The organism is Niallia sp. MER 6 (assembly GCF_023714395.1).
In the GTDB taxonomy this organism is placed as follows: Bacteria; Bacillota; Bacilli; order Bacillales; family Cytobacillaceae; genus Niallia.
Map to the genome: position 1 here is coordinate 1 of NZ_JAMAUK010000032.1, position 47,999 is coordinate 47,999.

A 47,999-nucleotide genomic window follows, 5' to 3' on the forward strand; every position below is an offset into this window, starting at 1 on the left:
CTGTTTAGCAGACGGGATCTCTGTCCCACTGGCAGTTACGTTTTACCCCGGCTACAGTTATAATAAGCCCATATAAAAAATGGTCAACTAGAAATATTTTCATTTCTGGTTAACCTTATAATACGAAAGGGGCAGTTTTGTTAATAAGAAATTCAACTTTAGACAAAAATGGCTAGTAATGAGCACTAAAATATCCATGTCATTCTAAAGTACTTGAATAACATGGATAAATATTGCTGTGACCTTTAATGCTAATGAGCAAATTTGTACCCTTCAAATACTTTTAACCCTTCAACATTTAAAACTTGTTCTACTACCACTGGCTTATTTGGACTTTTTTCGATAACTTCTTTACATGAAATCATGATATTACTACCTGCAATTCTGGCTAGTTGATCATGGGATACACTGTAGACTATTTTGCCTAAATTAGACCATACCATTGCACCTGTACACATCACACAAGGTTCGCAGCTGGTATACAAAGTATATTCGCTAAGATCAAAAATGTTATTTTCAGAGCAAAAAGTACGAATAAGTCCGATTTCAGCATGATGCGTAGGATCACAATAACTATTAATTTTATTTTCACCAAACATTACAATTTCGTTATTTTTTACTAAGATTGCACCGAATGGTTCATTTCCATCCTTTCTAGCCTTTAAAGCCATTTTAATGGCTATTTCAATAAAGTCTTCATCTTTTGTCATAAATAGTCCCTCCTGTCCGATGCTATTATAACGGAAAATTAAACAGTATGAAACTGAGTCATTCCGTAGAACAGTCATGCACAATTCGAGGATGCTGAACACAATAAAGCTTAAGTGGACTAGAGTTAAACATTATGATCGCTACATAGGTTATTTTCTTATTGTAGAACGGGGCAGCATTCCTATAATAATTGTTACCAATTCTCCCGATTATATCCTTTGTTATTGTAGGTGTTGGTATTCTCCTAGCGTTGATTACCTTTGTAGTATTTTGCATCTTTATTTTTCCGTACAGTGCACGTTATGAGAATTCATTGCTAGGTAGCTTTTGTGTCGTATTACAGGTTTCTTCATTAAATCCTAAAATAACAGCTGGTTTGCTAATCCTTATAATTGCTGTAGTAGCAATAATGTCATTAGATCCTTTTTGGTTAATCTTTGTTTCTTTCTTCTTTTTTATGATTGGTTTTTCAACAGTCAGCTTTGGTATTTCTCATATTTCTTTAAAGCTTTTTACTCCTTATGAGTAGAAAAATATCTGAAACTATATAAGATAATTCCAGTATGTTCAGTGATTAATGCTAATCAGATTAATTTGTTATACCTGGATTGGTTAACCTACAAAAGCATTGGATGAAAACAGCAAGATAAGATGAGAGGGCAGTTCCTTTATTACTGTTTTTAATGATGTGATTAACATACATCTTTTGATTACAGAAGGAAATCTTGCAAAAAAGGAACATAATGATGAAAATACTTCCTATTTAATGAAAATGAAAGGAGGAGGAGAAAAAGGCCCTCTGAAAGTAAATATAAATGATATTATAACAGGATTTATGGGTGGAGCTATAACCATTTTTATTCTCGGTTTATTAACACGTTTTACCTATACTCCTTTGCTAATAGCTTCATTTGGTGCAAGTTGTGTATTAGCATTCGGACTCTGGAATTCACCATTATCACAGCCTAGAAATATTATAGGTGGCCATTTCATTTCCACTTTAATAGGATTAATTATTTATCATTTATTTGGTAATGAACCATGGTCATTGGCTTTGGGAGTTGGGTTAGCTATCGGTTTAATGATGTTAACGAAAACAACCCATCCTCCCGCTGAGAGCAGATCCAATAATAATAATACTCGGCTCTTATTCATGGGAATATCTATTTACACCAGTATTAACAGGATCTATTGTAATTGTACTGTTAGCATTAGTTATTAATAATTTAAGAAGCAACAGGAAATATCCAGTTTTTTGGATATGAATTATTGGTTAAAAAATAAAGAATACGTTAATGTAAGGGCGACCGTCGAATCCACTGGTATAAATGGGGTTAGACGGTTTTTGTTTGTGAATTAATCAATCTAAAGAGGATTAATGCTTATATGGAGAGTTAACGCTATTGCATGAAAGTCTGTGTTTAAGAGAAAAATGTTTGTTTATGGAGGGAGATAAGTTTAATTACTTTATTTGGTAATAATGTTATGATAAGTATAAAAAGGCAATGGAAAGAGTGAGATTAATGAATCATGTCACTACCAGAAGACCATTATACTTTTGGCTATCCATCACCTTATTACTTTGTGGAATAGTTTCATGGATGCCATATTTAGCTTTTAAAATTCAGGAACCTTATGGATTGCTTACTTTAATCATTAACCCTGTTGGAATGATCCTAGGAATACTCTCAGCAAAAAAATGGGTTGCTTTAAGTAATTTAATTATGATATTTAGTATTTTTCACGTAGCAATATTTGTATATCTGTCTAAAGGGTATATTCCTATGTGAGGGTTCTGTTTTTATTCAAAGCTTAATTAAACTATATCATCTCCATATTCCAAATGATGGTGAAAAGGCTATTCTTAAAGCATATACAGTAGTAGGCTAGTTAAAAGCAGTTTTAGAAATTACTTATATGATTTTTAAAAGCCCAAATGAATGAAGGCAACTTTCAAAATCTGTGTCCAGTAGAATCCGAAACACAGATCATAAAAAAGTTGCCTAAATATAAATTGTAGTTATGTTACTTATCTAGTTTTATTTAAAATATTTATTTAATGTATAAGCAATTCCGTCTTCTTCATTTGAACGCGTAACTTCATCAGCTACAGCTTTTAAATCGTCTACGGCATTAGCCATCGCAACTCCGATACCAGCATATTCGACCATAGTAGCGTCATTATGTCCATCTCCGAAAGCAATCATCTCTTCTTTTTTGTATCCTCTAGGAATTAGCACTGTATCTAATGCTTTTGCTTTATCAATTCCTTGAGCAGTAAATTCAAAGTAAAAGGGAGCTGTAAACACACAATTTAACGTATCTTTGAAAGGCTCCATCATCTCTTTGTAATGTTTCTGAAGATAATCATCAGATCCTGCAGTTAGGATTTTATTTAGTGGATAATCAGCAAATGCCGCCAAATCATCTACTTCACATAGTTTATATTTACCACCACGGGATTCGTATTTCATTATGTTAATATCATTACCATTATACTTTATTTCATTATTGAAGACATCAGTTACATACATATAGTTATCTTTATCAATCATAGGAATTACTTGAAATTTTTTCATATGCTCAAGCACGGCTTGACCTTGTTCAACAGTCATTGTTTCATTAAATAATACTTCATTGGTTTCACAATCCACGACTTTAGAACCGTTAAAAGAAACTAAAAGTCCATGATGCTTTTCCATTTCTAATTCTTTCGCAAAATCCATTAATCCAGATGTTGGTCTACCAGAAGCAAGAACTAAGATTGCTCCAGCTTTTTGTGCCTTTAGTAAAACCTCTTTTGTTTCTGCAGATATCGCTTTTTCATTATTCGTTAATGTACCATCCACATCCATAATAATTACTTTAATATCATTCACAATTGAATCCTCCCTTGAATTTACCGTATAAGTATTATTTATAATATCTTATATTTATTATCTCTTTATCAGTTCTCTTTCAATAGCAATATTATATTATTTATACTTGCGTTTTCCATCAAAATTGGGTTTAATATTATCAAAATCGTATTTTCTTTGGAGGCAATCATGAATTCAGTATTGGAAATATTTTCGGATTCATCTGAACGAGTAAACTATAATATACCTGATTTCCCTTTATATGTGCGAAAAGGAAGATTACTTTACTTTGATAAATATGTTGCACCAAGTCATTGGCATTCCGATTTAGAATTTATTTTAGTACTTGAAGGTTCTATGGAATATTTTGTGAATGGTCATACGGTTAGTATTGAAAAGGGAAATGGGATTTTTGTAAATAGTAAGCGTATGCATTATGGTTATTCTAACAATATGAATGATTGCCACTTTATTGTTGTAGTTATTCATCCTATATTGCTTGGTGAGCACACTCAAGTAGGAAAAGTCTACCTCGAGGAAAAATTCGGATTATCTACTGAAGACTATATATTATTGAATGAACAAGTTCAATGGCAACAAGAAGCACTGACGAAATTAAATGAAATATATGAAGAAATGCATGAAAACGCAAATCCACTTCGTTTAAATGCACAAGTTATGTCTCTTTGTGCAAATATAGGAGACCATATACAAAAAGTCCCTAGGAACCATGTTGATGACAATTCCTGGGGGACAGTCTGGAAAATGACAAATTTTATTCATGAACATTATGAAGAAAAAATAACACTGGATGACATTGCGTTTGCTGGCAATGTTTGTAGAAGTATATGCTGTAACTTATTTAGTAAATATATTGAACAAACTCCCAATAATTATCTAATAGGCTATCGAATTCAAAAAAGTTGCGAAATGCTAAAAGAAACAAATAGATCTATCAGTGAAATTGCAATTGCGTGTGGTTTTCAAAGTGGAAGTTATTTTTCCTATACTTTCCGTAAGAAAATGAGCTATGGGCCACAGGATTATCGAAGGCAAATTACAATAGCCAATCCTAGTTCTACTTACTAAAGTTATAATTTAAAATGTTCTAATGTATTTTGTCACATCTAATTCAAAAGTAAGAATGAGGCTGAGTTATAAGTATGTAAATCTGCATAAAAACCGAACTATTTTATCGTTTTTGATAATTAGTTCGGTTTTTTGTGTTTTCGGTGTTAATACAATAATTAAAAATCTTAGTAGAATGGATGGGAGCGTTATGAAATGAACTAATTTTAAAGCCCTATCCCAAATTTAGCTGAAATTACATTATTCGTGTTTAGTTAGATTATATATTGTTTTGTCTCAAACACTATTTTTATAGATTTTATGTACAAGACCTAAGTAGAAATATAAGGGACGATTCTTATGAAATACACGATTTCGAAAGAATGATATTTGATTTTGATGGAAGTGATCTATGTAAACATATACAATTTATTTATATTTAAAATAAGAAAGACGGGGTGTGAAGTGTCAAAACAAGAAAAGAAATCAAATAGTGAATTTAATCGTACCCTTAATCGTTCCTTGTTTTCGTTAGTATTACCAATAGCATTTCAAAATTTAATTTCAGCAGCTGCCATTGCGGTAGATGTTATAATGCTTGGTGTCATTAATCAATCTGTAATGTCTGCCGTATCACTTGCGGGACAAGTAACTTTTGTATTGTCGCTATTTTATATGGGTATTTCAACTGGAGCAGGTATACTCACGGCTCAATATTGGGGAAGGAATGACGTAAATGTAATTCAACGGGTATTTAGCATTACTAGTATTTTTTCACTGAGTATATCGATAATATTTTTTGTGTTTTCGTTTTGCTTTCCCGAAGTGCTAATGCGATTACTTACAAATGATACGGAGTTAATTTACTATGGAAAGATCTTTTTGCGTACTGTGTCGTTTTCGTATATCGCAATGGGACTATCTCAGGTTTATTTTAGCGTGATAAAAAGTATGGAGAACGCACGATTCAGTGCATGGATTAGTTCCATTTGTCTTTTTCTTAATATCGGCTTAAATGCACTTTGTGTTTATGTATTCTTTCCGGGTATGCCGGAAAAGGCCATTACAGGGGTAGCTGCGGCAACTGTATGTGCTAAGTTCGTAGAGCTTGGATGTTGTATCATTCATTCAATCAGATACAGTCAAGTTAAATTTCACCTACCATTAAAAGATAAGATTAATCGTCAGTTACGTAAAGACTTTCTAAAATATACAATTCCTATACAAGCTAATTATTTTGTATGGGGCGGTGGCTTAACAGTTGCTACATCCATAATCGGACATGTAAGTGCTGATATGGTTGGCAATAAAAGCATCCAAAAGAATCAATTTATATGCATTGCTTTTAGGTATTGTAGCAGGCGGGACTATATTGGTGATAAAGCCATTGGTGTTCCTTATAGTAGACCTAAACGTTAATGCCCAATCATACTTAGATGGAATGTTATAAGTATGCGCTTACTATTGTATTGGTAAGTCCATTAATTCAACAATCATTGGGGTTTTTTTCCAGCTGGAGGAGATGCGGAATTTGGGCTTTGGTGTGATATTGTTGTAATGTGGATTATAGTATTGCCATTAGGCTATTTGAGTGCATTTGTGTGGAATTTACACCCTATATTACTGTATGCAGTACTCAATTTAGATGAAATTCTCAAGCTGCCGTTGGTTGTATATCGTTATAGTCAATATAGATGGGTTAAAAATATTACAAGAGATGTGGCATCATAATGAATAATAGAATGAAAAGGAGAAATGACATATTACAATGAGAGAAAGAATCCATTCAGGAAAGTTATTTACTGATTATTGTGAAGGATTACCAGAAGATAGGATGCAAGCTAAAAGAAGAATGATGGAATTTAATGCAACAAAACCAGATGCATTAGCAGACCGAGTTCAAATAATGGCAGAAATATTCGGTAAGGAAACTAAAGCATGGATTGAACCACCATTTTATTTTTGCTATGGCACAAATATTGAAATTGGAGAAGGTACTTACATTAATTTTAATTGTAATTTTGTTGATGACACGAAAATTATCATTGGAAAAAAAGTGTTGTTTGGTCCGGCCGTAACAATTGCTACTGTTGGCCATCCAATCAATCCTAATTACAGAGAGTATATGTATGCTGAACCAGTAAAAATCGAAGATAACTGTTGGATTGGAGCAGGAAGTATCATATGTCCAGGGGTAACCATTGGTGAAAACAGTGTTATAGGGGCTGGAAGCGTAGTGACAAAAGATATTCCAGCTAACTCAGTTGCTGTTGGTAATCCTTGCAAAGTAATGCGAACAATAAATGAACATGATATGGAATACTACTATAAGGACAGAAAAATAACACAACAAGACTTAGATGAGGAAGCAAGCTTAAGGTAGTGTAAGATAAGCTAGGTAAAACGAGTGAGTAGTGAGTGGCGAAAAAAATTTTCCCACTCACATAAAAAAAATCTGCATTATATAATATTACATCGTTGTAAAAGCGAGGATCATAATGTTGAAATATCAGTATATTGCTTTGGAAATGGAAAGGTATATTACAGAAAATGCATTACAACAAGGAGACAAGTTACCTATAATTGAAACATTAATAAGTCACTATAAGGTTAGCAAAAGTACTGTTATAAAAGCACTTAAACTGTTGGAGGACAAAGGAATTGTTTTTTTGGTGAGAGGAAGTGGGGTTTTTTTAAGAGGCCAAAGCAGAAAAGGTTATTTTAATCTATTGCCATCCCAGAAATTTCAACAAGTTGATCATAATAGTTCTCCTGCTTTGCGAAAAGTAGTCGGCATGGAAATAGTAAGTGCATTACCAGAGGTTGCAGATGCTCTTGATTTAGACAAATACTCAAAAGTATATTCCGTAAAGTTAGTTCATTATATGGAAAAGCAAGTGTTATGCACGGAACAAGTGTTTTATAATAAGGAAATTATTTCTTATCTGGACAAAGAAATAGTTTCTAAATCAATTAATAATTATTTGAAAGACGTCTTAGGATTAAAAATAGGATTTCCTGATATTTATATAAATTTGGATAAACTGAACTCTGAAGAAGCAAGTTTTTTTGGATTGAAATTAGGGGATCCAATGCTGTGTAAAGAAATCATTTACCATCTTACAAGTGGGCAGCCTTTCTGTTACTCAAAAGCAATATATCATTATAAACAAGCTAAATTCGTTATTAAAGGAAATAGTTTTAATTCCATATGATTTATGTTAAGTCAAAAATACATAAAATAATTGATTTTTAAAATGAATAATTTCACTTTTTTAATTCGTTTAATAAGTTGCTAATGATGAAAGTCCCACTTGATAAGGGATAAAAGATATTTGATTAGTTGAAAGGAATACTCAAAATTAATTTGTGTTTGAGGTGCAGATTATGTTGAGAAGTCAGGTTATTGTTAATCTTCCAAGAGGACTACAGGCAAGAAACACATGTTATTTTGTTGCAATTGCTTCTATGTTTGATTGTAAAATACATATTATTTATAAGGGAGTTACTAGTGGGATTGATTTAATGGATATTATGAATTTAAATGTTTTGGAGAAAGACGAAATAATTTTAGTTGCCAATGGAAAAGATGAACAGAAAGCTATTTCCACTTTGGAGAAATTTTTTAACGAAGGAAAGTTGGATAATAACTCCTTAATCATACCATAGCTGCACTTGGAAATGATAATAAATCATTAAGAATCCCTGTTCAGAGAAATGAATGAACTCTGTATAAACTCAACCGTCAATAAACGATGATGAGTTTAGATTGAATTTAATATTAGTTGAATAATTTTCTTATCGTACATTTTATAGCCAAAATGTACGATTTTTTTATTTTATTGGAATGTTATTATTTTCTATATTTTAGGGGAAATTATCTCAGATTCGATGATTTGGAATGATGAATAATGTAGCCTATTCATTACTACAAAATTCTGCTCTTAGGACTATAAGGCATTAGATCTAGAAAATCATAGTTTATAGGAGAAGAACGTTGAAATTACTAAAAATAATAAAAAGGAGTGGGATAATGGCCGATTTTTCAGTAGTGAGACGCAAGTTGATGAAAGTCATGATTCTTTTCGCGATGATTCTTAGTCTTTCAACATTACCTTTAAATGCATTTGCCAAAGAGTTTCCGTGGATGAACAAAGGTCTTTCTGCTGAAGAAAGAGCTCGTACTTTAGTCGGAAAAATGTCATTGGAGGATAAGGTAGACTTTATTACCGGAAACGTCAACAGTGATTACGGATTTTATAATCAGGGATTAGCAAAATACGGCATACCAGCCTTACAAATGGCAGATGGACCAGTTGGAGTCCGCATAGCTAATCCTGAAATTCAAAATAGACAATCAACTGCCTTGCCTTCTGCAATAAGCCTTGCAGCAACATGGAATATAGAGACTGCAAAAGAATATGGAAACCTGATTGGGAATGAAGCTTTTAATACGACGCATAATGTTATGCTTGGTCCTGGACTTGACATTGCCCGCATTCCTTTCGGCGCAAGAAACTTTGAATCTTTCGGTGAAGATCTATATTTGCAAGGACAAATGGCAACAAGCTATGTGAATGCTCTTCAAAGTAATAGTGTTTTGGCGACAGCCAAGCATTATTTATTGAATAATCAAGAGAAAGACCGCTTTACGATTGACTCTCAAGCAAGTGCACGAGCAATAAATGAAATCTATGCAAGACCATTTGCAAGCATCATTGAAAATGCTGATTTAGGAAGTGTCATGTGTTCATATAATAAGGTCAATGGTATTCATACTTGCAATAATGTTGATTTACTAGCAGGTCTACTTAGAGAACGCTTAAACTATCAAGGATTTGTCATGAGTGACTACGGAGCTAATAACAGCACAGTTGATTCTATTAATGCCGGACTTGATTTAGAAACACCGGGAGAGCCTTCTGGAGTATGGGGAAATAAGCTTCTACTGGCTGTATATGAAGGGAAAGTAAAAAAAGAGACAATTAATCAAAGTGCTTATCGAATTCTTTACCAAATGTTTAAAAAAGGTTTATTTGATAATCCCACGCAGAACAATCCAATTGATATAAAAGCCCATGGGGAAATAGCTCGTAAAATCGCTGCTGAGACAATGGTATTGTTGCAAAATAAGAAGGATGTTTTACCATTAAATACACAAAAGCTGAAGTCAATTGCGGTCATTGGACCTGACGCGGATAATGCTTCAGCAGCTGGCGGAGGGAGTTCTCTTGTTAATCCTACTTATACAGTAAGTCCGCTAGAGGGTATAAAGAGACGTGCAGGAGCAAATGTACAAGTTGAATATGAGGCAGGGACAGATCCAGTTAATGCCGGTGATATTTTTCCTGGACCTGATGCAGTTCCTTCTTCTTTCTTATTGCCAGCTGCAGGTTCAAAAGAGAATGGTTTAACAGCTGAATACTGGTCGAATGAGAATATGGAAGGAAATCCAGAATTTAAACATACCGCTAAACAAGTTAGCTTAAATCTTGGTTTCTATAATTATAAAGGTTTTAACGCACAATCAACTAAGTTAGACAAACTGCCAACTAGCTTAAATGGCAAGATGTCTGCAAGATATACCGGTGTAATAAATGTACCGAAAAAAGATAAATACACCTTATCTACGACAAGTTATGGATCGAGTAAAGTGTATATTGATGGAAAGTTAGTGATTGATAATGCTGGTGAAGAACTGAAAACAGTACAACAGACAATTACTTTGGAAGCAAACAGAAATCATAATTTGAAAATAGAGTATAAAACAGACTACAAAGAGGCTCCTGGATATAAGAATGGCGGACAATTACGGTTTGGATGGAAAGCTTCAGACAAAATTATTGTCAAAAATATCAAGCGTGCCGTTAACTTAGCGGAAAAATCAGATGTAGCGGTTATTGTAACAAGAACGTATGATAGCGAAGGTTACATAGATCGGTCAGATATGGAACTGCCTAATAACCAATCACAATTAATTAAAGAAGTCGCAAAGGTAAATAGAAATGTCGTGGTTGTTAATGAAAGTGGGATTGCTGTAAAGATGGGTGACTGGAAAGATAAGGTCGCTTCTATTGTACAAGCATGGTATCCAGGTCAGGAACAAGGAAATGCTATAGCTGATGTATTATTCGGAGATGTTAACCCTTCTGGAAAGCTGCCAGTCACATTTCCTGTCGATGAAGACTCAACACCTGTTTCTACGGAAGAACAATATCCTGGAATTAATAAAGTTATAAAATATACAGAAGATATATTTGTCGGTTATCGTGGCTATGAACAAGCTGGCATTAAAGCAGCTTTCTCCTTTGGACATGGTTTATCCTACACTAAATTCGATTATAAAAATTTAAAAACAAAGGTTAAAAATTCGTCAGAATCCACTGATCCAATGGTTGAAGTTACTTTCAATATAATAAATACAGGTAGGGTGACTGGCTCTGAAGTAGTACAAGTATACATTGGTAAACTTCCTGCTAACATAGAGACATCTCCCAAACAATTAGCAGGATTTAAAAAAATTGAACTAAAGCCTGGGAACGAAAAGAGAGTAAGAATGAAACTCGATTCAAAAGTCTTTTCTTATTATGATGAAAAGAAAAACAAATGGATCTTTCCTTCAGGAGAAGTAGCTATATATGTAGGCAGCTCTTCAAGTGATATTCGTCTAGCAGGAAGTGTAACTATCTAAAGCGAAATCAACTTTAAAAGATAAAAAAGTCCAAATTGAGGGAAGGTGTTATCTTTTATCATTTAACGATTAAGTAAATTTGGCAGCAAAACCGTCTAATCCTTGATATATAGGGGGTTAGACGGTTGTTTTTTTAAAGCTTTTATCGCTTCCGTACAAAGTTTTTTTGATTAATTTATTGCTGTATGTCACTGCCGCTACAGAAAAAAATCCAGTTCTTAAGAGACATTATGTATCTCTATGAATGATCCGCAATATTAAAAGAGAGAATGCTAATTTGAATCAGAAATTAAGATTTTTCTCCTTTCCGATGTTATTTTTCATGTATTGCTTTGGTGTAAAACCTGTAAACTTTTTGAACACCTTAGTGAAATAGCTTTGATCGGTAAAATTAAGCAGGGTATATATTTCTGATAAAGAGTAATTAGAAAATATCATTAATTTTATGGCTTCATCAATTTTAGATTGCTGAATATATTCCGTAACTGAAATCCCAACCTCTTTTTTAAATAAGTTTGAAAGATATTTTGGATTCATGGAGACATAGTCAGCAAGGACAGCGAGAGAAATATTTTCGTATATATATTTAAATATGTAATGCTTGCAATCACTTATTGTTTTGGAGCTTTGCTGTCTTTTACCTTTATATACTCTTTCAGCAAAGTCCAAATAGGCACTTTCAGTAAGTGTCTCAACCTCTTTAATCGTATGAAGTTCCTCAATATCCTGAATATACTTATCTCCTAAAGTATAAGCAATTTCAGGATTTAAACCACCAGCAATTGCCGCTCGAGTAGCCAGCGTAATCCCTGCTATTTTTAAGTTCTTATGACTTCTTATTTCACACTGCTTTGACAATACTCCAAATTCAAAATCGGATCTTTGATGAAAGGCTTTATAATAGATGATTAGATCTTCTTTATTTCCATCCGTAATATATTGATATAATTTCTTTTCGGCAGCAGGGTCATGATGAAAGGAGGAGTTTTGACGTAAATCTGAAATGCTTTTGTCTGATACTTGGTGTTGATGGAAATTATCTATTGAATAGAGATTTTTTTCCGTAATGTCGTTCATGTCAAATTTTTCTTTAAATAAAACATAAGAAAGAAGAATACTTGATTTAATTAACCTCCATCTACTTATTACAGGCAAGGAATAAAAATAGTCTTTTACTTTTGGGGTGAGTTCACCTAAATCATTTGCATAAAATATGTTGGTTAACATTGCTTCTGAAGGATTTGCGAATACCGTTGGGCCTAAGAAAATTGTCCCGATGTACGTATGGTTTTCAACAATAGGAATTAGAACAAACTGTTCCTGAAATATAGTTGAACACATGATTGGAAGTGTTTTCTCTTTTTCTGATAGATTGATGCTTTTTAAATGCTCCTCATAGGAAGAAAACATTGGATTATGAGGTAGGTTAGATGAATGATTGAGTATTAATTTACCTTGTTTGTCTAGGACTGAGATTGGGATACTCGTTGTCTCATTAATTAAATTGCAGCCAAATTCCAAACCAATTTCTCTGAATGTATGATCCATTATAAAATCCCCCTTAACTATTTATAGTGAAATTTGTTAAAGCACAGTTTTACGGTTAAAAACAGGTTGCTCAAACTAGGGAGGATATGAAAGAGAAATTCGGAGAGAACGTAAGGTATCCTTTAAGAACGGACATGGAAAAGTAAGCCACTTGAAAGGAAAAGGTAAAAAAATATATTTTTAAAAATGATTAAGTACCATTTTAGTGGAAAATCTACCATAAAAATGTTCTGAATAAATATATAATTCTAACTAATCCTCCTTGTAATGCTGATTATTTTAAAATGAAAACGCATCCATTACAAGGGTATTATGTTCTAAACATTAAGGGGAGTGAGTGACAAGTGAGAAAGTATTGGTTTATTAGTTTTTTCATGATGATGTCTTTAATACTAGGTGCCTGTAGTAATAGTGCATCAAATTCCGAAGATCTGACCATTCCAGAAAACCCAGAGGATGTAAAAGGGGAAGTTACTGTATGGGCATGGGCGCTAGAAGCCAATTACTTAGAAAAAGATGTAACACCTGCGTTTAATAAGATTTATCCAAATGTAAAAGTAACAGTCGAAAATCTAGGGGTAGACCAAGTGTATCAAAAACTAAGTGCTGGATTATCAAGTGGTGGTAGTGGTTTACCTGATTTAGTCCAGGTTGAAAATAATCGTGTTCATTCATTTACTAATAAATTTCCTGATGCTTTCACAAATCTTAGTAAGCTAGGTTATAGCGAACATGAAGATAAGTTTTCGACCTCTAAGGTGGAAGGTTTGAAGGACCAAGACGGTAACATTATCGCTGCACCAAGAGACTTGGGTCCAGTAGGCGTAATTTATCGCAGAGATATTTTCGAGGAGGTAGGGATAGATCCTGAAAGTATCGAAACATGGGATGACTATATCGAAGCTGGTAAGAAAGTAGTTGCCCATACAGGCAAGGCATTTTTAGGGACTGATAGTGAGGCGCTTTTGCGGATTATGCTGCAACAACAAGGTAAATATTATTTTACGGAAGATGGAAAATTAGATCTTACTTCACCTGAAGCAGAGAAGGCCGCTGCTATCATCCAAAAGATGAAGGATGCAGGGATTATTACGTATACAACTAACTGGGATGGTCAAGTAGCTGCGATGAAAAACAGTGAGGTTGCGTCACATCCAGGGGCTGTATGGTGGAGCGGAACTATGCTAGAACAGATGCCCGAATTAGCAGGTAAGTGGGATATGTTTAGACTTCCAGCTGTTGAAGAAGGTGGAGTTAGGGCTGCAAATGATGGAGGATCTGCTTTAGCGATCCCAAGTTCGTCTGAGAATAAAGTAGCTGCTTACGTGTTTGCAGAATTTGCCACAACTGATGTGGATTCGCAAATTCTAGGATTAACAAATAGGGGGTTATTCCCATCCTTATTAGAAGCATATGATAGTCCGATCCTAACGGAAAACCAAGAGTATTTTAACAATAAACCATTCTTTAAGAATTTTTCAGATACAGTAGCAGACATTCAACCGATTAACCATGCTCCAGCTGAACTAGAGGTTAGATCAATCATGACAAGTGAATTTCAAGCGTTTTTACTAGAAGATAAAGCGGCGAAGCAAATGTTAATTGATGGGGAAAAACAATCGAAGCAGCAAATAGGAATAGAAGTCTCAGAATAAAAAAGCTAATAGACTAGGCGGACTAGTCCTCCTAGTCTAATTCTAACTATATGGAGGAGTGATGATATTGCAAACAGGTCGTTCTTTAAAAGAGGAGTCGGAAGCCGTTATACAGCCTAAAAAGAAGAAAAAGCTGCTTACCGCTAAAAGTACACCCTATTTCTTTATTGGGCCAGCTCTTCTGCTGTTTTTAGCTTTTACCGTTTATCCAATTATCGCTTCCTTCTTACTGAGCTTTAAGACAAAGGTTATGGGGGAGTTTACATTTTCTGGTTTGGCAAATTACACTAGACTGTTTAGTGACCCGCTATTTTATAAAGCTTTGGGAAATACATTCATTATTTTAATCGTCCAAGTTCCAATTATGTTGCTTATAGCAGTTATATTAGCTGTTTTCCTTAATTCAACATTACTAAAAATGAAAGGCTTTTACAGAGTAGCCTTTTTCACTCCAGCTGTTACTTCGTTAGTTGCAGCGTCTGTCATATTTGTTCTTATGTTAAATACAGATTATGGATTAATCAATTATTTATTATCCTCTATTGGGGTGGAGAAGGTTGGTTGGTTAACAGATCCATATTGGGCAAGGGTTTCCTTAATCGTCGTAACCACCTGGAGATGGACGGGGTATAATATGGTCATTCTTCTCGCAGGGCTGCAAAGTATCCCCCACAGTCTTTATGAAGCGGCTAGTATTGATGGAGCAGGCTCCATTCGTAAATTTTTTACGATAACGATTCCACAATTAAAGCCAGTATTATTATTTACTTTCATCCTCTCCACAATTGGATCATTCCAATTGTTTGATGAACCTTATAATTTAACAAGCGGTGGACCAAACAATGCAACACTTACTTTAACCTACTACTTATACAACCAGGCCTTTGGTTACTTTGACTTTGGGTATGCTTCTGCGATTGCTTATGTCATTGTAATATTTATTGCATTCTTTTCTTGGATTCAATTTAAAGTAGTGAGGGATGACTAATGGGAAATCATAAATTGCTGAAAAAAACTTCTTTACACATTTTTCTACTAATAGGGGTTGTCATATCTCTAGCTCCTTTTTATTGGATGGTGGTAGGAGCTACTAACCCATCTGGGGACGTGTTATCCTTTCCACCTAAACTGGTGCCAGGAGATTATTTATTTGAGAACTATAAAAACTTAAGTGAATCAATTGATATTGTTCAAGCAGTTCTTAATTCATCTGTCATTTCCATTATTTATGTACTTATGAGTTTATTAGTCTGTTCGACAGCAGGATATGCTTTTGCTAAATATAAATTTAAAGGAAATAATCTGATTTTTGCATCCTTCCTGCTTGCGATGATGATTCCATATCAAGCAACAATCATTCCATTATTCCAAGTATTTGGTTCATTAGATTGGATTAACACCTACCGAGCTGTTCTATTACCACAAATTTGCTATCCTTTTGCCATTTTTTTGATAAGGCAAAATATGAAGGGTATTCCAGATTCATTGTTAGAAGCAGCTAGGATAGATGGGGCAGGGGAATTGTATATATTTTTTAGAATAGTGTTACCAACCATGAAGCCTACTTTGGCTGCAGTCAGTATTTTCTTGTTTACACACCAATGGAATAATTTTATGTGGCCATTAATTGTCATGACAACACAAGAAAACTATACACTGCCTGTTGCGTTATCTACCCTTGCAGGACTTAATTCTATCGATTATGGACAATTGATGTTAGGCACAACTATTTCTGTACTTCCAATTATGATAGTTTTCCTCCTTCTTCAAAAGCACTTTGTATCGGGGATTCTTGGAGGGTCTATTAAGGAATAGAAGGAGTTATGATTTTATGTAAGATAAAATTAAATCTATGGAGGAATAAATATGGAGAAAAGATTAGTAGAAAATAAATTAAAGCTTGGTGTATGCTACTATCCGGAGCATTGGTCAGAGGACCTATGGGAGGATGATTTTAAGCGCATGAAAGACCTAGGTATCACTTATGTTCGTATGGGGGAATTTGCTTGGACAATATTTGAACCGGAAGAAGGGACTTTTTCCTTTGATTTATTTGATCGAGCAGTAGCTAAGGCTCATGAATTTGGATTAAGTGTCATTATGGGAACACCAACAGCAACCCCTCCAGCTTGGCTAACTGAGAAGTATCCTGACGTACTAAATGTTGCTCAAGACGGTATTTCCTATCAACATGGTGCACGACGCCACTATAATTACAACTCGGAAAATTATCGAAAGCTATCATCGATAATTGTTACCCAAATGGCTCAACATTACGGCAGCAACCCAGCGATCGTAGGATGGCAAATCGATAACGAGTTAAATTGTGAAATTGATGTGTTTTATTCAGAAGCAGATCACCATGCGTTTAGAAAATGGGCAAAAGAGAAGTATAAAACACTGGATAACTTAAATAGTGCCTGGGGAACAGTATTTTGGAACCAAACATATACGAGCTGGAATCAAGTTTATTTAACTCGTAAAACTGTGCCGAATTCACCTAACCCTCATCATATGCTGGATGAAAAACGGTTTATTTCTGACAGTGCCATATCTTATGCTGCATTACAAGCAGACATTTTACGTAAACATGCACCGAATCATTGGATTACAACGAACGGTATGTTCAAGCATATAGATAATCATAGAATGACAAATGAAATACTTGATTTCTATGCCTATGATTCTTATCCAAACTTCGGAAGGGTAATCGAAGACCACTCAGAAAAGCCGTTGCGAGACAGAAAATGGAGCTGGAATTTAAGTGTTGTAAGAAGTATTTCACCAAACTATGCTATTTTTGAACAACAATCTGGTTCTGGTGGATGGACAACGAGACTTGAACAGCCCTCTCCAAAGCCAGGTCAGCTAAGACTTTGGACTTATCAATCTATCGCTCATGGTGCAGATATGGTGATGTATTTTAGATGGAGAACGGCTACAAAAGGAACGGAAATATATTGGCATGGAATCAATGACTATCATAATCAACCAAACCGCCGTGTAAAAGAGGTTGAACAGGTCAGCAGCGAGGTGCAGCAAATTGGGGAGAAGATAGCAGGTTCCTCTTATCAAGCAGAAGCTGCTTTAATTTCGAATTATGATAATGAATGGGATGGAGAGTTTGATCAATGGCATGGGCCATATGCTACTAAAAGTAAGGATGCATGGATTAAAGCTTTTCAATATAATCATATCCCAGTAGATGCCTTTAACCTGCATTCAGAAACTACAGTTGATGATTTAAAGAAATATAAAGTATTAATTTATCCACATGCCGCAATTGTCACCAAGCAACAAGCTAATCTATTTAGTGAATATGTTCAGCAAGGCGGAAATATTATTTTCGGATGCCGTTCAGGCTATAAAGATGAAACGGGTCAAACATATATGAAGGAATTCCCAGGATATCTTGCTGACTTGGTGGGCATAACAGTAGAAGAGTTTACGAGAGTTGCTCCTTTTGAACAGGTACCGAGCATTAACTTTAAAGGAGCACATGATATTGAGGCGAATGATTTCAACGAAGTCCTGCAACTACAAGAAGATGTAGAGGTAATCAGTACATTCGCGGGCGCACATTTTGAAGGAAAACCAGCTTTAGTCAAACGTAATGATGGATTAGGTAGTAGTTATTATTATGGTGGAGTATTTAATTTAGACTTGGCTTCCCTATTAATCAATGAATTTGAACTTAATAGCTATCAAGACAAATTTAAGCTGCCTGAAGAAATTGAGCTAGCTATTCGACAAAAGGATGGGAATGACTATACATTCTTATTAAACTATTCTGATAAACCACAAGAAATTGTTGTCAAAAAAGAGTTTAGAAATATGTTAACAGGTAATCAAGTATGTGGTGGGGTTACTTTAAAGCCTTATGGTGTATTGGTGCTGGAATCGAAGAATACCAAATAAGCTAATCATTGTTGGGAATATTAAATATAAATAATAACTTATTTGGTAGGGGAGCTTCATTAACGTTAGCAAGTGATTCGAAGTGACTCCTATGTCAATTGGCTGCTTACTGGGGCTTGAGTTCGATTTTTAATTGGACTCATGCCTTTTTAATTCCCTTAAATTCATATGTGATTAAATTGGGATAGAAAATTACTAATTGTTTTCCATGATAGATTCCTTCTCATTACACAAAATTGTCATAGAAGTTAGTCGATTAACATCAATTTTATATAGTACTATCGGGCTTTTTTTATAATTAACAGAATGTTCAAAAATAAAACCGTATAGATGTGTTATATTTTCGCTGAAACTCTAAATTAATTTAGATAAGGAGTGTCATTCAATGAAAGTATTTAATGTAAAGCGCATAGGGGGTGTAATCTTAACTTCCATCTTGTTAGCAGGGAGTATTTTACCGCATGTTTCTATTGCAAAAGAAAGTGCACTCCCCTTTATTGGAGAGTTACCGGAGAAGCTATAGATACAGCTTCTAATAATAGGGTGATGGATGATTTTATTAACGAAGATAATTCTGAGGAAGTATTGAAACAAATGGTAATGAAACTATTTGTTTCATAACTGATGAGGAGTTTATTAAGGCAGCTGAGCCTTCAGGAATTGAAATTTCTGCTGAACTTAAAAAAATGGCAGAGGTGCAGGGGTTACAAAAGTTGTTTGGACTGGAGCGAAGAAAAACGGAAATGTACAATTAAATCTTTCTAAAGTGGCTTTAACTACAATTAAAGGAATTGGTGTTGCAGGTTCAATGTGCTGGTATATAATAAATATGGCTTTTCAAAATTATGTTTTGGCCGGAAGGAGTATGGCTATTGTGGGTACTATTTCAGCTGGCAATACTAAAAATGGACGAATATACACTGTTAAGAGCTGGAAATATAAAGGCTTCGTGAATCAATAATGGTCAGTTTATGGTCAAAAAGACAATCGTTAGCAGAACGATATAGAAATAACACCAGTAAATATACTAAAGCTAATAAAATTATGGAGTTTCTTTTAATAATAATTATAGCGGTTATAGTAGTATCGCTTTTTGCGGATAATAATTCTTTTGTCAACAGCTTTGTGATGGATATACTAATATATCCTGTATATTGGATATTATATACAATAATTGCCATATTGGATATTCGTGGAAGATTGGATAATGATAGAAAAATAAATAAAGGCAACTGACCTTAGATAAGGAGTAAGTAAGAATCTTATTCTTTTGGGAAGTTACTTAATAGATGTAATAAAAGGTTAAATATTACATTTTTTTAGATGAACTTGTGAATAATTGCACATAAAAAGGATTTTCCTACTTTAGCGAGTGTTAATCGATGAAGGATTAATGCTCTTTTTTTGCTTTGGCATTAACCTTGAGCAAAGTTAAATAAGAAAATGAGCTATAAGGCCATAAAAATCCGCCAAAGACAGCATTATTAGATTCGGATAATTATGTCCTTCTATTAAATTTACATTATTGCTTTCATTCTTGAATCTTAAGCTCCAATCTTCCATTTTCATAATCGAAAAAACCAATTGCATGGGTGTCCATAAGTTGTCTTTGTTTCCTAAAGTTTCACTTTAATACTTATTTTAGTAATATATTCTTCTTCCTGTTTTGAAACCAAAGAATGAAGTAGATACTCTTCATATGCATCCCCATCTATAGTTAATTTCCGGAAGGCTATTTCTTTTAACAAGTAAGAATAAGCGATTTTTATATTATCATATGATCCTTGATAATAATAGATAGCATACAAGCCAGCAGGTTTCTGAGTAGTTCCTGGTCCTTCCATCCGACAAAATAAACAATCAGCTTGTAGAAAGTTTTCACTTAACAGATTTTTCTTATTAAGAACAGAACCAAATGCTGCTGCTCCATTAACGCCTACTTCTTTTAAAAACTCATCATAAATATGCGATAAATCTTCCACAGAGGCTTCCCAATCAATATTTTTCGATGAACTGAAAAGAACAGATTCTGCGGGAAGCTCTTTTAGTATCAACTCCCCAATAATTACATTCTTCAACTCATTTGTTACTTCAATTAATCGAGAAAGAAATAATTGATTCTCCTTAAGTTTATTAATTTCCTTTTCAATATTTTCAACTTGTCTTGAAGCAAGTTCATTTAATTTAGGAACGGAAGGTGATGCGAAATAAGATTTTAAATCATTGATTGGAAAGTTAACGGAACGAAGTGATTGGATTGCGCTAAAGGTATCTAATTGCGGCAAAGTGTAATAACGATAGCCATTTGAGTGTATACCTGCCGGATTAAATAAGTTGATTTTATTGTAATACAGCAAAGTATCTTTTTTAACACCAAATAAATTTGCAAATTCTCCTGTTGAAAATGTTTTTATGTGATTATTTATCATCTTTATGAATCCTCTCTTTACTATGGAGTTACTCCACACTTTATAATAACACTCAGTCAAGTGAATTTCATTTCTAAATAAAAAGGATTGGTGTTAAATAAATGAAGGAACTTCTTAAGAATAGAGTATTTCTAATAGTACAGGGGGCAGACCTATTACAACAAATTGGAATTTGGACCCGTAATATGGCTTTGCTTTTTTATATTATGGAAAGAACGAATAATAATCCGACAGCAGTCTCTTTACTAACTACATTAGAATATTTACCTATATTTATCTTTTCTTTAATTGGCGGAACATATGCTGATAGATGGAACCCCAAAAAGACTGTGGTCTATGGAGATGCTTTAAGTGCTCTTTCTATGCTGTTAATATTGATACTAATATCTAATGGAGTTTGGCAATCTGTTTTTGCAGCGACAGTAATATCTGCAATTATTAGTCAGTTTTCACAACCATCTTCGGCAGTCATTTACAAAAAACATATTCCAGTGAATTTGGTGGGTAGTGCTATAGGGATCAGCCAAAGTTTAATGGCGATATTTACTATTTTAGGTCCGGTGCTGGGAACATTTATATATACACAATTAGGGTTAGAAACATCCATTTGGGTATTGTTTGCCATTTTCACCTTAGCATCTGGACTACAATTGTTTTTACCGAAAACAGAGAAAAATAAATCAAAACAGGAAAGAAAATCAGCATTAATAGACGTAAAAGAGGGACTTGTTTACGTATTTAAGCATAACAATTTAAAATATATTGCTTGCTTATTTTTTATTGTTGGTATTTCTTTTGGAATTACTCAACCATTAGATGTGTTCGTAATCATGGAAAGGTTAGGATTACCTAAAGAAAGTGTTCAGTGGTTTGCTGCTGCAGAAGGAATCGGGATGTTGCTTGGGGGAGGACTTGCGGTAACACTATCGTCGTTTGTTGAGAAATATAGCAAATATGTCTTAACAACAACCATAATAGCTCTTTCTCTTATTACCATTATTGAAATCTTGTCATTCTGGCCACTTTTAACTGCAGCTGCGCGGATATTATCAGGACTGTCTGCTGCTTTTTTTCAAGTAATATTTAGTACAATGATGATGAAAGAAGTTGCTTCTGATTATATTGGCAGAACAAATGGGATTATTATGCCACTCATGATGGCAGGTATGCTTTTAGGCAGTGCTAGCTCAGGATTTATTGTGCTTAAAGTAGATTTATTTGGTGCTTATGTTTTATCAGCTATTTTAACACTTTCCTGTATTATTTTGACAAGTCGACTTCAATTAGAGAAGGTTGAATTAAGAACGAACTAATTAGATACAAAAAGGGGTTCTAATAAAGAAGGGGAGATATACCTTTTTAATATTGTCTATCGGCATTTTGTAAGACAATTAAATTACTCAACAAAGGCTGCCCTTAAAAAGGGCAGCCTTTGTAAAAATTTAGCCTTTAATTACTTTCAATTACTCTGTATTTTTATGGAGACTGGCTCAGGACGATTACATGTACTTTCCATCATATAATGTCTGCCGCTATCAGAGGAATCGTGGAAGCCATGCATCGCTTCTAACACATGATATGCTAACTTGCCATTGGCCCGGTAGTGACCACCTTCCATAATCGCTTGGGCCATATCTGCCACGCCAAGTCCTCTGCTGTTTTGAGCGTGACCGTATTCTAAAGGCACCTCTTTAAATTCATTTTCGTCACGTTTTCTAATCTTAACAGGTCCCCCAAATGTATTTGGATCAGGAACTAATAATGTTCCTTCGCTGCCGTATATTTCAATAGGTGGAAGAGAGGTACCGCCAAATGCATCGAAACTTGTGGTAATATTTCCAATCGCCCCTGAAGCAAAATCTATAACACCTGAGATATGGGTGGGAATCTTTACGTCGATCGTAGTACCTGCTTTTGGTTCGCTCAGTACTGTTCTTTCAGGATAGCTAATCCGGGTGAAGCCGGAAATTCGCTTAATTGGTCCTAATAAGGCAACCAAGGCTGTTAAGTAGTATGGTCCCATATCAAACATTGGTCCACCACCGACATCGTAATAGAAGGCTGGGTCTGGATGCCAATGTTCATGACCGCGGCAAATCATAAACGCAGATGCCCCAATAGGCACACCAATTTCACCTTGCTCTATTAAATGGATGGCTGTTTGAATTCCGGCACCTAAGAAGGTATCAGGCGCACTGCCAACAAGCAGATTTCTTTCTTTTGCTGTTTCTAAAATTTGTTTGCCTTCATCGCGTGTAACTGCCAGCGGTTTTTCCGTATAAACATGCTTGCCTGCTTTAAGTGCTTGAATACAGACAGAGGCATGTGCTTTTGGAATGGTTAAATTGATCACAAGGTCAATCTCCGGCTCATTCAGCAGTTCCATCACAGAACAGGCTTTGGGAATACTAAATTTTTCAGCTTGAGAATGGGCCCGCTGTATATCTAAATCGGCACAGGCGACAAGTTCGAGATGAGGGAATTTCGGACAGTTTTCCATATAAATAGAACTAATATTTCCACATCCAATGATGCCAACTTTAAGTTTTTTCATAAGGGTCCTCCTAGATTTTAGTCTAAAGGCTTTTTTATTGACTGTCTCCCATACCAGTATAGGTACGCACATTTCCGAAAGACGAAGCTTCATCTACTTTATGGGCCAGTGCCTTTCCAGCAGCGGCCCATAAAAATCCTCGGCGCATAATAAGTGAGACTTCCGGCATTGCAACAATATTGGCCTGATGACCTAACGAATTATAAAATACATTTCCGTGGCCCCAGCGTTTTGTCCAGACAACAGGCATATCTACTGCTTTGTTGGCTGAATGAGGGCCGTGAAACACTGGAAAGCGGGTAGTTGCTAACACTTCTACAGCTGGATCATAATGAAGGTAATATTGCTCACTAGCGACTTTAAAATCAGAAATATCCTTTAACAGCGGGCTAGACGAATGCTTAATGTTTACAGTGTATTCCACGCCATCATTACCAGGATGAGCGACCCAATTTCCACCCGTCATAAACTGCCAGTCAACATTATTTCGGAAAGAGTCACACATTCCACCATGGCATCCAGCTAAGCCGACACCTGCAGCCACTGCTTCAGAGATATTTAAGACATACTTTCTTTCGATTTCTCCCATTGTCCAATGAGGAACAATCAAGTCTAATGACTGTAACTTTTCCTTGTCTGCATAAGAGTCTAGTGAATTGGAGACTTCTACTTGGAAATTTTCTTCTTCGAGGATTCCTTTAAAAATGTCTGCAACTTGTTCAGGCTGATGGCCATCCCAACCGCCCCAAACAATCAAAGCCTTTTTATTCATTTTCAACCACACACCTTCAACAGTATTTTAAACAACGGAAATTCGAATCCATTGGCGTTTCTCAATCGATAAATCAACCGCTTCTAAAACTTGCTGGCACTTGACGCCGTCACGGAAGTTTGGGACAGGCTGACGATTCTCACGGAACGCTTCCATAAGTTCTACTACTTCGTGAATAAACGTGTGTTCATAGCCAATTGTATGTCCCGGCGGCCACCAATTTTCAGCGAAAGCATGACTTGGATCAGTTGCTAAGACGCGGCGGAAACCCTGTACATCTTCATCATCATCAGTAAAATAAACCTGCAGCTCATTCATCCGCTCAAAGTCGAAAATAACACTACCTTTACTTCCATTGAGTTCAAACGTATTCGTACAGCGATGGCCTGCAGCAAACCGTGTCGCTTCAAAGCTTCCTAATGCTCCATTGGCGAAACGAGCTAGAAATAAGGTAGCGTCATCCACCGTAACAGCTGCTTTTTCCTCGCTATTGCTGCCTTTTGCAGTTAAACCGGACATTTGGGCAGGAATTGGCCGCTCTTTAATAAAGGTTTTGCTCATCCCAATTACCTCTTCTATATCGCCAATTAGGTAATGAGCCAAATCAATCAGATGAGCGCCAAGGTCTCCATGTGATCCTGAACCGGCAATTTCTTTCTGCAGTCTCCAGGCAAGGGGAAAGTTAGGATCAACAAGCCAGTCCTGTAAAAAACAAGCTCTGAAATGATAAATTTCACCTAATTTACCTTCATCTAAAAGCTTTTTTGCCAGTATAACAGCAGGAGCGAAGCGATAGTTAAATCCAACCATATGTTTAACCCCACAAGCCTCAACTACTTCAAGCATTTCTCTAGAGTCCTTTAATGTAAGCGCTAACGGTTTTTCGCAAAAAACATGCTTGCCTGCCTTTGCTGCAGCCAATGCGATTTCTTTATGTGTATCACTTGGGGCATTGATATCGATTAAATCAATATCGTCTCTTTCCAATAAAGTCTTCCAGTCGGTTGCATACTCCTCCCAGCCAAATTGTTTGGCGGCAGCAGAAACACCGCTTTCATCCCGGCCGCAAATGACCTTCATTTCAGGATGAACAATGTTCGGGAAGAACATGGGAAGATCTCGGTATGCATGACTGTGCGCCTTGCCCATAAATTTATAGCCGACCATTCCAATTCTGAGTTTCTCCATAGTAATCTCCTTTTTTGATAGATGTAAAGACAAGGACAGAAATAGAAGGATAAACAAACCTTTCCCATTTTAAAGAGTATTAAGAAAAGTGATGATACCAAATGTAACAATAGTAAAAAGGGGAGCATGCCCGCAAGAGATAGATCAAAGCCTATGTCTGTGTGTCTAATATTGGTAAATGTATCATTTTTTCGTTTGACACAACAAGATAAAACTTATATAATCCTAGACAAAAATTATCCTATTGGGAAAAGGTGAACCTCAATGTTATTATATGAATCCCACCATTTTGATTTCATTTCAAACTATGACTCCAGTAATTTAAACTTTCCAAGCCATCTCCATCGTTGTTTTGAATTAATCTTTGTTGTTGGTGGCGAAATGGAAGTGATGATTGAAGAAAGAAGTTTTCATTTACACACTGGACAATATTTACTAATATTACCGAACGAAATTCATTCCATTTCGACAGTATCTCAATCAAGGGCTAAAATATGTATTTTTTCACCTGATTATGTACCGACCTTTCAAAAGATGATCGAAAATCGTTCCCTTGAAAATCCCATTTTCGACCTATCTGTACAGGCAAAAATACTTCTATCAAAAACACTCTTTAAAGATGACCTCAACTTGTTAGAACAAAAAGCTAGTCTTTATTTGTTATTATCCGAGCTAATGGCCCAAACAAGCCTCATTAAAACAGAAAAAAAAGACTCAGCATTGCTTCATACCTTGTTAACATACATACAAGAACATTTTACAGAACCGATTACCTTACAAAGTTTAGCTGGCACACTTGGATATAGCTATAATTATTTATCGAAATATTTTAATGCTCGTGTCAAAACATCGTTCACAGAGTTTTTAAATGATACTCGGGTTAACTATGCTTGTCATCTGCTCAGAACAACAGAAAAAAACATCACGGAGATTGCTTATCTTTGTGGATATGAAAACATCCGCTCATTTAATCGTAACTTTATCAAAAAAGTTTTATGTACACCAAAAGAATACCGAAGTAAACTTCCATCGCTTTTTCTTGGTTTGCATCCTGTCCACAATATAAAAACTGCTGATGAAAAAGATACCGAGACTGACTTATATGGCAGAATATGAGTTACTCAAAGCAAAATAGATGTTTAGACATTTTTATACTGAGTGTTTAAAGTTTTATTATCTTTGGTGACTTACTTAATTCCATAAAAAAATCCAGAGAAAGGATAAGGTTTTATTACCTGTTTTCCTTTCTCTTTTCGGCATGCTTGTAAAGAAAGAGCGATTACCACACCTCTTATTACACAAAGTTGTCATGGATTTTGGTTAATTTACATCAATTAATAGATAGTAATATCGAACTTTTTAGCTGGTTAACAGAATGTTCAAAAAATGAGTTAGAAAATTATGTTACCTTTTTATTGAACAACCACGTGACTTATTAAGTAACTGTTCAAGTAAACGCATAAAGAGGTGATAATAATCCCGAAATCAAACAGTCTAAATAATTTAGAATCATTACTTTAGTAAGTGGAAATATATCTTTCTAAAGTGTCGCTAACTACAATTCAGAACTTAAGGTTACAGGTAATATGGTCGCGGTTTTATAATATATGTGGTTTTCTAATTATGTTGGTGTTGCAACGAGTATGGTTAAGGTAGTTACAAATGCCTTTAAAGCATTCAGTATTAAGCATGGAAAGAAATATACTATTAAGAACTGGATATTCAAAGGAGCTGTGAATCAATAATGACCAGTTTATGGTCAAAAAGACAATCGCTAATTGAGCGATATAAAAATAACAGCAGTAAATATACAAAATTTTTTAACATGTTGCAAATTGTTTTTGTAGTTGTTGTTACACTTTCCGTAATATCGCTTTTCAAGGACGAAGATTCTTCTATTCTCAACAGTGTTTTTTTAATAATTTTAGATAAGTTTTTGGGTTGCTTTATCTTATAGTATTAATCTTAGATATTCGTGGAAGATTGAAAAATGATAGGAAATATAAATAAAGGCAATATATCTAAGATAGGTAATAAGCAAAGTAGGGAAGGCTACCGGCATCAGACCCAATACCAAGGTTCTGATAATTAAAAATGACAATGTTCAACAGCATCCTTTGGATGCTGTTTTTTTAATAAATAAGATGGAGAGAAGTAATGAAACATACTGATTAAGAAGTTAAAACTTTACGCCCATTGGAAGTAGAAAGCAAAATTTGAATAGTTTCCTTGATATAAAAATACTATATCTAATTATTACGCTATATTAGATAATTATGCTAGTAAAAATAACCAAAAAGAGAGAAGGGATGGCTATGACAATTTTTAAAATATAATTTCTAAAAGGAATCTAATTTTACTTTCTTATAAATATATAGAGGCAGAAAAGTATTTCTAAAAAGTAGTATATACAGTACCCTTTAATGCTTATTAGCGTTAAATTAAACAACAGATGCTGGTGATAAATAATGAACGCTCAGTTTAAAAAAGGTGTACTTGATTTAATAGTCTTGTTAATAATAGATAAAGAGGATGAATACGGGTATTCACTAGTAAAAAAAATATCTACTAAAATAATCATTTCTGAAGGTACTGTTTATCCGATATTAAGAAGATTAGTTAGAGAAAAAAACCTAACCACATATAATAAGGAGTCTAAAGAAGGGCCATTTAGAAAATATTATAGTATTACAAAGGATGGGATTAATAAACTAGAAACATTGAAATATGAATGGAATGAATTTTTTCTAATAATTAACTGCTTTATCGAAGAGAATGATAAATATAAACAAGATTAATTTTTTTGGAGTATATGAATGAAAATGAAAAAACAAAGAGTAGATATGTGAAATTTTAAAGGATTAACACTGTATATACTATATTATGCTTGGAAATAATGTTGGTTTTAAAAGTGTATTAAGTAATGTGTAGGCATGGAACCGGTAATGTACCGAGCTATGCCTTTTTTTTATTATAATCCTATTTATGTTAAGTAATTTCTATTACTCCATAGAGAGTACTATGCTTTAAACCATAATATACATAAGATACTACTTTATAAACAAAATATTGAACCTCCATTATTTCGATAGTATTTTGAGAATATACCAATTAAAAGGAATAGGAATTGAACACAGCTTTTAATAAGGAAACTAAGGAAAATAAACAAATGGATCAAAGGTAATTCAAAATATGTTATAAGTATTACTTCATTAATAAAGGGTTAGAACTATCCATTCGTTAGTTGCTGAGTAATGTTCCTTTAATTGGTATAAGCAATGTGTGTTCATGAAGTACCTTAGTAACTTATTGAGATTGGTGAAGGGGGAATGTGATTTTACTGCGATAAATGGTTCAAGCAATTAATTAACTATATCTTAAGAGAAATAGTAAAACGATAGCTTTAATTATTCACCATTTGTATCATGCAGAAAGAACTAATATGTTATAAAGGAGAGGAAAACAATAAATAAAAAAAGAAATCTGTTAAATAAATTTGGTGCGGTTGCTTTATCGGCAGGTATTCTAACGGGCGGATTTTTACCAGTTGTAGGACATGCAGCTGAACCAGAAGTGACAGCTGAATCAAGAATAATAGAAAAAGATATTGTATTAAGTGATGAATCTACAGTTATTTTTAGTGATAATGTAAGTAGAGCCACAGTAACAATTAAAGGAAACTTAACAGGTTCCAAGCCACCTCTTTTAAAGCCTCGTGCAACAGCAAAAACTAGTACAAGTCAAAATGTGTATTCAATTAGAGCAAAAGTAGATAGTAATAATAATGGAACTAGTACTTCTTCATCTGGATGGAAAACGTTAAACAATACTTCTATAGCAAATAGTGGGCAACTAATAGCTAATACTACTAAAGCAAAATTTACTGGATATCATCAAATGAAAATTACTAGTTCTTCAAGCTGGTTTTCTACTGCTAATACTAGTTTAACTTATTGAGCTAGTCGTTAAAATGATGGAGAAATTTTCAAAAGGGAAGAAAATAGTTTTTTGTTTGCTAGTAATTACTATTTTCTTCTTTTCTTCTTATTATATTAATAAACAAAGTATAAAGCCCACTGAGCAATCTTCTGAAATGATTTCTGATTCACCGCAAGATGTTTTAGATTTAGGGAAAGGTTATTCTCTTGGTGTTGATATTCCTATGAACAGTAATGCCAATCAAAGTATAGATAATGTTAATGGAAGAATTTTAATGGATATACCACAAGATATTTTAGAAGTTTCGTTTTCAAATAACTTAAGAGACGAACAATTTATCCTTAAAATTTTCTATGATTATGAAGAAATTAAATTTAAACCTTTGGATGAAAATAAGTTTGATTCATCATATATATTTGAATTATAGACGGGAAATACCATTACATTACCCTTTGAGTTAAATAGAGAAATATTAAAAGATAATAAATCACATAAACTTACAGTTGGTATATATGCTTCTCCAAATGAACATACTAAAATCCAAAAATTAATGACAAATTTTTTCGGGATGACTTTAGATTATGAAATTTTTTATGAAGATAATGGAACAATATCTTTAAAAAATCAAGATTCGACAATAAGTAAAACAGTTGATGATGTATCTTTTGAAGGGTTAGTAATTAATAATAATATTGGAAATATGGACGAAGTTTTATTCCCACCATATTCAATAAAGGTAAAAAAAGAAGAGAGAATAGAACTAGCATATTTTGCAAATTTAACTCAATCTATACCTGAGGAAGTAGAAAATTATTTGATTTTATCTATGCTGGATTGGAAACAAATTAAAATGAATGGTCACTCCTATTTATTATTAGATAAAAATTCCATAAATCCAGAATATGGGACATATTATATCACTGCACCAGATAAAGCAGGGTTATATGAATTTGTTGCCTTTATAATACCTAATCCAGAAAATAGAAAAAATGAAGATAATTATTTTCCGATCGAAACCGCATATAAATTCACTATAGAAGTTGTTGATTAATTGGTTACTATCTGGATTACTTTTTTCTAAAAATGGCAGCATTAATCTAATAGGATTAATGCTCTTTTTTATTTAACCTCTGTTAAGCCAAACGAGAATGTTAGTTAAGTAAAAAACGGAAAGGGATTGTTAGAAAAGGCCTTTGGTTGTTGTTATTGTTAGTTTTGTTCTTTTCTTAAATTTGCACATATATCTATAAAAATGTACGATACAAGATGTAGGTTTACCGATTAATATCAATGAGTATCCATTGTTCCAAATAAATAGATAAAGAGATGATTAGCATGAGTATTATATTGGCATTATTAGCAGCAGTATTTGCTGCATTAACGGGGATTCTAGCAAAGATAGGAATAAAAAATGTAAATTCTAATTTGGCTACAGCGATTAGAACTAATGTTGTATTAATCATGTCTTTCTTAATGGTTGTGGTTACTAATAACTTAGATAATATTTTTCTAATTAATTGGAAGGACTTTATCTTTATTGTACTATCTGGAATAACAACTGGACTAACATGGCTTTGTTATTTTAAAGCAATACAAATAGGGGATGTTTCAAAAGTAGTGCCTATAGATAAATCTAGTGTAGTAATGACAATACTCCTTTCATTTATTATTTTAGGTGAGCCTGTTACAACAATGGTTGTTATCGGTAATACTCTGATTACAATAGGTACATTTATATTAATAGGAAGACTCAAAAAAAATTCAAATACGTCCTATTCCAACTCATACATATTATTATCTTTCCTATCAGCAATCTTTGCCGCACTAACAGCGATTCTCGCGAAGATTGGTATAGAAGATGTAGATTCAAATACAGCTACTTTCATACGTACCATCGTAATTATTATTTTTGCTTGGGGGATTGTATTCTTTCAACGTACACATACTCAAATGAAAACCATAACTAGAAAAAGCTATATATTCTTAATCTTATCTGGTATGGCAACAGGGCTGTCATGGTTATGTTTTTTTGCAGCTATTTCCATCGGGAAAGTGTCTATAGTCACACCAATAGATAAATTTAGTGTGGTGATTACGATGATTTTAAGTATCATTATATTAAAAGAGAAGCCGACGAAGAATACCATATTCGGATGTTTTATTATCACAATAGGAACTATTTTTCTTTTATTCTGAGTTTATTTCATAATTGTTATGTCCCTTCATTTAAGGAAGGGTTTTTTTATGTCTAATAATGTTTTAATGGCTTCTAACTTAATTGAATTAAATGTTTCTAACTAACATTTATCTTATAGGTGTAAGAATTAACAATCGTCAGTCATCCCTTATATAAAATAGCTGCTTCTTTCTTACAAGCAACGACCATGTACTTGCTTTAAAGTAAACTTCAAACTGTATAATTACTTTCCAAGTGCTTTAAATATTTTGGAAAGTAGGCTTGATACAAATGAGAAATTATCCAATTTCTATATTTATCTTAGCAATAGGAGCATTTGCTATTGGTATGACTGAATTTGTGTTAATGGGTATTTTGCCTGATGTTGCACAGGACTTAAATATACCCATCTCTAAAGCGGGGCACTTTGTTTCTGTTTATGCCCTAGGAGTTGCTATAGGTGGTCCAATTATGACCTTGCTTACATTAAAAATACCTCGAAAGAAATTAATTCTCTTATTGATTCTTTTTTCTATGATTGGAAACCTTTGCTCGACATTTGCGCCTAATTATGAATCTTTAATTTTATTTCGTATCATCGCTTCGCTTACACATGGAACCTATATGGGTGCTTGTGCACTATTAGCAACTAATTTAGTTTCAAAAGAACGATCCGGACGTGCAGTTAGTTTTATTTTTGCAGGCCTTTTAAGTTCAAACGTTTTAGGAGTTCCAATAGGGACGTTTATCGGTCAACAATTAAGCTGGAGATATAGCTTTGCGGTTATTACAATTCTAGGAATCATTTCATTTCTCGGAATTATAATGTTTGTACCTTCCAGTAAAGATCGAGCAGAATTTAATGTAAAAAAAGAAATTCTTGCTTCAATCAATCCACAAATAATTCTGGCATTGTTCATTACTTTTTTCGGATTTGGAGGAATGTATTTAGCGTTCACTTACATTACACCCATTTTAACAAACTTAACTCACTTTGAATCGAGTAGTATCTCATGGATACTGTTAATATTTGGAGTAGGTTCAACTGTTGGGAGTATTATTGGTGGAAAACTGTCAGATTGGAGGCTAATGCCTTGGCTTAATATAAATATCGTTTTACTTATATTAGTAATGATTTTATATGGGGTTGTTAGTTCAAATAAAGTATTAGTTATTCCTATCACATTTATTTGGGGGTTAATTGCATATGCGCTTCTACCTACTATCCAGTCCCGGCTAGTACTTCTAGCAGCAGATGCTCCAAACCTTGCTTCCACTTTAACTAATACAGCTTTTAATATTAGTATCTCTTTTGCTTCCTTCTTTGGGGGAATCATTATAGATTCATTTAGTTTAGCTTATATTTTCTATATTGGTGCTCTTCAATCATTTGTAGGTCTAATACTTGCATATATTAGTTATTTGGTAGATAAAAGACTTACAATTAGAAAAAAACTACTAAAAATCTAATGTATGATGACTACTAGATATGGTTTTTTAGGTTGCGTTAAAGTTTACTTTAAAGTTTATACTGTTTACAGAAGCAGAATATAACACTCATAAGTGAGGTTTCATTATGGCAGAGTATACGATTAAAGAAGTATCAAAAAAGATGAAATTACCTACTCATACTATACGTTTTTACGAAAAAGAAGGGTTATTACCATTCGTAAAAAGAGATAAAAATGGTTATCGTGTTTTTCGAGAAGAAGACCTTGGATGGTTAGATTTTATTGTTTGTTTAAAAGTAACTGGAATGCCAGTAAGTGATTTAAGAGAAATTATTACCCTAACAGTAAATGGAGAAAATAATTTTGATTCAAGACGGTCTATATTATTAAAACAATTTGCAGTTCTAAAAGAAAAACAAAGGCAACTAGATAAAGCCTTTGACAAAATAGAGGTTAAGTTAAAGTATTTTGATAACCTCGAGCAAGAATTTAATCAGAATTCTAAACACGAAAGTAATTTAAAATCAGAAGTGTAAATTATAAATAATGAATAAAGTCTGCCATGTTGGAATTGGCAGACTTTTTCTTATATGTTCAGGTTCATACTCCCTTTACTCTTCATTCAACTTCGTAAATCTATCCTTTTTAGATAAATAATCAGCAATTAAATAAATAATAAATATTACGGGAGCCGAATAATACATTTTCCAATGAACAGGGTGATATATCCCAATGAACTTAAGAAATGGCAGGATGACAAAAGATACTATTAGTGATAATGCAAGTGCTTTAATATAGGGACTTGTATTAGGTTTTACTTGCAATAAGAACATGATTGAAACTGGTATTATGGAAATACTCCAAGGAAAATAATTATCTGTAAATGGTATGACTTCATAATGATAATGAAAAAAACCTAGAGAATTGCCAACTAGATCAAGTAAGGAGGATAGCAAGGCAGTAAAAGTTCCTACGTAAAGTAGGCGGTCTGTGCTATTTCTCTTCCTAAATATAATAAATATTACGATTGAAATGATAAGCAATAAAGCACCGAACCACCATTGGAATGTAAAAAGGGAATGATCAAACCACATCTGTAATTTTTCATCTTCTAGCTGTTGTTGTTTTTTAGCAAAATCGTCAAAAACATGATTGCTTTTCATAAGGAACTCCTTGTACATGTTGTCATATATATATTTTTAACTGTTAATGGAAAATTATCCGTTGTTCCTGCTAAGAGGGAAATCCTTTAGAAAGCCCTTGTAACACGATTAGAAAAACTTAGAGCTGCAGTTGGTAAGGGAGTATGGAATATTAGCAACTAACTTTTCCTTTATATTGCTTACGTGGTATTTCAGTTTATTATCCAATATAAAGGACAAAATAAATGTAAAATAAAGAAGTTGGAGAAAAATGAAAAGTAAAATAAAGATTTTAACAAAACGACTATCAGCTGCTCAAATAATTGTTTTTTATTACATAGTAGCTGTGATGATTTCAACCATTTTGTTGCTGCTGCCTATAACTCAAAAGCAGGATACAGAGCTCGCACTAATTGATGCGCTCTTCATTTCAATAAGTGCGGTAACAGTTACAGGATTAGCTACGGTTGATGTGAGCCAGCTGCTTAGTGTTCCCGGTACGTTTATATTTTCGGTCATCCTCCAGTTTGGTGGTATTGGAGTCATGGCATTCGGTACAATACTATGGCTTGTATCTGGAAAAAAGATCGGATTAAGAGCAAGAATACTCATGACAACAGAACAGAACAGCCCGACTTTTTCCGGAATCGTTCGGCTTATACGATTGATTTTCTTTTTCTTTGTCACGGTTGAGCTATTAGGGGCTATTGCCATCGGTACATATTTTCTGAAGTATTTCCCTACATGGCAAGAGGCTTATTTGCAAGGTTTCTTCGCTTCTGTTGCTGCTACAACCAATGCTGGTTTTGATATTACTGGAAAGTCACTAATTCCATTCGCAGATGATTATTTTGTGCTAACCTTTAATATTGTCCTTTTTATTATCGGATCCCTTGGATTTCCTGTGTTAATGGAGGTAAGTCAGTGGGTCAGACATAAGGGGAAGAGCACATTCCAATTCTCGTTGTTCACAAAAATTACAACAGCAACTTTTTTTATACTGATTGTTGTTGGATTTTTTATCATCTACTTGTTTGAGTACAATCATTTCTTTGCAGATAAGCATTGGCATCAATCCTTTTTCCATGCTTTGTTTTATTCCATATCTTCAAGAACTGGCGGAATGGCGATCAGCAATGTGAACGAACTATCGCTACCTACCATTTTGTTAATGAGTATATTTATGTTTATAGGAGCATCTCCAAGCAGTGCTGGCGGGGGGATAAGGACCACAACGTTTGCTGTGATGCTGCTAACGATATACAATTATGCAAACGAAAATAGAACAATAAAAATATTTAAAAGAGAGATTGATGAGGAAAATATCATTAAGTCGTTCATTGTATTCACTACAGCTATGATACTTTGCAGTGTAGCGGTTGTCATTCTTACATGCATCGAATCAAGGTTTTCCTTAATGGAAATTTTATTCGAAGTTTCCTCTGCTTTTGGCACTGTAGGCCTTTCGCTTGGAATTACTCCAGATTTGAGTGCTGCTGGTAAGTGTGTAATCATGCTATTAATGTTTATCGGGAAGATCGGAATGTTTACCTTCCTATTCGCTATGGGAGGCAAATCAGTTAAACATCCGTATCACTATCCAAAAGAGCGCATCATTATAGGATAATAATGTTATATTTCTAAGAATGTATAAGAAGTAATAAATTTATCTGTTAATATTTCATTAACAATGTCATATAAGCTGGCTTTTTTTTCATACAATATTTTGGAGGTGGAAAAATGGCCAGAATAGCGTACAGAGATTCAGACATTGACTTAATGGCAAGAATGATGAGAGCTGAAGCTGAGGGTGAAGGAAATCAAGGCATGCTCTATGTGGGAAATGTCATTGTAAACCGTGTTGTCGCCAACTGTACAGACTTTAAAGATTTAAGAAATGTTCAACAAGTCATTTTTCAAGTTCAAGGAGGAAATTACTCTTTTGAAGCTGTTCAAAAGGGCAATGTGTTTTATCAAAGAGCAAGAGAGTCTGAAAGAAGATTAGCACTGCAAACGGTGAAGTTTTGGAGAGATCATCCAGCGAAATTTGCTTTATGGTACTTTAATCCAAGTGGTGCATGTCCCCCAACCTGGTATAACCAACCTTTTACGGGGCAATTTAAAGAACATTGTTTTTATGAACCAGCGGCTGGAACATGCGAAAGTGTTTATAGAGGATGAAATGAAAAGGAGCTGGAAAAATGCAAGTTTATTTTTGCATATTTTCGGCTTTTTTAATTTGGATGTAAATAGGGGTCAGTAACTGACCCCGTTACAATTAACAATGAACGTTAACCTTATATACTGTACGCTTCATCAATAGAATCTACAAAAATTCCAGGAAAGTTAATTTCTTTTACACAATTTTCAACCTGCATTCTTGAAGCTGGAGTGGAAGGATTAATAATGATTATCTTTTTAAAATTAGCCATCGCATATAATTTTAAAACGAATGTGATATCTTCCACCACATGACCAGCCACTTTTTCTTGACCGCGTCCATCAATAATTAGTTTATACCTTGAAGGGTTAATCGTATTAACGATGGTTTGAAACTCGCTTAAATATATTTTTGCATCTTCTTCTTTAAAGAAACCGCCGACTTTTACAAATAACGTGCTTTTTTCTTCATCCAACTCAAAGGTATATAGCTTCCCCATTTTTTCCTCCAATGTGTAAAAATAACTACTGGTATCATAATACATAAAACGACTACTTTCGACTATCCTGCTTTTTTTACCTCTTATGATACGTAATACTCTCAGAAAAAACCATATGTCGAAAATTGCGGTTTTTTTCGTTAATGTCTTCATTATTCTTTATCCCTTGACGATAGTATCAATATAGCACTCTAAAATTAAAGTAAACAGGAGAGATTATGAGAATCAAACATCGTAAGAAGAGTATTGCAACATCATTGATTTCGTTTGTTGTTCCTATAATTATCGTTGCGCTAGTCGTTATTTCGTCCATTGGATATACATTTTCCAAACAAATTATTAAGCGACAGTTGGACTATGCAATGAATACAAAGCTTGAGGAAACTGCTCAAGGTATAAACATTATTTTGGAAAAAGAGAATGGTTTAGCGCAAAGTCTTGCCAAAACAGTTGAAGTAAATTCAGATTTATTAAAGGAAAAGGATTATGATGATTTGTTAAAAAATTATATTCCTATGTATAGTGAAACATTTGGTATGGGTGTTTGGTTTGAACCGAATGCTGTTAAAGGCAAGCAGAAATATGCACCATATGCATACAAGGATGGAGATAAGATTATCCTTGATGATTCATATACTACTGGAGACGTTGATATTTGGTCGACAGAGTGGTATAAAGTTGGTTCTCAAACAGATGGTGGCTGGACGACAGCATATTCTGACCCTGCTACTAATGTTTCGATGGTTACAACTGCATATCCATTTAACAATCAAAACGGTAACTTAATGGGTGTAGTTACAGTAGATGTGGATATTAGCAGTATTCAAAAATTAATTACAGAAGCAGAAATTGATTATGAAGGAAAAGCCTTATTGGTACAGAGTGATGGGGTACTTCTCGGTGGTGTAGATGAGAAGCGGTTAACAAAGGAAAGCATATTGGATGATCAAAATGATTCTCTTGCAGCTGCTTCTAAGTACATGTTAGCGAACGAAACTGGCAAAACAGAATATACAGCTGATAATGAAAAGTACTATTTCTACTTCTCGACTATTCCTAATACAAACTGGAAGATAGGGATCAGTGTAAGTGAAACACATCTCTTTAACAGCTTAAATGACTTGCTAAAAATATTCGTTATATCTAGTTTTGTCTCCATCGTGCTGGTAACTTTAGCGATAGTTGTTTTTTCAAACCGTATGGGTAGAACAGCTAGGAAATATAGCAAAATAGCAGAAGTTGTCGCTGATGGTGGGTTAGTAAACAAATTTGAAGAGAAAGATTTAGCTAGAAAAGATGAGTTGGGGGATATTGGAAGATCTCTTTGCAACATGCAGAATAACTTAACAGATGTTATTAATAATTTTCAAGCTAATGCATTAAGTATTGATGATCATGCTCAAAATCTGTCTTCTTTTTCTCAGCAAATGTCTGCCACTTCAGAAAATGTTGCGACAGCTATAACGACTGTAGCTGAAGGAGCAACAGAGCAACATCAGAGACTAAAAAGTGTAAATTCAGGGCTGAATGAATTTGGAACAAGCTTGGATTCTATGGCGCAATCCATTAATGATGTTGATTCTAGCACTAATTCCATACTAATGATGGCTAATGAAAGCAGTCAAGAAATGAATATGATGATTAAGGCTTTCGGCTCACTGAATGAAACGTTTAAAGAATTGATAGAACGAGTGAAATCAGTAGAACTAAACATCCGCAATGTAAACGAGATGACAGAAATAATTAATTCCATTTCTGAGCAAACGAACCTTTTAGCTTTAAATGCGGCGATTGAAGCAGCTAGAGTTGGTGATTCTGGAAAAGGCTTTGCGGTAGTTGCGAATGAAATAAGAAACTTGGCAGAAAAAAGCAGAGAGTCTTCTGAAAAAATTGATTCTATTATTAATGGTGTGTCTAAAGATACTACACAAATGGTTGAATCAGCAGAAGATGTAAACAAAGAACTTCAATTACAAAGAGAACAGTTAGATACAACTATTCACTCTTTTGAAGGAATTATCCATGCAGTAGAGGAAGTATCTCCTAAAATAAAAGAAATTAAAGAATCGTCCATCAAAATTCAGAATGATAAGAGTACAATAATGAAGGAATTGGATCAGACTGGAACGATTGCAGAAGATGTAGCTGCATCAGCTGAGGAAATTTCAGCATCAGCTCAGGAGATGTCTGCTTCAATTGAAGAGGTCAGTGCATCAGCTGTAAGCTTAGGTGAGATGACCACTAAAATGAAACATAAAATAAACTTTTTCAAAATAGAGAAAAGAAGTAGTAATTAATAAAAATATTATGTAAACAGGTGCGAAGCTTTATATTCGTACCTGTTTTTTTTGTAAGTTAACATTGCCGATAATAGATAATTAAAAGGCTGTCGTAGAAAGTCTCGACTGCCTGCAGTACTCACTCATAGAGGCAAATATTCTTTTTCGTATACAGATTGTACTTGTCGTAAAACTTGAGATCCGTGCTGTTTGAATTTGAACGAAGCAGGCTTTCCTTTAGATATATACAATCCAGTTTCTTCCGGGGATCTGTTCAACCCAGCAAACAAATGGCTTGCTCCTACACTAGGATGGGGACCAAACAAATGAATGAACGGCTGTATAATCAGTGGCAAGCCGCCATTTCTGCCTTTACGCATTGTATTGTTATTGCCCGGATCAACGCTGATAATTGTCACGCCTTCTCGCTTCAGCACTGGTGCCAATGCATATGTCCACAACGTAATTGCCAGCTTAGTCGTTGCATAAGGACCAATCAGCTTCTGAAATTTAGGCGGGTTTGCCAATTCCTCCGGGACGAAAGATCTTTTAAATTTAAATGCCTCTGAACTAGTTTGGATAACGATACCCGGTGATCCCTTTTTCAAAAGGTCAAGCAGTTCCATCGTGATAATGAAGGGAACGACTGTCTGGAGTTCATAATGCAATTCTCGTCCTTGCGGAGAAAAGAGGAGATTTGGGAAACTGCCTCCTGCATTATTGAAGAGAGCATCCAGCTTCGGTTCGTTCTCCTTTATTTGCCTTAAAGCAGATTTTAGTTTCGTAAAATCAGATAAATCGGCAGTATAAATTCGGATATCCTGTTGACGGATTTTTTGTTGGAGCTCCAGCTCTTCCTCTGGAAATTCAGAGCGTATTAAAGCAGCTACCTCCCAGCCATTCTCGACTAATTTCTTCGTCAGCTCCAAGCCTATTCCGCTGTTTGCTCCAGTAACAAGAGCTGTTCTTTTTTGTGTTTGCACCATTTTTTTAACCTCCTATTAATGAATGACTGTAGTATAAAACATGGAGCTAACTTCAGGTCAAGAGTAAAGATTATAGCTTGACCTGGAGTTGACTTCATGTTTTATAATTACATCTAAAAGAAGGAGGCGATTGTCGTGTATACAATCAAACAGGCAAGCAAACTGACTGGGTTAACCATTGATACAATTAGATATTATGAAAAAGCGGGCTTGCTTCCTAAGATTAAACGGCTACCAAATGGACATCGTGCATTTTCATCATCCGATATTGAACGGTTGCAAATGGTCATCTGTATGAAAAAAGTAAATCTTAGTTTAGAAGAGATAAAATTATATCTTGATATAACGGAATCAAGTAATATGATTCCTGAAATGGTAACAGGTATGCTCGAGCATAAAGAAAAAATAAAACAACAGATGGCTCAATTACAGACTGTATTAGATTTTATTGATGAAAAATTAGCTGAAGGAACATGGCTAAAGAAGAAAGCATAAGAGTTTGTATGCTAAAGAATTTGTCCATACATAAGCTGGCTTTTTTGGCACAAAAAAAGAGCTTTTCCGCTCTTTTTCAAAGTCTACTATTAATGATGGTGCTCCTGACTTTCTTCTTGTACTTTGACATCCTTTTGTAAATACTCTAGTTCACTGTCCGAAAGCTCTCCGACAATAAATTGCTTTTGCGGCATAATGATTGAATCATTATTACTAGCATGTAGCTTTACAAAATAAAGACCATCACTGTCGATTTTTACCGTTATACTATAAACTCCATTCCCTTCATTCTTAGCATCTCTCATATTTTTCTGGATAGTGCCATCTTGCTTCCATACCTCATAATGGACATAGTCTGCGTGTTCTACTTTTTCACCATTTTGAGTAAGTGTCACCTTAATGGTAGCTGGTTCTTTTGCTTTTAAAGAAGAGGGGATTTCTAATTGAGCTTCAAGGGGTGTTTCTTTTTTATATAAAGCAGCTGCATCTTCCTTAAGTGAACATGCACTTAATAAGAGTAAAGTTAAAGCAACTACCAAGCTATTTCTAAACTTCTTCACGAATAAGCCACCTTTTCATTATCTTATTAAGCATTTAATACCTTTTTCACGGCCGGAATTCTTTGGATAATCAATAAGTCAACAACCCATACAATAATAAGGGATAATCCCACTAAAGGGAACACAATGCCTAATATAATCAGTATGAAAAGAAGGTATCTCATTTTTTTAATACTTGGAGCCTTTGGTGCTCCTAATTCTTGTTTAGGTTTACGTTTCCACCACATATAAACACCGGTAATAGCTACAAGAATGGTACCAAGACATATTAGAAGGCTGATTAATTGGTTAATCAAACCAAATTCTGTGCCTTTATGCAAGGTAATACCGATAGCAATCAACTTACCCAATGGTCCGTAATGATCATAACGGTAATCAGCTAACACCGCCCCGGTATATTGGTCAATATGAATGGTCGCTTCATCTTTTGCTTTTGGCGGAAAGGCAGAAAATGTGTAAACACCTTCTTGGGTTGTAGGGAAAATAACAGAATAGCTAGGGTGCATTCCTTCTCGATTGGCAATATCGACCACATCATCAATAGAAAGAGGGGTATAACCTTGTATGTCTGATTTTGGCACATCTAACGTTTCAGCAGCCCAAGGGACTTCGGCAATATCTTTTGTTTGTACTGATGATGTTGGAGCACTTCCTACCCAAACTGATGGAGGATAGCCTTCTCCTGTATTAGTAACTAAAGATTGGAAATTAGTACCCCAGAAACCTGACCAAGGTAATCCTGTTAAGATTAAAAATAACAATCCGCCTGTTATCCAAAACGCAGGCACGGCATGTAAATCTCTTCTGAAAATTTTCTTTCCTTTATGCAGTCGCGGGAATAGTATTCCAGCAAAGCCTGTTTTCTTTTGTTGCGGAAACCATAAATATATTCCAGTGACAATTAATACAATTGCCCAACAAGCAGCTAGTTCTACTATTCTATCACCTAAAGTGCCAGCCATTAATTCTCCATGAAATTCTTCTATTCTATCCATAATTCTGTCTTCACTATTCAACTCACCGAGAATTTTGCCTGTATAAGGATCAACAAATAGTGTTAAAGACTCGTCTTGGTAGTTTATATTCACTTCACTTGAACGTGCTTCACTATCCCCAGGCAGATAGCTTGTTATATTTGCACCGGGATATTCACTTTTCACGATGTTAATTTGCTCTGACGGGGTCATTCTGTCTTCTTGCTTCGTAACCTCGTAATAATCTTTATATAAAACTTGCTCAATCTGTGGTTTAAATAAATATATAGATCCAGTGACAGCAAGAATAAGGAGAAACGGTGCAAAGATTATCCCAGCATAAAAATGCCATCTCCATACGGCTTTATATAAAGAGGCTTTTGTTTGTTTCGTTTTTTTTCCCTTTTGCACGGATTTCTCTGCTTTCATTGACTCCATTCTTTTCCTCCTATTTTGGGTGACAGCAATTCGAGCTTTGCATGTGTGAGTTCAAAGCTGTAAATACTTGCTCAAAGTTATAGATGTCTCCTCCAAATCCTGTTTGAAACTTAATGGCTTCATCCATTGAGTTAAAAGTAAGAAGCTGTGGTTGACAGCAATTTGAATGAAGGTCTGGATTAATCAGAAAGAAGCCAGTTTTAGCACTCAGTGTTGTATCATGAAGAAAATCACGACATATGATTTGAGATATTTCTGCTTGAGTTTCTTGATATCTAAGCAATCCACAATGAATACAACATGTTTGTTCTACCTGGTGATTTGTTTTTATTAACTGCACAGATAATCTTGTGTTAATTCCTTTATAGCAATAGGAACAATGATTGGAGGGCGTAATGGTTTCTTTAGTCAGGGAAATGCCGTTCGATGTCTTTACAATTTTCTGTTGGTCAATAAGTTGTTTAATATCACGATATACCGTCATTTCCGATACATTTAATTTTCTGCTGATATCAGATACCTTTAATGTTTCTTCTTCCGTTAGCCATGATAATAGCTGTTTTTGTCTTTCTATTGGTAACATTGGTTTCTTCCACCATTCTTTCTAATAATTCAACCTAGAAACAGGGTAATTTATTTACTGGTTATTTGACAAGAGATAATATGATAAATAATGTTAAAATGATGTTAATAATAACAAATGTTCACAAAAAAGTCACAAAGTTAGGGAAAGGAGCATTTTAAGATATAGTTAGATTTGTTATGATTATGATTGTTAGTTACTAAGATTTATACAGTGTATAAATGGGAACATTTTAAAAGAGGAGTTGTGTATACATATGAAGAAGAAGCTTTTTGCGTTTTTATCAGCGTTTGCTGCCGTTTTTCTTATTGCACTTCCAGCAAGTGCACATGTAACTGTTAATCCTTCAGAGTCTGCAACAGAGGCTTGGGAAACATATACAGTAAAAATACCTGTTGAGAAGGACATTGCGACAACGAAGGTAACACTTAAGATAGCAGATAATGTGGATTTTAAAATGTACGAACCAGTAGATGGTTGGAAAGTAACAACCGAAACCAATGATAGTGATAAGGTAACTACTGTGACTTGGGAAGCAGAGAATGATCAATCAGCTATTCAGCCAGGTGAGTATAAGCGATTCAGCTTTACAGCACAAAACCCGTCTGATGCAGGAGAAGTTGTTTGGGATGCCTTTCAATATTATGCAGATGGAAGCATAGTAGAATGGACTGGAGATGCGGATGCAGAACTTCCTCATTCTGTAACACAAATTGCTAAGTCTGATGCAACTACAGATAGCCATGGACATACACATGATGCTGATTCTGCTGATGAAGATACGGCAAGTGCAGAAGATGATCATGAGCATAGCTCTACAAGCACAGTGTTATCAATCATTGCCATAATCGTTTCTGTTCTTGCTATTATCTTGACTTTTGTGAGACGAAAATAACATATATTAGGTAAGCTGCCTGGGTAGGCAGCTTTTTTTGTTATCTTCCTATTTATGGAGAGAAATAATGCATTATTAATTTTTTGCTGCTTAGAACCATGCCTTTGAAAGCAATATTACGCCTTCTTGAATCTTACTCTCATCCATACCAGCAAAACCAAGCAGAACTCGAGGATATTTTTGATCTGGTAATTGTTCATAGAAGGAGGAAACAGGATACACCAACACGCCATTCTTTTTAGCTGTGTCAATTAGCTCTTGCTCTGACATATCATTACGCGGCTCTATTACTATATGTAATCCGGCACCTGAACCCATAATTCTGACTTGATTGTACATGTTCGCTTTAAGAGATGTTAGCAATGCATTATGTCTTTTCTTATAGACATTTCTAACTTTATTCAGATGTCTTGACCAATGCTCGCTTTCCATAAAGAGTTTTAATGTATATTGATGCTGTCTGGAAACGGTTTGTTTATAACCAATATACTTCTCATGGTACGTAGCTAATAGATGTCTTGGAAGAACCATATAACTAAAATCCAAAGATGGAATCAGCGATTTAGCAAAAGTCCCCATATAGATAACTTTTTCATAACTGTCTAAGCTTTGAAGGGCAGGAATAGGCTTGCCTTCGTATCGAAATTCACTATCGTAATCATCCTCTATTATATAGCCATCTGAATCCTTCGCCCATTTAATTAATTCTAATCGTCTTTGGATTGGCATAACAATTCCAAGAGGGAATTGATGTGCAGGTGTGACAAAGACAGCTCTGACCTCGCTTGCTGTTAATTTCTTTATATCAACTCCATAACTATCAAGGGGAATCGGATGCACTGCTTTGCCATATTCCTGTAAAACAATACGGACTCTATTATAACCAGGCTCTTCAATCCCATATGTGTATTCTCTGCCAATGATTTTACATAACATACTTAACAGATATTGTGTTCCAGCTCCTATGATAATTTGATGCTCTGAGCATTTAACTCCGCGAGATTCATACAGATATCTTGCTATTTGCTTACGAAGATCTAGATCACCTTGTGGGTCGCCATATAGTAACAGCTTTCCTTGTTCAGCAAATATGCTTTTCATCGTTAATTGACTCCATAATTTAAATGGAAAATGCTTTAAATCTATTTCTCCATATTTAAAATCATATAGAATTCTTGAAGATTGCTCTTCTTGTTGACTGCAATTGTTATTCAAGATTTCATCATGGATAGCATGTGCGTTTTTGTCTAAAAACAGCTCATGCTTTATATCCTCAACAAATAAACCTTTTCTTTCTTCGCTTCTGATGTAACCCTCAGCGAGGAGCTGCTGATACGCAGCATTAACAGTGTTTCTGCTTAAGTTTAAATGCACTGCTAATTTCCTTTGAGAAGGCAATTTACTATGAGGAGGAATATTTTCTGATTGTATTTCATTTTTAAGAAAACGATAAAGTTGTATATATACGGGTGCATCACTTTGAGTATCTAAAATGGGAGTTATTTCTAACATGGTTTTGACCTCCATCAAACTGGTACCTGGATAATTTTAATATCTGGCTCTTTTAATAGTTCCAGATTAATTACTATAATTAGTTTACAATGCGCATTTGAAAAAATAAAGGTTGATTACATACTAAATCTATAGGAGGAATATGAATGAAAACTGGTACTAATCGAGTAAAACGTGGAATGGCTGAAATGCAAAAGGGCGGCGTTATCATGGACGTTATTAACGCCGAGCAAGCGAAAATTGCTGAAGAGGCAGGAGCAGTAGCAGTAATGGCTCTTGAAAGAGTTCCTTCTGATATTCGTGCTGCAGGTGGAGTAGCGAGAATGGCTGACCCTTCTATTGTAGAAGAAGTTATGAATGCAGTATCTATCCCTGTTATGGCTAAAGCACGTATTGGACATATTGTGGAAGCTAGAGTGCTTGAAGCATTAGGCGTTGATTATATCGATGAAAGTGAAGTTTTAACTCCTGCAGATGAAGAATATCACCTAAATAAAAATGAATATACAGTACCATTTGTTTGTGGATGCCGGGACCTTGGCGAAGCAGCAAGACGCATCGGAGAAGGTGCTTCCATGCTCCGCACAAAAGGCGAACCAGGAACAGGAAATATTGTGGAAGCAGTCCGTCATATTCGAAAAGTAAATGCACAAGTTCGTAAAGTAGTTCATATGAATGAAGATGAGCTAATGACAGAAGCAAAATTATTAGGTGCTCCCTACGAGCTTTTGCTGGAAATTAAAAACTTAGGGCGCCTGCCAGTAGTTAACTTTGCAGCAGGAGGTGTTGCAACACCTGCAGATGCAGCATTAATGATGCAATTAGGAGCAGACGGAGTATTTGTCGGCTCAGGTATCTTTAAATCAGATAATCCTGCTCTATTTGCAAAAGCAATTGTGGAAGCAACTACTCACTACCAAGATTATAAATTAATTGCTGAAATCTCTAAAAATCTAGGAACAGCAATGAAAGGGATTGAAATTGCTAGTCTTGCTCCGGAAGCTCGCATGCAAGAGCGCGGTTGGTAAACTGATAATATAGTAAAAAAAGCCAAATTCACCAGTATGGGGGATTTGGCTTTTTTTGCGCTAAAGGAATAGCAGAGAAATAAAAAAGAGATTGGCAATGCATCAAGTTATTTAAAAAAAAAAAAAAATATATATATATATATATATTTTGCCAAGGAAGAAGTATAAAAATCTTTTTTCTAAGCCTTTCAGCCATACAGTCAAAACTATCGCAACCAGTAATTAAAGTATACCGTACTTTTTTGAGAGGAATAGGTAATCATTTGATAGAAATGTGGTACCTATTCTTTTTTTTTATAAAGGATAATGAAAGGGTTAAAACTTTTTTTGCTGATATTCCTTGGACCATCTGTGAATTATCCAGAAGTAATTTTTAAAATTCCTGTGTTGACTTAGAGTAACACGAATCTAGTAAGATTATGAAGTGAAAGGCAGTAAACTTTTAGGAGGAATATTAGATGGAAACTGTAACTTTATCAAATGGAATAAAGATGCCTATTTTAGGGTTTGGAGTTTATCAAATTAATGACCTTGAAGAATGTGAGCGTATAGTAGGCGAAGCAATAGCAGTTGGCTATCGATCAATCGATACTGCTCAAGCTTATGGGAATGAAGAAGCAGTTGGTAGTGCAGTACGTAAAAGTGGTATACCTCGTGAAGAGTTCTTTATTACTACAAAGGTATGGATTTCAAATGCTGGCTATGAAAAAGCTAAAGCATCAATGGATGAATCCTTGCGTTTACTGCAAACAGAATATATTGACCTCATGTTAATTCATCAACCATTTAATGATTATTATGGTACGTACCGTGCAATGGAAGAGTATTATAAAGCAGGGAAAATCAAAGCAATTGGCGTAAGTAATTTTTATCCAGACCGTTTGATTGATATTGCTCAGTTTAGTGAAATTACACCAATGGTTAACCAAGTGGAAACACATGTGTTCAACCAGCAAAAACAGGCCCAACAAATAATGGAAAAGTACGGAACACAAATTGAATCTTGGGGACCTTTTGCAGAAGGGAAAAATGACTTCTTTCATAATAAAACGTTAAAAGAAATCGGGGAGCAATATGACAAATCTGTGGCCCAAGTGGCTCTGCGCTACTTAATCCAGCGTAAGGTTGTTGTTATTCCAAAAACGGTAACGAAAGAGAGAATGGTTCAGAACTTTGAAGTCTTTGATTTTGTTCTATCACAAGAAGATATGAACAAGATTGAAAAACTTGACCAGGAAAAGAGTTTATTTTTCTCTCATTATGATCCAGAAACAGTTAAATTTTTGACAGGGCTAGTAAGATAACCTAGGATTTTACATAGTAAACTAACAGTAAAAACCCTAATGTCCTGCTTATAGGAAATAAAGTGTACCCTTTGTAAAGGACATTTAAAAAAAGCCTAGGCAGTTTTAAGAAGATGATCTCTGTATTGAACAGGGGTCATCTTTTTTAAGTTCCACTGATATCTATAGTAATTGTAATAAATCAT

The 47,999-nt window shown here is 34.6% G+C and carries 42 protein-coding genes and 1 pseudogene; 28 read left to right on the top strand and 15 right to left on the bottom strand.

What is annotated here, in order from left to right; translation table 11 throughout:
* Positions 1–251: 251 nt before the first annotated feature.
* A complete protein-coding gene (locus M3600_RS24055) occupies positions 252–710 on the bottom strand; it encodes a nucleoside deaminase (RefSeq protein WP_251647845.1) in 459 nt (152 codons plus the stop codon).
* Between the two features lie 767 nt (positions 711–1,477).
* Here M3600_RS24055 and M3600_RS24060 point away from each other — a divergent pair.
* Positions 1,478–1,976 (top strand): annotated as a pseudogene (locus M3600_RS24060) (HPP family protein).
* A gap of 774 nt (positions 1,977–2,750) precedes the next feature.
* Here M3600_RS24060 and M3600_RS24065 read toward each other — a convergent pair.
* Positions 2,751–3,566 carry a Cof-type HAD-IIB family hydrolase gene (locus M3600_RS24065; RefSeq protein WP_251647888.1) on the bottom strand — a complete coding sequence of 272 codons (816 nt, stop codon included), beginning with the start codon at positions 3,564–3,566 and terminating at the stop codon, positions 2,751–2,753.
* A gap of 192 nt (positions 3,567–3,758) precedes the next feature.
* Between M3600_RS24065 and M3600_RS24070 the strand changes: the two genes are divergently transcribed.
* From M3600_RS24070 to M3600_RS24100, 6 genes are all read left to right on the top strand, one after another.
* Positions 3,759–4,658 (top strand): AraC family transcriptional regulator, encoded by a 900-nt coding sequence (locus tag M3600_RS24070; RefSeq protein WP_251647846.1) that lies wholly within the window; start codon positions 3,759–3,761, stop codon positions 4,656–4,658.
* 444 nt (positions 4,659–5,102) lie between these two features.
* On the top strand, positions 5,103–6,056 hold the full coding sequence (locus tag M3600_RS24075; protein ID WP_251647848.1) for an MATE family efflux transporter: 954 nt from the start codon (positions 5,103–5,105) through the stop codon (positions 6,054–6,056).
* Between the two features lie 349 nt (positions 6,057–6,405).
* On the top strand, positions 6,406–7,020 hold the full coding sequence (locus M3600_RS29100; RefSeq protein WP_285854841.1) for a sugar O-acetyltransferase: 615 nt from the start codon (positions 6,406–6,408) through the stop codon (positions 7,018–7,020).
* A gap of 115 nt (positions 7,021–7,135) precedes the next feature.
* Complete coding sequence (locus M3600_RS24090; protein ID WP_251647850.1) at positions 7,136–7,852, top strand: GntR family transcriptional regulator; 717 nt, start codon at positions 7,136–7,138, stop codon at positions 7,850–7,852.
* A 172-nt stretch (positions 7,853–8,024) separates the two neighbouring features.
* Complete coding sequence (locus tag M3600_RS24095; RefSeq protein WP_251647851.1) at positions 8,025–8,306, top strand: HPr family phosphocarrier protein; 282 nt, start codon at positions 8,025–8,027, stop codon at positions 8,304–8,306.
* Positions 8,307–8,670: 364 nt separating this feature from the next.
* Positions 8,671–11,328 carry a beta-glucosidase gene (locus M3600_RS24100; RefSeq protein WP_251647853.1) on the top strand — a complete coding sequence of 886 codons (2,658 nt, stop codon included), beginning with the start codon at positions 8,671–8,673 and terminating at the stop codon, positions 11,326–11,328.
* A 282-nt stretch (positions 11,329–11,610) separates the two neighbouring features.
* On the opposite strand, the gene M3600_RS24105 is transcribed toward M3600_RS24100, so the two are convergent.
* On the bottom strand, positions 11,611–12,876 hold the full coding sequence (locus tag M3600_RS24105; protein WP_237943648.1) for a helix-turn-helix domain-containing protein: 1,266 nt from the start codon (positions 12,874–12,876) through the stop codon (positions 11,611–11,613).
* A 344-nt stretch (positions 12,877–13,220) separates the two neighbouring features.
* Between M3600_RS24105 and M3600_RS24110 the strand changes: the two genes are divergently transcribed.
* The 5 genes from M3600_RS24110 to M3600_RS24130 all read left to right on the top strand — a co-directional run bounded on the left by M3600_RS24110 (position 13,221) and on the right by M3600_RS24130 (position 18,972).
* Positions 13,221–14,531, top strand: a complete 1,311-nt coding sequence (locus M3600_RS24110; RefSeq protein WP_237943657.1) for an ABC transporter substrate-binding protein — start codon at positions 13,221–13,223, stop codon at positions 14,529–14,531.
* Positions 14,532–14,664: 133 nt separating this feature from the next.
* Complete coding sequence (locus tag M3600_RS24115; RefSeq protein WP_251647890.1) at positions 14,665–15,519, top strand: carbohydrate ABC transporter permease; 855 nt, start codon at positions 14,665–14,667, stop codon at positions 15,517–15,519.
* Positions 15,519–16,346, top strand: coding sequence for a carbohydrate ABC transporter permease (locus M3600_RS24120; protein WP_237943658.1), 828 nt, complete (start codon positions 15,519–15,521; stop codon positions 16,344–16,346). Before M3600_RS24115 ends, M3600_RS24120 begins: the two co-directional genes overlap by 1 nt.
* 51 nt (positions 16,347–16,397) lie before the next feature.
* Positions 16,398–18,449: a beta-galactosidase gene (locus M3600_RS24125; RefSeq protein ID WP_237943659.1), complete on the top strand. Its 2,052-nt coding sequence runs from the start codon at positions 16,398–16,400 to the stop codon at positions 18,447–18,449.
* Positions 18,450–18,834: 385 nt separating this feature from the next.
* Positions 18,835–18,972 (top strand): hypothetical protein, encoded by a 138-nt coding sequence (locus M3600_RS24130; RefSeq protein ID WP_251647855.1) that lies wholly within the window; start codon positions 18,835–18,837, stop codon positions 18,970–18,972.
* A 1,093-nt stretch (positions 18,973–20,065) separates the two neighbouring features.
* Here the strand turns inward: M3600_RS24130 and M3600_RS24135 are convergent.
* Complete coding sequence (locus tag M3600_RS24135) at positions 20,066–20,878, bottom strand: MerR family transcriptional regulator (protein WP_237943663.1); 813 nt, start codon at positions 20,876–20,878, stop codon at positions 20,066–20,068.
* A gap of 101 nt (positions 20,879–20,979) precedes the next feature.
* Between M3600_RS24135 and M3600_RS24140 the strand changes: the two genes are divergently transcribed.
* Positions 20,980–22,191, top strand: coding sequence for an MFS transporter (locus tag M3600_RS24140; RefSeq protein ID WP_251647857.1), 1,212 nt, complete (start codon positions 20,980–20,982; stop codon positions 22,189–22,191).
* A 146-nt stretch (positions 22,192–22,337) separates the two neighbouring features.
* Here the strand turns inward: M3600_RS24140 and M3600_RS24145 are convergent, their stop codons facing one another.
* The 3 genes from M3600_RS24145 to M3600_RS24155 are packed head-to-tail and all read right to left on the bottom strand — an operon-like array spanning position 22,338 to position 25,392.
* A complete protein-coding gene (locus M3600_RS24145) occupies positions 22,338–23,432 on the bottom strand; it encodes a Gfo/Idh/MocA family protein (protein WP_251647859.1) in 1,095 nt (364 codons plus the stop codon).
* Between the two features lie 34 nt (positions 23,433–23,466).
* On the bottom strand, positions 23,467–24,204 hold the full coding sequence (locus tag M3600_RS24150; RefSeq protein WP_251647861.1) for a ThuA domain-containing protein: 738 nt from the start codon (positions 24,202–24,204) through the stop codon (positions 23,467–23,469).
* 27 nt (positions 24,205–24,231) lie between these two features.
* Positions 24,232–25,392, bottom strand: coding sequence for a Gfo/Idh/MocA family protein (locus M3600_RS24155; RefSeq protein ID WP_251647862.1), 1,161 nt, complete (start codon positions 25,390–25,392; stop codon positions 24,232–24,234).
* A 264-nt stretch (positions 25,393–25,656) separates the two neighbouring features.
* Here M3600_RS24155 and M3600_RS24160 point away from each other — a divergent pair, with 264 nt between their 5' ends.
* The 8 genes from M3600_RS24160 to M3600_RS24195 all read left to right on the top strand — a co-directional run bounded on the left by M3600_RS24160 (position 25,657) and on the right by M3600_RS24195 (position 33,494).
* Positions 25,657–26,508 carry a helix-turn-helix domain-containing protein gene (locus M3600_RS24160; RefSeq protein ID WP_251647864.1) on the top strand — a complete coding sequence of 284 codons (852 nt, stop codon included), beginning with the start codon at positions 25,657–25,659 and terminating at the stop codon, positions 26,506–26,508.
* A 1,352-nt stretch (positions 26,509–27,860) separates the two neighbouring features.
* Entirely contained in the window at positions 27,861–28,190 is a 330-nt protein-coding gene (locus M3600_RS24165; RefSeq protein ID WP_233317244.1) for a PadR family transcriptional regulator, read from the top strand.
* Positions 28,191–28,965: 775 nt separating this feature from the next.
* Entirely contained in the window at positions 28,966–29,349 is a 384-nt protein-coding gene (locus M3600_RS24170) for a hypothetical protein (protein WP_251647866.1), read from the top strand.
* 13 nt (positions 29,350–29,362) lie between these two features.
* Positions 29,363–29,758, top strand: a complete 396-nt coding sequence (locus tag M3600_RS24175; RefSeq protein WP_251647868.1) for a hypothetical protein — start codon at positions 29,363–29,365, stop codon at positions 29,756–29,758.
* Positions 29,759–29,899: 141 nt separating this feature from the next.
* On the top strand, positions 29,900–30,382 hold the full coding sequence (locus M3600_RS24180; protein ID WP_251647870.1) for a hypothetical protein: 483 nt from the start codon (positions 29,900–29,902) through the stop codon (positions 30,380–30,382).
* Positions 30,383–30,666: 284 nt separating this feature from the next.
* Positions 30,667–31,527 (top strand): EamA family transporter, encoded by an 861-nt coding sequence (locus M3600_RS24185; RefSeq protein ID WP_251647872.1) that lies wholly within the window; start codon positions 30,667–30,669, stop codon positions 31,525–31,527.
* Positions 31,528–31,798: 271 nt separating this feature from the next.
* Complete coding sequence (locus M3600_RS24190) at positions 31,799–32,977, top strand: MFS transporter (RefSeq protein ID WP_251647874.1); 1,179 nt, start codon at positions 31,799–31,801, stop codon at positions 32,975–32,977.
* A 106-nt stretch (positions 32,978–33,083) separates the two neighbouring features.
* Positions 33,084–33,494, top strand: coding sequence for a MerR family transcriptional regulator (locus M3600_RS24195; RefSeq protein ID WP_251647876.1), 411 nt, complete (start codon positions 33,084–33,086; stop codon positions 33,492–33,494).
* Positions 33,495–33,569: 75 nt separating this feature from the next.
* Here M3600_RS24195 and M3600_RS24200 read toward each other — a convergent pair whose 3' ends face one another.
* Positions 33,570–34,121, bottom strand: a complete 552-nt coding sequence (locus tag M3600_RS24200) for a CBO0543 family protein (protein ID WP_251647878.1) — start codon at positions 34,119–34,121, stop codon at positions 33,570–33,572.
* A 250-nt stretch (positions 34,122–34,371) separates the two neighbouring features.
* Between M3600_RS24200 and M3600_RS24205 the strand changes: the two genes are divergently transcribed.
* A complete protein-coding gene (locus M3600_RS24205; RefSeq protein ID WP_251647880.1) occupies positions 34,372–35,727 on the top strand; it encodes a TrkH family potassium uptake protein in 1,356 nt (451 codons plus the stop codon).
* Between the two features lie 113 nt (positions 35,728–35,840).
* On the top strand, positions 35,841–36,281 hold the full coding sequence (locus M3600_RS24210; protein ID WP_233317235.1) for a cell wall hydrolase: 441 nt from the start codon (positions 35,841–35,843) through the stop codon (positions 36,279–36,281).
* Positions 36,282–36,397: 116 nt separating this feature from the next.
* Here the strand turns inward: M3600_RS24210 and M3600_RS24215 are convergent, their stop codons facing one another.
* Positions 36,398–36,760, bottom strand: coding sequence for a hypothetical protein (locus M3600_RS24215; RefSeq protein ID WP_233317234.1), 363 nt, complete (start codon positions 36,758–36,760; stop codon positions 36,398–36,400).
* Between the two features lie 218 nt (positions 36,761–36,978).
* Between M3600_RS24215 and M3600_RS24220 the strand changes: the two genes are divergently transcribed.
* Positions 36,979–39,057 carry a methyl-accepting chemotaxis protein gene (locus tag M3600_RS24220; RefSeq protein WP_251647882.1) on the top strand — a complete coding sequence of 693 codons (2,079 nt, stop codon included), beginning with the start codon at positions 36,979–36,981 and terminating at the stop codon, positions 39,055–39,057.
* Between the two features lie 125 nt (positions 39,058–39,182).
* On the opposite strand, the gene M3600_RS24225 is transcribed toward M3600_RS24220, so the two are convergent.
* Positions 39,183–40,025, bottom strand: a complete 843-nt coding sequence (locus tag M3600_RS24225) for an SDR family NAD(P)-dependent oxidoreductase (protein WP_251647884.1) — start codon at positions 40,023–40,025, stop codon at positions 39,183–39,185.
* 135 nt (positions 40,026–40,160) lie between these two features.
* Between M3600_RS24225 and M3600_RS24230 the strand changes: the two genes are divergently transcribed.
* Positions 40,161–40,520, top strand: a complete 360-nt coding sequence (locus M3600_RS24230; RefSeq protein ID WP_251647886.1) for a MerR family transcriptional regulator — start codon at positions 40,161–40,163, stop codon at positions 40,518–40,520.
* 89 nt (positions 40,521–40,609) lie between these two features.
* Here the strand turns inward: M3600_RS24230 and M3600_RS24235 are convergent, their stop codons facing one another.
* The 3 genes from M3600_RS24235 to M3600_RS24245 are packed head-to-tail and all read right to left on the bottom strand — an operon-like array spanning position 40,610 to position 43,075.
* Positions 40,610–41,080 carry a FixH family protein gene (locus M3600_RS24235; protein ID WP_237943709.1) on the bottom strand — a complete coding sequence of 157 codons (471 nt, stop codon included), beginning with the start codon at positions 41,078–41,080 and terminating at the stop codon, positions 40,610–40,612.
* Between the two features lie 26 nt (positions 41,081–41,106).
* Positions 41,107–42,492, bottom strand: coding sequence for a PepSY-associated TM helix domain-containing protein (locus M3600_RS24240; RefSeq protein ID WP_396953843.1), 1,386 nt, complete (start codon positions 42,490–42,492; stop codon positions 41,107–41,109).
* Between the two features lie 10 nt (positions 42,493–42,502).
* Complete coding sequence (locus M3600_RS24245) at positions 42,503–43,075, bottom strand: DeoR family transcriptional regulator (protein ID WP_237943711.1); 573 nt, start codon at positions 43,073–43,075, stop codon at positions 42,503–42,505.
* A 256-nt stretch (positions 43,076–43,331) separates the two neighbouring features.
* Here M3600_RS24245 and M3600_RS24250 point away from each other — a divergent pair, with 256 nt between their 5' ends.
* Positions 43,332–43,970 carry a YcnI family copper-binding membrane protein gene (locus tag M3600_RS24250; protein WP_237943713.1) on the top strand — a complete coding sequence of 213 codons (639 nt, stop codon included), beginning with the start codon at positions 43,332–43,334 and terminating at the stop codon, positions 43,968–43,970.
* Between the two features lie 90 nt (positions 43,971–44,060).
* On the opposite strand, the gene pdxR is transcribed toward M3600_RS24250, so the two are convergent.
* Positions 44,061–45,482: a MocR-like pyridoxine biosynthesis transcription factor PdxR gene (gene pdxR, locus M3600_RS24255; RefSeq protein WP_233317226.1), complete on the bottom strand. Its 1,422-nt coding sequence runs from the start codon at positions 45,480–45,482 to the stop codon at positions 44,061–44,063.
* Positions 45,483–45,628: 146 nt separating this feature from the next.
* Here pdxR and pdxS point away from each other — a divergent pair, with 146 nt between their 5' ends.
* The gene (gene pdxS, locus M3600_RS24260) at positions 45,629–46,510 is read left to right on the top strand and encodes a pyridoxal 5'-phosphate synthase lyase subunit PdxS (RefSeq protein WP_233317225.1); all 882 of its coding nucleotides are present in this window, start codon (positions 45,629–45,631) and stop codon (positions 46,508–46,510) included.
* A 458-nt stretch (positions 46,511–46,968) separates the two neighbouring features.
* A complete protein-coding gene (locus M3600_RS24265; RefSeq protein ID WP_237943715.1) occupies positions 46,969–47,814 on the top strand; it encodes an aldo/keto reductase in 846 nt (281 codons plus the stop codon).
* A 95-nt stretch (positions 47,815–47,909) separates the two neighbouring features.
* Here the strand turns inward: M3600_RS24265 and M3600_RS24270 are convergent.
* Positions 47,910–47,999: IS3 family transposase (locus tag M3600_RS24270; RefSeq protein WP_164849538.1), on the bottom strand; the 90-nt coding region annotated here is incomplete at its 5' end.

Excerpts from the sequence above, each read along its gene's own strand:
- M3600_RS24055 (WP_251647845.1), bottom strand. The coding sequence starts at position 710 with ATGACAAAAGATGAAGACTTTATTGAAATAGCCATTAAAATGGCTTTA.
- M3600_RS24065 (WP_251647888.1), bottom strand. The coding sequence starts at position 3,566 with ATGGATGTGGATGGTACATTAACGAATAATGAAAAAGCGATATCTGCA.
- M3600_RS24070 (WP_251647846.1), top strand. The coding sequence starts at position 3,759 with ATGAATTCAGTATTGGAAATATTTTCGGATTCATCTGAACGAGTAAAC.
- M3600_RS29100 (WP_285854841.1), top strand. The coding sequence starts at position 6,406 with ATGAGAGAAAGAATCCATTCAGGAAAGTTATTTACTGATTATTGTGAA.
- M3600_RS24090 (WP_251647850.1), top strand. The coding sequence starts at position 7,136 with ATGTTGAAATATCAGTATATTGCTTTGGAAATGGAAAGGTATATTACA.
- M3600_RS24095 (WP_251647851.1), top strand. The coding sequence starts at position 8,025 with ATGTTGAGAAGTCAGGTTATTGTTAATCTTCCAAGAGGACTACAGGCA.
- M3600_RS24100 (WP_251647853.1), top strand. The coding sequence starts at position 8,671 with ATGGCCGATTTTTCAGTAGTGAGACGCAAGTTGATGAAAGTCATGATT.
- M3600_RS24105 (WP_237943648.1), bottom strand. The coding sequence starts at position 12,876 with ATGGATCATACATTCAGAGAAATTGGTTTGGAATTTGGCTGCAATTTA.
- M3600_RS24120 (WP_237943658.1), top strand. The coding sequence starts at position 15,519 with ATGGGAAATCATAAATTGCTGAAAAAAACTTCTTTACACATTTTTCTA.
- M3600_RS24125 (WP_237943659.1), top strand. The coding sequence starts at position 16,398 with ATGGAGAAAAGATTAGTAGAAAATAAATTAAAGCTTGGTGTATGCTAC.
- M3600_RS24130 (WP_251647855.1), top strand. The coding sequence starts at position 18,835 with ATGAAAGTATTTAATGTAAAGCGCATAGGGGGTGTAATCTTAACTTCC.
- M3600_RS24135 (WP_237943663.1), bottom strand. The coding sequence starts at position 20,878 with ATGATAAATAATCACATAAAAACATTTTCAACAGGAGAATTTGCAAAT.
- M3600_RS24140 (WP_251647857.1), top strand. The coding sequence starts at position 20,980 with ATGAAGGAACTTCTTAAGAATAGAGTATTTCTAATAGTACAGGGGGCA.
- M3600_RS24145 (WP_251647859.1), bottom strand. The coding sequence starts at position 23,432 with ATGAAAAAACTTAAAGTTGGCATCATTGGATGTGGAAATATTAGTTCT.
- M3600_RS24150 (WP_251647861.1), bottom strand. The coding sequence starts at position 24,204 with ATGAATAAAAAGGCTTTGATTGTTTGGGGCGGTTGGGATGGCCATCAG.
- M3600_RS24155 (WP_251647862.1), bottom strand. The coding sequence starts at position 25,392 with ATGGAGAAACTCAGAATTGGAATGGTCGGCTATAAATTTATGGGCAAG.
- M3600_RS24160 (WP_251647864.1), top strand. The coding sequence starts at position 25,657 with ATGTTATTATATGAATCCCACCATTTTGATTTCATTTCAAACTATGAC.
- M3600_RS24165 (WP_233317244.1), top strand. The coding sequence starts at position 27,861 with ATGAACGCTCAGTTTAAAAAAGGTGTACTTGATTTAATAGTCTTGTTA.
- M3600_RS24175 (WP_251647868.1), top strand. The coding sequence starts at position 29,363 with ATGATGGAGAAATTTTCAAAAGGGAAGAAAATAGTTTTTTGTTTGCTA.
- M3600_RS24180 (WP_251647870.1), top strand. The coding sequence starts at position 29,900 with ATGACTTTAGATTATGAAATTTTTTATGAAGATAATGGAACAATATCT.
- M3600_RS24185 (WP_251647872.1), top strand. The coding sequence starts at position 30,667 with ATGAGTATTATATTGGCATTATTAGCAGCAGTATTTGCTGCATTAACG.
- M3600_RS24190 (WP_251647874.1), top strand. The coding sequence starts at position 31,799 with ATGAGAAATTATCCAATTTCTATATTTATCTTAGCAATAGGAGCATTT.
- M3600_RS24195 (WP_251647876.1), top strand. The coding sequence starts at position 33,084 with ATGGCAGAGTATACGATTAAAGAAGTATCAAAAAAGATGAAATTACCT.
- M3600_RS24200 (WP_251647878.1), bottom strand. The coding sequence starts at position 34,121 with ATGAAAAGCAATCATGTTTTTGACGATTTTGCTAAAAAACAACAACAG.
- M3600_RS24205 (WP_251647880.1), top strand. The coding sequence starts at position 34,372 with ATGAAAAGTAAAATAAAGATTTTAACAAAACGACTATCAGCTGCTCAA.
- M3600_RS24210 (WP_233317235.1), top strand. The coding sequence starts at position 35,841 with ATGGCCAGAATAGCGTACAGAGATTCAGACATTGACTTAATGGCAAGA.
- M3600_RS24215 (WP_233317234.1), bottom strand. The coding sequence starts at position 36,760 with ATGGGGAAGCTATATACCTTTGAGTTGGATGAAGAAAAAAGCACGTTA.
- M3600_RS24220 (WP_251647882.1), top strand. The coding sequence starts at position 36,979 with ATGAGAATCAAACATCGTAAGAAGAGTATTGCAACATCATTGATTTCG.
- M3600_RS24225 (WP_251647884.1), bottom strand. The coding sequence starts at position 40,025 with ATGGTGCAAACACAAAAAAGAACAGCTCTTGTTACTGGAGCAAACAGC.
- M3600_RS24240 (WP_396953843.1), bottom strand. The coding sequence starts at position 42,492 with ATGGAGTCAATGAAAGCAGAGAAATCCGTGCAAAAGGGAAAAAAAACG.
- M3600_RS24245 (WP_237943711.1), bottom strand. The coding sequence starts at position 43,075 with ATGTTACCAATAGAAAGACAAAAACAGCTATTATCATGGCTAACGGAA.
- M3600_RS24250 (WP_237943713.1), top strand. The coding sequence starts at position 43,332 with ATGAAGAAGAAGCTTTTTGCGTTTTTATCAGCGTTTGCTGCCGTTTTT.
- pdxR (WP_233317226.1), bottom strand. The coding sequence starts at position 45,482 with ATGTTAGAAATAACTCCCATTTTAGATACTCAAAGTGATGCACCCGTA.
- pdxS (WP_233317225.1), top strand. The coding sequence starts at position 45,629 with ATGAAAACTGGTACTAATCGAGTAAAACGTGGAATGGCTGAAATGCAA.
- M3600_RS24265 (WP_237943715.1), top strand. The coding sequence starts at position 46,969 with ATGGAAACTGTAACTTTATCAAATGGAATAAAGATGCCTATTTTAGGG.